The 55891-nt window shown below is 73.6% G+C and carries 52 protein-coding genes (2 of these 52 cut by a window edge); 32 read left to right on the forward strand and 20 right to left on the reverse strand.

The window, feature by feature from the left end:
• From NFS20_RS01005 to NFS20_RS01015, 3 genes are all read right to left on the reverse strand, one after another.
• Window positions 1–380 carry the 5' portion of a lytic polysaccharide monooxygenase gene (locus tag NFS20_RS01005; RefSeq protein ID WP_251149893.1) on the reverse strand. 349 nt of this gene lie to the left of the window's left edge, so 380 of the gene's 729 nt are visible here — the first part of the coding sequence; the start codon lies at window positions 378–380; its stop codon lies off the left edge, out of view.
• Window positions 381–607: 227 nt separating this feature from the next.
• Window positions 608–1345: a lytic polysaccharide monooxygenase gene (locus tag NFS20_RS01010; RefSeq protein WP_251149894.1), complete on the reverse strand. Its 738-nt coding sequence runs from the start codon at window positions 1343–1345 to the stop codon at window positions 608–610.
• Window positions 1346–1704: 359 nt separating this feature from the next.
• Window positions 1705–2295: a 1-acyl-sn-glycerol-3-phosphate acyltransferase gene (locus NFS20_RS01015; RefSeq protein ID WP_251149895.1), complete on the reverse strand. Its 591-nt coding sequence runs from the start codon at window positions 2293–2295 to the stop codon at window positions 1705–1707.
• A gap of 183 nt (window positions 2296–2478) precedes the next feature.
• Between NFS20_RS01015 and NFS20_RS01020 the strand changes: the two genes are divergently transcribed.
• From NFS20_RS01020 to NFS20_RS01030, 3 genes are read left to right on the forward strand one after another with little or no spacing between them, the layout of a single operon-like run.
• Window positions 2479–3711, forward strand: coding sequence for an ROK family transcriptional regulator (locus NFS20_RS01020; RefSeq protein WP_251149896.1), 1233 nt, complete (start codon window positions 2479–2481; stop codon window positions 3709–3711).
• Window positions 3708–4631, forward strand: coding sequence for a polysaccharide deacetylase family protein (locus tag NFS20_RS01025; RefSeq protein ID WP_251149897.1), 924 nt, complete (start codon window positions 3708–3710; stop codon window positions 4629–4631). The genes NFS20_RS01020 and NFS20_RS01025 overlap by 4 nt, the downstream gene beginning before the upstream one ends.
• Window positions 4628–6106 carry an MFS transporter gene (locus tag NFS20_RS01030; RefSeq protein ID WP_251149898.1) on the forward strand — a complete coding sequence of 493 codons (1479 nt, stop codon included), beginning with the start codon at window positions 4628–4630 and terminating at the stop codon, window positions 6104–6106. Before NFS20_RS01025 ends, NFS20_RS01030 begins: the two co-directional genes overlap by 4 nt.
• A gap of 158 nt (window positions 6107–6264) precedes the next feature.
• On the opposite strand, the gene NFS20_RS01035 is transcribed toward NFS20_RS01030, so the two are convergent.
• A complete protein-coding gene (locus tag NFS20_RS01035; protein ID WP_251149899.1) occupies window positions 6265–6834 on the reverse strand; it encodes a MarR family winged helix-turn-helix transcriptional regulator in 570 nt (189 codons plus the stop codon).
• An 88-nt stretch (window positions 6835–6922) separates the two neighbouring features.
• On the opposite strand from NFS20_RS01035, the gene NFS20_RS01040 reads away from it, so the two are divergent.
• The gene (locus tag NFS20_RS01040; protein ID WP_353050399.1) at window positions 6923–7876 is read left to right on the forward strand and encodes an LLM class flavin-dependent oxidoreductase; all 954 of its coding nucleotides are present in this window, start codon (window positions 6923–6925) and stop codon (window positions 7874–7876) included.
• A gap of 2 nt (window positions 7877–7878) precedes the next feature.
• Window positions 7879–10227, forward strand: coding sequence for an LLM class flavin-dependent oxidoreductase (locus NFS20_RS01045; protein WP_251149900.1), 2349 nt, complete (start codon window positions 7879–7881; stop codon window positions 10225–10227).
• Between the two features lie 208 nt (window positions 10228–10435).
• On the opposite strand, the gene NFS20_RS01050 is transcribed toward NFS20_RS01045, so the two are convergent.
• Window positions 10436–11641 carry a benzoate/H(+) symporter BenE family transporter gene (locus NFS20_RS01050; protein WP_251149901.1) on the reverse strand — a complete coding sequence of 402 codons (1206 nt, stop codon included), beginning with the start codon at window positions 11639–11641 and terminating at the stop codon, window positions 10436–10438.
• A gap of 76 nt (window positions 11642–11717) precedes the next feature.
• Here NFS20_RS01050 and NFS20_RS01055 point away from each other — a divergent pair, with 76 nt between their 5' ends.
• Entirely contained in the window at window positions 11718–12281 is a 564-nt protein-coding gene (locus tag NFS20_RS01055; RefSeq protein WP_251149902.1) for a helix-turn-helix domain-containing protein, read from the forward strand.
• Here NFS20_RS01055 and NFS20_RS01060 read toward each other — a convergent pair.
• The 3 genes from NFS20_RS01060 to NFS20_RS01070 form a co-directional block, all read right to left on the reverse strand.
• Window positions 12209–13459 (reverse strand): PrsW family intramembrane metalloprotease, encoded by a 1251-nt coding sequence (locus NFS20_RS01060; RefSeq protein ID WP_251149903.1) that lies wholly within the window; start codon window positions 13457–13459, stop codon window positions 12209–12211. The two genes, NFS20_RS01055 and NFS20_RS01060, sit on opposite strands and share 73 nt — an antisense overlap.
• Before the next feature lie 135 nt (window positions 13460–13594).
• Window positions 13595–14038, reverse strand: coding sequence for a transferase (locus NFS20_RS01065; protein WP_251149904.1), 444 nt, complete (start codon window positions 14036–14038; stop codon window positions 13595–13597).
• 86 nt (window positions 14039–14124) lie between these two features.
• Complete coding sequence (locus NFS20_RS01070) at window positions 14125–15126, reverse strand: LacI family DNA-binding transcriptional regulator (protein WP_251149905.1); 1002 nt, start codon at window positions 15124–15126, stop codon at window positions 14125–14127.
• A gap of 209 nt (window positions 15127–15335) precedes the next feature.
• On the opposite strand from NFS20_RS01070, the gene NFS20_RS01075 reads away from it, so the two are divergent.
• The 5 genes from NFS20_RS01075 to aspA all read left to right on the forward strand — a co-directional run bounded on the left by NFS20_RS01075 (window position 15336) and on the right by aspA (window position 22856).
• On the forward strand, window positions 15336–16622 hold the full coding sequence (locus tag NFS20_RS01075; RefSeq protein WP_251149906.1) for an ABC transporter substrate-binding protein: 1287 nt from the start codon (window positions 15336–15338) through the stop codon (window positions 16620–16622).
• A gap of 8 nt (window positions 16623–16630) precedes the next feature.
• Window positions 16631–17677 (forward strand): carbohydrate ABC transporter permease, encoded by a 1047-nt coding sequence (locus NFS20_RS01080; RefSeq protein WP_251149907.1) that lies wholly within the window; start codon window positions 16631–16633, stop codon window positions 17675–17677.
• Window positions 17677–18570 carry a carbohydrate ABC transporter permease gene (locus tag NFS20_RS01085; RefSeq protein ID WP_251149908.1) on the forward strand — a complete coding sequence of 298 codons (894 nt, stop codon included), beginning with the start codon at window positions 17677–17679 and terminating at the stop codon, window positions 18568–18570. Before NFS20_RS01080 ends, NFS20_RS01085 begins: the two co-directional genes overlap by 1 nt.
• Window positions 18571–18623: 53 nt before the next feature.
• Window positions 18624–21188 (forward strand): beta-xylosidase/alpha-l-arabinosidase, encoded by a 2565-nt coding sequence (locus NFS20_RS01090; RefSeq protein ID WP_502800760.1) that lies wholly within the window; start codon window positions 18624–18626, stop codon window positions 21186–21188.
• A gap of 114 nt (window positions 21189–21302) precedes the next feature.
• Window positions 21303–22856 carry an aspartate ammonia-lyase gene (aspA, locus tag NFS20_RS01095; protein ID WP_251149909.1) on the forward strand — a complete coding sequence of 518 codons (1554 nt, stop codon included), beginning with the start codon at window positions 21303–21305 and terminating at the stop codon, window positions 22854–22856.
• Between the two features lie 47 nt (window positions 22857–22903).
• Here aspA and NFS20_RS01100 read toward each other — a convergent pair whose 3' ends face one another.
• Complete coding sequence (locus NFS20_RS01100; protein WP_251149910.1) at window positions 22904–23884, reverse strand: ArsR/SmtB family transcription factor; 981 nt, start codon at window positions 23882–23884, stop codon at window positions 22904–22906.
• A 70-nt stretch (window positions 23885–23954) separates the two neighbouring features.
• Between NFS20_RS01100 and NFS20_RS01105 the strand changes: the two genes are divergently transcribed.
• Together NFS20_RS01105 and NFS20_RS01110 are read left to right on the forward strand one after the other, a co-directional pair.
• Window positions 23955–24290, forward strand: coding sequence for a cupin domain-containing protein (locus NFS20_RS01105; protein WP_251149911.1), 336 nt, complete (start codon window positions 23955–23957; stop codon window positions 24288–24290).
• Window positions 24290–24583 (forward strand): DUF4287 domain-containing protein, encoded by a 294-nt coding sequence (locus NFS20_RS01110; RefSeq protein ID WP_251149912.1) that lies wholly within the window; start codon window positions 24290–24292, stop codon window positions 24581–24583. Before NFS20_RS01105 ends, NFS20_RS01110 begins: the two co-directional genes overlap by 1 nt.
• Before the next feature lie 51 nt (window positions 24584–24634).
• On the opposite strand, the gene NFS20_RS01115 is transcribed toward NFS20_RS01110, so the two are convergent.
• Window positions 24635–25060 carry a MerR family transcriptional regulator gene (locus NFS20_RS01115; protein WP_251149913.1) on the reverse strand — a complete coding sequence of 142 codons (426 nt, stop codon included), beginning with the start codon at window positions 25058–25060 and terminating at the stop codon, window positions 24635–24637.
• Between the two features lie 64 nt (window positions 25061–25124).
• Here NFS20_RS01115 and NFS20_RS01120 point away from each other — a divergent pair, with 64 nt between their 5' ends.
• From NFS20_RS01120 to NFS20_RS01130, 3 genes are all read left to right on the forward strand, one after another.
• Window positions 25125–26678, forward strand: coding sequence for a SulP family inorganic anion transporter (locus NFS20_RS01120; RefSeq protein ID WP_502800761.1), 1554 nt, complete (start codon window positions 25125–25127; stop codon window positions 26676–26678).
• Between the two features lie 65 nt (window positions 26679–26743).
• Window positions 26744–27244, forward strand: a complete 501-nt coding sequence (locus NFS20_RS01125) for a hypothetical protein (protein ID WP_251149914.1) — start codon at window positions 26744–26746, stop codon at window positions 27242–27244.
• Window positions 27241–27549, forward strand: a complete 309-nt coding sequence (locus tag NFS20_RS01130) for a transcriptional regulator (protein ID WP_251149915.1) — start codon at window positions 27241–27243, stop codon at window positions 27547–27549. The genes NFS20_RS01125 and NFS20_RS01130 overlap by 4 nt, the downstream gene beginning before the upstream one ends.
• Window positions 27550–27568: 19 nt before the next feature.
• Here NFS20_RS01130 and NFS20_RS01135 read toward each other — a convergent pair whose 3' ends face one another.
• The gene (locus NFS20_RS01135; RefSeq protein WP_251149916.1) at window positions 27569–28840 is read right to left on the reverse strand and encodes an APC family permease; all 1272 of its coding nucleotides are present in this window, start codon (window positions 28838–28840) and stop codon (window positions 27569–27571) included.
• A gap of 125 nt (window positions 28841–28965) precedes the next feature.
• Between NFS20_RS01135 and NFS20_RS01140 the strand changes: the two genes are divergently transcribed.
• Window positions 28966–29235, forward strand: coding sequence for a hypothetical protein (locus NFS20_RS01140; protein WP_251149917.1), 270 nt, complete (start codon window positions 28966–28968; stop codon window positions 29233–29235).
• Between the two features lie 12 nt (window positions 29236–29247).
• The gene (locus tag NFS20_RS01145) at window positions 29248–30417 is read left to right on the forward strand and encodes a YihY/virulence factor BrkB family protein (protein ID WP_251149918.1); all 1170 of its coding nucleotides are present in this window, start codon (window positions 29248–29250) and stop codon (window positions 30415–30417) included.
• Between the two features lie 86 nt (window positions 30418–30503).
• Here the strand turns inward: NFS20_RS01145 and NFS20_RS01150 are convergent, their stop codons facing one another.
• From NFS20_RS01150 to NFS20_RS01175, 6 genes are all read right to left on the reverse strand, one after another.
• Window positions 30504–32396 carry an alkyl/aryl-sulfatase gene (locus tag NFS20_RS01150; RefSeq protein ID WP_251149919.1) on the reverse strand — a complete coding sequence of 631 codons (1893 nt, stop codon included), beginning with the start codon at window positions 32394–32396 and terminating at the stop codon, window positions 30504–30506.
• A 128-nt stretch (window positions 32397–32524) separates the two neighbouring features.
• A complete protein-coding gene (locus NFS20_RS01155) occupies window positions 32525–33481 on the reverse strand; it encodes a formylglycine-generating enzyme family protein (protein ID WP_502800762.1) in 957 nt (318 codons plus the stop codon).
• Between the two features lie 50 nt (window positions 33482–33531).
• Entirely contained in the window at window positions 33532–33978 is a 447-nt protein-coding gene (locus tag NFS20_RS01160; RefSeq protein WP_251149920.1) for a VOC family protein, read from the reverse strand.
• Window positions 33975–34913, reverse strand: a complete 939-nt coding sequence (locus tag NFS20_RS01165) for a helix-turn-helix domain-containing protein (RefSeq protein WP_251149921.1) — start codon at window positions 34911–34913, stop codon at window positions 33975–33977. The genes NFS20_RS01160 and NFS20_RS01165 overlap by 4 nt, the downstream gene beginning before the upstream one ends.
• 72 nt (window positions 34914–34985) lie before the next feature.
• On the reverse strand, window positions 34986–35573 hold the full coding sequence (locus tag NFS20_RS01170; RefSeq protein ID WP_251149922.1) for a sugar O-acetyltransferase: 588 nt from the start codon (window positions 35571–35573) through the stop codon (window positions 34986–34988).
• Window positions 35574–35628: 55 nt separating this feature from the next.
• Window positions 35629–36546: a helix-turn-helix transcriptional regulator gene (locus NFS20_RS01175; protein ID WP_251149923.1), complete on the reverse strand. Its 918-nt coding sequence runs from the start codon at window positions 36544–36546 to the stop codon at window positions 35629–35631.
• Between the two features lie 143 nt (window positions 36547–36689).
• Between NFS20_RS01175 and NFS20_RS01180 the strand changes: the two genes are divergently transcribed.
• The 13 genes from NFS20_RS01180 (at window position 36690) to NFS20_RS01250 (ending at window position 47991) form a co-directional block, all read left to right on the forward strand.
• Window positions 36690–37709, forward strand: a complete 1020-nt coding sequence (locus tag NFS20_RS01180; protein WP_251149924.1) for a zinc-dependent alcohol dehydrogenase family protein — start codon at window positions 36690–36692, stop codon at window positions 37707–37709.
• A gap of 41 nt (window positions 37710–37750) precedes the next feature.
• Window positions 37751–38149 carry a (R)-mandelonitrile lyase gene (locus NFS20_RS01185; RefSeq protein WP_251149925.1) on the forward strand — a complete coding sequence of 133 codons (399 nt, stop codon included), beginning with the start codon at window positions 37751–37753 and terminating at the stop codon, window positions 38147–38149.
• A 142-nt stretch (window positions 38150–38291) separates the two neighbouring features.
• Window positions 38292–39239 carry a choloylglycine hydrolase gene (gene bsh, locus NFS20_RS01190; protein WP_251149926.1) on the forward strand — a complete coding sequence of 316 codons (948 nt, stop codon included), beginning with the start codon at window positions 38292–38294 and terminating at the stop codon, window positions 39237–39239.
• A gap of 9 nt (window positions 39240–39248) precedes the next feature.
• Window positions 39249–39698, forward strand: a complete 450-nt coding sequence (locus tag NFS20_RS01195) for a hypothetical protein (RefSeq protein ID WP_251149927.1) — start codon at window positions 39249–39251, stop codon at window positions 39696–39698.
• Window positions 39699–39808: 110 nt separating this feature from the next.
• On the forward strand, window positions 39809–40078 hold the full coding sequence (locus NFS20_RS01200) for a type II toxin-antitoxin system Phd/YefM family antitoxin (RefSeq protein WP_251149928.1): 270 nt from the start codon (window positions 39809–39811) through the stop codon (window positions 40076–40078).
• Window positions 40068–40517, forward strand: coding sequence for a type II toxin-antitoxin system VapC family toxin (locus NFS20_RS01205; protein WP_251149929.1), 450 nt, complete (start codon window positions 40068–40070; stop codon window positions 40515–40517). Before NFS20_RS01200 ends, NFS20_RS01205 begins: the two co-directional genes overlap by 11 nt.
• Window positions 40518–40618: 101 nt before the next feature.
• The gene (locus tag NFS20_RS22130) at window positions 40619–41548 is read left to right on the forward strand and encodes a cold-shock protein (protein WP_285821090.1); all 930 of its coding nucleotides are present in this window, start codon (window positions 40619–40621) and stop codon (window positions 41546–41548) included.
• A gap of 95 nt (window positions 41549–41643) precedes the next feature.
• Entirely contained in the window at window positions 41644–43032 is a 1389-nt protein-coding gene (locus NFS20_RS01225) for an alanine--tRNA ligase-related protein (RefSeq protein WP_251149930.1), read from the forward strand.
• Between the two features lie 274 nt (window positions 43033–43306).
• On the forward strand, window positions 43307–45190 hold the full coding sequence (gene dnaK, locus NFS20_RS01230; protein WP_251149931.1) for a molecular chaperone DnaK: 1884 nt from the start codon (window positions 43307–43309) through the stop codon (window positions 45188–45190).
• The gene (gene grpE, locus NFS20_RS01235; protein WP_251149932.1) at window positions 45187–45870 is read left to right on the forward strand and encodes a nucleotide exchange factor GrpE; all 684 of its coding nucleotides are present in this window, start codon (window positions 45187–45189) and stop codon (window positions 45868–45870) included. Before dnaK ends, grpE begins: the two co-directional genes overlap by 4 nt.
• 150 nt (window positions 45871–46020) lie before the next feature.
• A complete protein-coding gene (locus NFS20_RS01240; protein ID WP_251149933.1) occupies window positions 46021–47037 on the forward strand; it encodes a DnaJ C-terminal domain-containing protein in 1017 nt (338 codons plus the stop codon).
• Window positions 47038–47042: 5 nt separating this feature from the next.
• On the forward strand, window positions 47043–47516 hold the full coding sequence (locus NFS20_RS01245; RefSeq protein ID WP_251149934.1) for a heat shock protein transcriptional repressor HspR: 474 nt from the start codon (window positions 47043–47045) through the stop codon (window positions 47514–47516).
• A gap of 166 nt (window positions 47517–47682) precedes the next feature.
• Window positions 47683–47991: a DUF1540 domain-containing protein gene (locus NFS20_RS01250; protein WP_251149935.1), complete on the forward strand. Its 309-nt coding sequence runs from the start codon at window positions 47683–47685 to the stop codon at window positions 47989–47991.
• A gap of 124 nt (window positions 47992–48115) precedes the next feature.
• Here the strand turns inward: NFS20_RS01250 and NFS20_RS01255 are convergent, their stop codons facing one another.
• Window positions 48116–48913, reverse strand: coding sequence for a hypothetical protein (locus NFS20_RS01255; RefSeq protein ID WP_251149936.1), 798 nt, complete (start codon window positions 48911–48913; stop codon window positions 48116–48118).
• 204 nt (window positions 48914–49117) lie between these two features.
• Here NFS20_RS01255 and NFS20_RS01260 point away from each other — a divergent pair, with 204 nt between their 5' ends.
• The gene (locus NFS20_RS01260) at window positions 49118–54379 is read left to right on the forward strand and encodes a sigma-70 family RNA polymerase sigma factor (RefSeq protein WP_251149937.1); all 5262 of its coding nucleotides are present in this window, start codon (window positions 49118–49120) and stop codon (window positions 54377–54379) included.
• 63 nt (window positions 54380–54442) lie between these two features.
• Here NFS20_RS01260 and NFS20_RS01265 read toward each other — a convergent pair whose 3' ends face one another.
• Together NFS20_RS01265 and NFS20_RS01270 are read right to left on the reverse strand one after the other, a co-directional pair.
• Window positions 54443–55159, reverse strand: a complete 717-nt coding sequence (locus NFS20_RS01265) for an SDR family oxidoreductase (protein ID WP_251149938.1) — start codon at window positions 55157–55159, stop codon at window positions 54443–54445.
• Window positions 55160–55293: 134 nt separating this feature from the next.
• A protein-coding gene (locus tag NFS20_RS01270; RefSeq protein WP_251149939.1) for a winged helix-turn-helix domain-containing protein crosses the window boundary here: on the reverse strand, window positions 55294–55891 show its 3' portion. Its footprint extends 89 nt past the window's final position; 598 of the gene's 687 nt are visible here — the last part of the coding sequence; the start codon falls outside the window, past its right edge; its stop codon occupies window positions 55294–55296.

Genomic DNA, 55891 nt, shown 5'->3' on the forward strand with positions numbered 1-55891 from the left:
CCCTGGCTGAACGTCTTGAACAGCACGCCGTCGACGAAGTACTCCCACGTGCTCGTGTTGTGCGCCGCCGTGAGCCTCCACTGGAAGGTCACCGACGACCCGACCTGGGTGCGTGGCCACGGCTTGCTCGCGTCGTCGAGGATGCTGAAGCCGCTGCCGCCCGAGCACTGCATCGAGCCCTTGGCGGCCTCGACGCTCTGCGGCTCGTACCTGATGGACCCGCAGTCGAAGGACGTGGTGCCCTTCGCGCAGTGGTCCTGCCGGCTCGGCGGCGACGTGATCCAGCCGTGCGCGGACGCGCTGGGCGCGACGACGACGGGTGCGATGATCGCCGTCGCGCCGAGCACGGCCGCGAGGAGCGCCGCTCTGAGTCTTCGCATGATGTCTCGCTCTCCATCCGGTGGTGCGGGGTCCTCGCAGGCCCGCTCCCTCGCGGGCCGCACGCGGATCGGACCCTGTCGACGCTACGGAGGCGGGTCGGAACGGACAATCGTGTGAATCCCGTACGCGGCCCCCCGTACGTGCTCCGGCCCGACGGCGTCCGCCCGGGCTGGGCGGGTGCCGTCGGGCCGGGTGTGCCGGTGTGCCGGTCGGGTGCGTCAGGTCGTCAGCAGACGCCGACGAGCTTCCACGGTCCCCACTCCTCGGCGCCCGGGACGTTGTTCTGGGTCCACCACTTGGCCTCGTAGACGTTGCCGTCGTAGGAGATCTTCGCCCCACCGGTGTAGACGGAGGACGCGGACCACGCGGCGTCGGTGCACTCGCCCGGCTCGGGGTCGGTCGGCGGGTCGGTGGGGTCGGGGTCGGGCTCGCCCGGGTCGGTCCCGCCCGCCGTCACGGTGATGTCGACGCAGTTGTAGAACGCGTTGACGGTGTTCGACACGTTCCAGCGCGCGAGGATCGTGTGGTTGCCCGCCGGCAGCCCGGTGAGCGTGTGCGAGATGTCCTTCGGCGGCTGCACCCCGCCCCCGTCGAACGTCTTGAACAGCGTGCCGTCCACGAAGTACTCCCACACGCTCGTCGCGTGGTTCGCGGTGAGGTTCCACTGGAACGTCACCGTGCTGCCCGTGGTCGTCCGCGGCCAGGGCTTGCTCGCGTCGTCGAGGATCGCGTAGCCGCTGCCGCCGGAGCACTGCATCGAGCCCTTGGGGGCCTCGACGCTCTGGGGCTCGTACTCGATGGACCCGCAGTCGAAGGACGTGGTGCCCTTCGCGCAGTGGTCCTGGCGGCTCGGCGGGGAGGTGATCCAGCCGTGGGCGGAGGCGGACGGGGCGACGACGATCGGGGCGACGATCGCCGTCGCGCCGAGGATCGCGGCGACGAGGGCCGCGCGGAGCCTTCTCATGGGGACTCGCTCTCTGGTTCGGGGTGGGCCGACACCGCAGGGAGTCCGTGCTGTCGGCCGTTGACCCGACGAACGGTAGGCACGCGTCGCCGCCGCCTCAACGTCGGGGCGGGCCGCTCCGCGGCTACGGGGATCCCCGTACGAGCACGTCCCGTTCGCCGGGATGACGCCGTTCGGGCGGCGTGCGGGCCGGTCGTCGCGGAGGTCGCCGGTCGCGTGGAGGAGCGAGATCGTGTGGGGATCACGTACCCCGGGCCGGAGGTCCGGGCCGGTGGCACGGGCCGCTTCCTCGGACCGGTGCTCCGACGCGCGGGAACCCGACGGTCGCGCCCGGCTCGACGGCCGTGCCACGCGGAGGCTCAGTCGGCCGCGCCGGGCGGCGCGTCCTCCTCGCGCAGGCGCGGCTCGGTGCGCGACGCCGGTCGCAGCCCGGACTTGTCGGCGTAGAAGGCGCGCACGACGTCCATGTCGGCGCGCACGTCGCCCGTGAGCTCGACGGTCGGGCCGAGGCCGGTCGTCATGGTCGTGCGGTCGACGTACCCGAGCGTCACGGGCAGCCCGGCCTCGCGCGCGATGCGGTAGAAGCCGGACTTCCAGTACGTGCCGGCGCCGCGCGTGCCCTCGGGCGTGACGACGAGGGAGAAGACCTCGCCTGCGGCGAGGCGCGCGACGACGTCGGTCACGACCCGGCTCGGGTCCCGCCGGTCGACGGGGATGCCCCCGAGCGCGCGCATGACCGGTCCGGCCGGCCCGGCGAACAGCGAGTGCTTGCCGAGCCAGCGGAAGCGGATGCCCGTGCGCCACGCGATCGCGAGCATGAGGACGAAGTCCCAGTTCGACGTGTGTGGCGCGCCGATCAGGAGCGTCGGACGGCGGGTGTCGTACGGCTGGGAGCGCAAGGTCCAGCGGCTCGTCGCCCAGTAGGCGCGGGCGATGGCTCGGCGGATCACCCCGTCACGGTACCCGTGCGCCGCGCCGGGTCCGCCATCCCGGCGTCCTGGGCGCACGCCGGTCCACAGCGCGGGCGGATGCCGTCGACAACCGTCCCGGCGGATCGCTACCCTCCCGAGGAGGTCGGCCACCCGACCGAGCGCGCTGCTTCCCGGCGCACACCGACCGTCGACGGAGACCAGATGGACACGCTGCCAGCAGGTTCCCCCGCGCACCTGCGCACGCTCAACGCCCGCGCCGTGCTCGACTCGCTGGGCCGGGAGGACGCGCTCAGCCGGCCGGACGTCGCCGCGGCCACCGGGCTCGCGCGGAGCGCGGTCACCCAGACGCTGCGTGCGCTGGTCACGACGGGCGTCGTGACCGAGGCCGGGATCGACCGGGAGCGTCGCGGGCCTGCGGCGACCCGGTACCGGGTCGACCCCGACCACGGGTTCGGGCTCGGGGTCGACGTCGCGCGCGACCGCGTGCGGGTCGCGCTCGTCGACGTCACCGGCGCGGTGCGGGCGCGCGCTGAGCGCCGGGACGTCGCCGCGACCCCCGTCGCGCGGGCGCGGGCCGCCGCCGAGCTCGGGCGCGGCTGCGTGGCCGACGTGGCGACGCGCCTCGGGCGGGAGACGGGCATCGAGGTGAGCCGCGCGGTCGCGGCGGTGCCGGCGATCGTCGGGAGCGACCAGGAGACCGTCCGGCGCGTCCCGGGCTTCGAGAAGGGCGGGACGACGCTCCACGACGCGCTCGTCGACGCACTGGGCTGCCCGGTCGCGCTCGAGAACGACCTGAACCTCGCCGCGCTCGCCGAGCAGCGCGACGGCGTCGCCGTCGGCGTGCCGACCTTCGTCGCGCTCGGGCTGGGCGGGGGGTTCGGCGCCGGGGTCGTGGTCGACGGGAAGCTGCACCGCGGAGCCGCGGGCGGGGCGGGCGAGGTCTCGTTCCTGCCCCACCCCGAACGGCCCCTCGGGTCCGAGGTCCTCGGCGCGGTGTCGATCCGTGCCATCGCCAAGGAGAACGGGCTGCCGGAGGACGTGACGGTCCGCGACGTGGTCGACCGCGCCGAACGGGGCGACGGGGCCGCCTCGGACGTCCTGGACCTGGTCGCGGAGCGGATCGCCGTCGTCACGGCGACGATCGCCCTCGTCGTCGAGCCCGAGCTGTTCGTCCTCACCGACCAGGCGGCTCGGGCACCGATCGCGGACCGCGTGACGCGCTTCCTCGCCGACCGGGTCGCCGTCCTCGGCCTGCGCGTCGCCCCGTCCACGCTCGGGGCGGACGCGGTCGTCGTGGGCGCCGCCCGTGCGGCGAGCGACGCGCTGCGCGACGACGTGGTCCGGGCCGCCGTGGCCGTCGACGTCGCCCCCGCGGACGGTGCGAGCGGCGGGGAGACCGCCGACGAGCCCGAGGCCGCCGAGGCCGTGTCGTGACCGTGCCGCTGACGTCGCGCCTCGGTCTCGACCCCGGCACGCGCGCGATCATCCTCAACGCCGACGACTACGGCATGTGCCGGGCCGCGAACCGCGCGGTCGAGGAGCTGCTGCTGGCGGGCCACGTCGACTCCGCCTCGCTCATGGTCCCGTGCGCGTGGGCGCCCGACGCGCTCGCGTTCGCCGCCACGCACCCGCAGGCCGACGTCGGCGTCCACCTCGTCCTGACGAGCGAGTGGTCGCGGTACCGGTGGCGCCCGCTCACCGGGACGGGCACGTCCCTGGTCGACGCCGCGGGGTACTTCCCCGCCGACGTCGCCACCGTCGAGCGGCAGGCCCGCGACGAGGACGTCGCGGCCGAGCTCGCCGCCCAGCTCGACGCGGCGCTCGCCGCGGGGGTCGAGGTCTCGCACCTCGACAACCACATGGGTTCGGTCTACGGCCTCGAGACGGGCCGCACGTTCCTGCCCCAGGTCTTCGAGCTCGCGGCGCGGCACGGGCTGCCGTTCCGGCTCCCGCGGACGACCGACGGGATGGCGCTGCCTCCCGGTGACCTCCAGCCCGTCCTCGAGGAGGCGACGGCAGCGGCCGACGCCCTCGGCGTCGTCCTGCCCGACCGGCTGTGGACGCACCCGTTCGCGCTCGCGGGCGAGGGCACGCCGGGCGAGGAGGACTACGCGGAGGTCAAGGCCGGATTCCTCGACCTCCTGCGCCGCGTCCCGGCGGGGGTCACCGAGATCTACCTGCACCCCATGCTCGACGACGACGAGCTCGCCGACGTCGCCGACTACGGCGTGCCCAAGCGGGGCTTCGAGCACCGTCTGCTCGCCGACCCGGACGTCGCCGCCCTCATCGCGACCGAGGGGATCGTGCGGGTGGGCTGGCGCGACCTGCGCGCGGTGCAGCGGGGTGAGCGGTGAGCGGCTCCGCGGACGGGCCTCCGACCCCGGACGGCCCTCCGACCTCGCGCGGCCACGCGGCGTCGGGCACGGGACTGCTCGCCGCGGTGCGCGACCGTCGGCTCGTCGGACCTCCGACGCGGGCGCAGCGCGTCGCGTACGGCGCGTCCGCGTTCCCTGCCAACCTCCTGCTGCAGACGTTCTCCGCGTTCGTCGTGTACTTCTACGTCGACCACCTCGGCGTGCCCCCGGGCTGGGTCGCGGGCGCGATGGTCGCGCACGGGGTGCTCAACGCGCTGCTCAACCCGCTCGTGGGCGCGGCGTCCGACCGGCGGCGCACGCGCTGGGGCCGGCGCGTGCCGTGGATCGGGCTGGGCGTGGTACCCCTCGTCGTGGCGTTCGCCCTCGTGTGGATGCCGCCGCCGTTCGGGCCTGCGGGCCTCGTCGCGTGGTTCCTCGTGGTCGTCGCGGTGTACGACGTCGCGTACGTCGTCGTGGTCCTCAACGTCTCGGCGCTGTTCCCCGAGCTCTTCCGCACGACGGCGGAGCGCGCCCGGGGCAACGTGCCCCGCCAGGTCTTCGGGCTCGTCGGCATGATCCTCGGCACGGCCGGCGCGCCGCTGCTGTACGGGACGCTCGGCTGGACGTGGATGGCCGTCGCGCTCGCCGTCGTCAGCCTCGCGTTCTTCGTCTGGTCGTTCGCCGGGATGGTCGAGCGGCCGGTGGACGAGGCCGTGGTGCGCGAGCGCGAGGCGGGCGTGGGACTGCGCGACCAGCTGCGCTACACGTTCGCGAACCGCGCCTTCGTCACCTACGTGCTCGGCTCGCTCCTGCTGCAGAGCACGACGGCGATCGTCCTCGCCGCCGTGCCGTTCTACGTGCGGTACGTGCTCGGCGGGGCCGAGGCCGACGCGACGCTCCTCCTCGCACCGATCTTCGTCGCCGCGATCCCGTCCATCCTCGGCTGGTCGTGGGTCGTGCGCCGCGTCGGGCCCCGGACGGCGATGCTCTGGGTGGTCGCGGTGTACGGCCTCGCGACGACGCTGTACCTGGTCCCGACGACCGTCGTCGGGGCGGCCGTCGCCGGGCTGGCGGTCGGGGTCGGTGTCGCCGGGCTCATGCAGGTGCTCGAGGTGGCGCTCGCCCAGGTGATCGACGACGACGAGCGCCGGACCGGCCTGCGCCGCGAGGGCATGTACTTCGGCGCGAACGGGTTCGTCGTGCGCGGCTCGGTCATCGTGCAGGCGGTGCTGGTCGCCGCAGTGCTCGGCGCGAGCGGGTACGTCGAGGGCGCCGCGACGCAGGCTCCCGAGGTGGCGACGGGCGTGCGGCTGCTCCTCGGCGCCGTCCCCGTGGCGCTCGCGGCGCTCGCGTTCGCGTGCTTCTGGCTCTACCCGCTGCGCGGGCGGGGCGACGGAGACGGCGAGGTGCCGGTCGCCGAGGCGGTCGCCGACGCCGCAGCCTCGCCCACGGCGTCCGACCCCCTGCCGAGGTAGTACCCCGGCACCGCGAGGTAGTACCTCAGCACCGCGAGGTAGTACCCCGGTCGCGCGGGGTAGTACCCCGGTCGCGGGGGGTAGTACCCCGGTCGCGGGGGGTAGTACCCGGGTTGCGCGGGGTAGTACCCCGGTTGCGGGGGTTCGTACCCGCGGTACTACGTCGCGGGGTGGGTGGTTCCTCCGGGCCCGGCGAGCTCGTCCTCCGCGACGGCGCACAGGTCCGTGCCGGCGTCGACGTCGCGCAGGTCGCACGCGACCCGGCGCATGAGCAGGCGGAAGGAGTGGCGCTCCTCGGGCGAGAGCGTCCGCAGGAGCGCGTCCTCGGCGTCGCGCACCTGCGTGGCGAGCTCGGCGAGCCGACGGCGCCCGAGGGCCGTCGCGACGATGCGACGCGCCCGCCGGTCGGCCGGGTTCTGCTGCCGCTCGACGAGCCCGGCGGCGACGAGGTCGTCGACGAGGTAGGTCATGACCGTGCGGTCGATGCCGTGGCGCTCCGCGAGCGCGAGCTGGGTGGGCTGGTCGCCCTGGACGACGGACACCAGGACCTGGTACCCGCGCGTGCCGTGCGGCACGTCGACGAGCGCCTCCTCGACGGTCGCACGGTAGGCGCGCAGCAGGACGCCGAGGTGCCAGCCCAGGTCTTCGAGGTGCCCGGGCGTCGGCGCGAGGGCGGGGCCGTCGTCGGGCGTCCCCGGGTGCGTCGTCGGCTCTGTGGACGTGGACATGCGCCCAGGGTACCGCGGGAATGCTGTTGCGCCACCTATCTGTTACGGATATGTTCTGCTCGACAACACATCTTCGGATCGAGGACGCATGGACTACGGCCACGAGCTCCGCTTCGGCTCCTTCATCACCCCGTCGGCGGCGTCACCCCGCGACGTCGTCGACCTCGCCGTGCTCTCGGAGCAGGTCGGGCTGGACCTCGTGACGTTCCAGGACCACCCGTACCAGCCGGGCTTCCTCGACACGTGGACCCTCATGAGCTGGGTCGCGGCCCGCACCGAGCGCGTGCGGATCGCCGGCAACGTCCTCAACCTCCCGCTGCGCCCGCCGAGCGTGCTCGCACGGTCCGTCGCGAGCCTCGACCGGCTCTCGGGCGGCCGGGTCGAGCTCGGTCTCGGCGCGGGCGGGTTCTGGGACCCCATCGTCGCGATGGGCGGCGAGCGCCTCACGCCGGGGGAGAGCGTCGAGGCCCTCGACGAGGCGATCGACGTGATCCGCGGGCTGTGGGACACGTCCACCCGCGACCGGCTCGTCGCCGGCGGCGAGCACCACCGTGTCGACGGCGCCAAGCGCGGACCTGCGCCCGCGCACGACGTCGAGATCTGGGTCGGTGCGCTCAAGCCGCGCATGCTGCGCCTCGTCGGCCGGACCGCGGACGGCTGGCTGCCGTCGCTCGCCTACCTGCAGAGCTTCGAGGCCCTCGCGCGCGGCAACGCGGCGATCGACGACGCCGCCCGAGACGCCGGGCGCGACCCCTCCGCGATCCGCCGTCTGCTCAACGTGGGTGGCCGTTTCACGGCCGATCGTGGCAGCGGCTTCCTCCAGGGGCCGCCGCAGCAGTGGGCCGAGCAGGTCGCCGCCGTGACGCTCGAGCACGGCGTCTCGACGTACGTCGTGGCGGGCGACGACCCGACGACGCTCGCCGTCGTCGGCCAGGAGGTCGCCCCCGCGGCGCGCGAGCTCGTCGCAGCAGAGCGCGGCACGACCGGTACCGCGGGAGCCAGCAGCACCAGCAGCACCAGCAGCACCGCCGAGGAGGCCTGAGCATGACCGACTACGGCCACCCCCTCCGGTTCGGCACGTTCGTCACACCCCTCGCCGACGATCCCGACCTCACCGTCGCGCGGGCCGTGCTCGCGGAGGACCTCGGCCTCGACCTCGTGACGTTCCAGGACCACACGTACCAGCCGCGGTTCCTCGACACGTGGACCCTGCTGACCTACGTCGCGTCCGCGACCGAGCGGATCCACGTCGTGCCGAACGTCGTCAACGTGCCGATGCGCCCGCCGGCCGTGCTCGCGCGCGCCGCGGCGAGCCTCGACCTGCTGTCGGACGGCCGCGTCGGGCTCGCCCTCGGCGCCGGCGCGTTCTGGGACGCGATGGAGTCGATGGGCGCGCGGCGTCTGTCGCCCGGCGAGAGCGTCGACGCGCTCGCCGAGGCGGTCGACGTGATCCGCGCGATCTGGGGCGAGGACGTCGCTCGCGCCGTCCCCGCGGGTTCGCGGGGCGGCGTCCTGCTGCCCGGCGAGCACCACCGCCTCGAGGGTGCCGAGCCCGGGCCGGCGACAACGCGTCGCATCCCCGTGTGGCTCGGCGCGCTCGGGCCGCGCATGCTGCGGCTGACCGGTCGGGTCGCCGACGGCTGGCTGCCGTCGCTCGGGCGCATCGGGACCGACGGCCTGCGCGCGGGCAACGCCGCGATCGACGCCGCCGCGGCCGCGGCCGGCCGCGACCCGCGCGAGATCACGCGCGTCCTCAACGTGTCCGGCGTCTTCAGGGCAGACGAGGCGCCGCCGCGCGGCACGGGTCGCCCCGACCTCGTCGGGCCGCCGGAGGCGTGGGTCGAACGGCTGCTGCCGCTCGTGGTGGAAGAGGGCGTCTCGACGCTCGTCCTCGCGTCCGACGACGAGGCCACCACCCGTCGTTTTGCCGAGGAGGTCGTGCCGGCGCTGCGGGCGGCGGTCGAGCGCGAGCGCACGGCGACCGGCACGGACACGAGCCGCGTCGTCCCGGCCGCGGTGCGCGGGGCGCGTCGACCCGGCATCGCGTACGACGACGTCCCCGCCTCGCTCGCCGAGCGCGCCGTCGAGCCCGGCGACGCCCAGCACGCGGCCGTGCGCTCGACGTACCTGCGCGGCGGCTCACCCGGCCTGGTGCTGCGCCCCCGCGACACGTCCGAGGTGGTCGAGGCACTCGCGTTCGCGCGTGCCCAGGAGGTCACGCGGCGCGTCCCGCTGTCGGTCCGCTCCGGCGGCCACGGGATCAGCGGGCGCTCGACGAACGACGGCGGGATCGTCGTCGACCTCGGCGCGCTCGACGGGATCGAGGTGCTCGACGAGACGACCCGGCTCGTGCGGCTCGGGCCAGCCGCGCGCTGGGGTGATGTCGCGACGGCGCTCGCGCCGCACGGCTGGGCCATCACGTCGGGCGACTCCGGCGGCGTCGGGGTCGGCGGCCTCGCGACCGCGGGCGGCATCGGGTGGCTGGGCCGCGCGCACGGCCTGACGATCGACCACGTGCGCGCCGTGGAGATGGTGCTCGCCGACGGGTCGGTGGTCCGCGCGAGCGACACCGAGAACCCGGACCTGTTCTGGGGCGTGCGCGGGGCCGGGGCGAACCTCGGCGTCGTGGTGTCGTTCGAGCTCGTCGCCGACGAGGTCGGCGCGGTGGGGTTCGCCCAGATGGTGCACGACGCGTCCGACACCGCGACGTTCCTCGAGCGATGGGGCGCCGCCGTCGAGGCGTCGCCGCGCGACACGACGAGCTTCCTCCTCATGGGCCGCCCGCGGCCGGGCCAGCCGGTCGTCGCACAGACCATGACGATGGTCGACTCGGACGACCCGGACACCGTGATCGAACGCCTGCAGCCGTACGCGGCGATCGCGCCGCTCCTCCAGCAGGCACAGGCGCAGATCCTGCCGTACGCCGCCGTCGTGCAGGCGCCGCCGCGCGGGCCGCACGCCGGATCTGGTGAGCCGGTGGCTCGGTCCGGCCTGCTCGAGCACCTCACGCCCGCCGCGTCGGCGCGGCTCGCGGGCCTCGTCGCGAGCGGTGACACGTACTTCTTCCAGATCCGCTCCACGGGCGGGGCGGCGTCGGACGTCCCCGCCGACGCGACGGCGTACGCCCACCGGTCCGCGAACTTCGCGGTGAGCGCGATGGGCGCGAGCCGCGCACGTCTCGACGCGCGCTGGGACGCGATCGCCGACGTCTTCTCGGGCTCGTACCTGAGCTTCGAGACCGACCCTCGCCCAGAACGGGTCGAGGACGCGTTCCCGCCCGCGACGCTCGACCGGCTGCGCGCGCTGAAGCGCCGCGTGGACCCGGGCAACCTCTTCCGCGACAACTTCCCGGTGCTCGGCCCGGACGCCCTGGACCTCGCCCCCGCGAGGTAGTACCTCAGGAACGCGAGGTAGTACTGCGGTCCAGCGAAGGCGGACCGCAGTACTACCTCGCGTTACCGGGGTACTACCTCGCGTTACCGGGGTACTACCTCGCGTTACCGGGGTACTACCTCGCGTTACCGGGGTACTACCTCGCGTTACCGGGGTACTACCTCGCGGGACCGGGTGCTACCTCGCAGGACCGGGGTAGTACCTCGCGCTACCGGGGTACTGCTTCGGCGCCGGCCGGGCTGTCCTCCGGTGCCCGACGGCGCACGTGCAGCACCGCGTGGACGGCCAGTCCGGCGAGGATCGCCCAGAACGCCGCGCCGACGCCCCCGACGCTCACTCCCGCGGCGGCGACGAGCAGCGTGACGACGGCGGCCTCCCGCCCCCGCGGCTCCGCGAAGGCCCCTGCGAGCGCACCACCGAGCGCGCCGACGAGCGCGAGCCCCGCGGCCGCCTCGACCAGGCCGGGCGGTGCGGCGGCGACGAGCGCCGCGAGCCCCGCCGACGCGACGGCGAGCACGAGGTAGGCCCAGCCCGCGGTGTGGGCGGCGACCCACCGCCGCCGGGCGTCTGGGTGGGCCTCCGGCCCGGCGGCGAGCGCGGCGCTGATCGCGGCGAGGTTGATCGCGTGCCCGCCCGCGAGCGCCCCGGCGAGGGTCCCGAGCCCCGTCACGGTCATGGCCTCGCGCCACGGCACGCGGTAGCCGAACGACGCCATGACCGCGACTCCCGGCACGTTCTGCGACGCCATCGTCACGACGTAGAGCGGCACCGCGAGCCCGACGACGGCCTGCCACGAGAGCGCCGGGGCGGTGAGGTCGAGCCGGGGGACGGCGTCGGACCATGCCGGCGCGCCGGCACCCGCTGCCGTCACCACGACGATCGCGAGCGCCACGACGAGCGCCACCGGGGCGGCCCACCGTGGCGCGAGGCGCAGGAGGACGAGCCAGACCGCGACGACCGGCGCGACGAGGAGCGGCAGGTCCACGAGCGCGCGCACCGGCGCGAGGCACAGCGTGAGCAGGACCCCGGCGAGCATGGCCTGCGCGACGGGCCTCGGGATGGCGCCGACGAGATCGCCGAGCCGGGGCCACAGGGCGGTGAGCAGCACGAGCGCGCCCACGAGGCAGAACGCCCCCACCGCTGCCGGCCAGCCGCCCGCGATGGCACCCGTCGAGACGAGCAGCGCCGCGCCCGGCGTCGACCACGCGAGCGTGATCGGCGTCCGGTGGCGCCACGTGAGCCACAGGATGCCGACGCCCTGCGTGACGCACAGCGCGAGCAGGCCGGACGCCGCCTGCTCGGGCGTCGCGCCCACGGCCCGCAGCCCGGCGAGCACGACGGCGAACGAGCTCGTGAATCCGACGAGCGCGGTGACGAGCCCCGCGAGGACGGGCGGGGTGCGGTCGGACGGCATGCGGTGCTCCTGGATCGTTCCGTTTCCGGAACGCTATCAGGCATCGTTCCGGAAACGGAACGGTAGGCTCGGGTGCGTGAGCCACGACGACGCGTCCAACGACCGGGAAGAGGTCGCGCACGCCGTCGCGCGACAGCTCCGGGCGCTCCGGACGGAACAGGGCCTGTCGCTCTCGGGCCTCGCCGCCGCCGCCGGCATCGGGAAGGGCTCGCTCTCGGAGATCGAGCAGGGTTCGCGCAACCCCACGCTCGCGACCCTCTACGCCCTGGCCGGGGCGCTCCACGTCCCGCTCGCGGTGCTGCTCGCGGAGCGGGTCGGCACGCAGGTCTCCTCGGAGGGTGTCACCGCGCGCCTGCTGGACGCGCACCACGTGCCCGACAGGACCGCGGTCGAGGTGTACCACCTGCACCTCGACGCGGGCTCGCGCCGGACCTCGCCCCCGCACGGCACGGGCGTCGTCGAGCACCTGCTCGTCACGGACGGGCGGCTGCGCGCCGGGCGCGTCGGCGCCGAGGCCGAGATCGGCGTGGGCGACGAGCTGCGCTGGGTGTCCGACGTCGAGCACTCCTACCAGGCGCTCGGCGGCCTGTCGGTGGACGCGGTCCTCGTCATCAGGACGCCGCCCGGCGCGGAGGCCTGAGGGGCGCGCGCGAGGAACGCCGCGCGCGTCGTCGCCATGAGGGTGAGCAGCGCGCGCCGCTGGCCCTCCACGCGCCACGCCTCGACGATCCCTCGCGCCACGCGCTCGTGCAGGAGCGCGAGCTCGGTGGCCGCCTGCTGGTAGTCGCGCATCGCGCGGGCCGCGCTCGGCCCGGCAGTGCGGCGGGCCCACTCGCGGGCCTGGCGGCGGGCGGCGAGCGTCGAGAGCATCGCGAGGTCGGGCGGCCCGACGAGGCCGGTCGCCTGGTACGGCGCGAGGTTCCGGGCGATCGTCGCGACCGTGCGGCGGCGGTCGGCCACCAGGACGGCGACCAGCGTCGCGAGCACACCGAGGCCCACGAGGTAGGCGAAGCCCAGGCCGAGGAGGCCGAACCCGGTCGAGCCGTTCCACAGCGCGTGCAGCGCGATCGCCGCGACGAGCCCGCCGATCGGCGCCAGGACCCGCCGCGGCCCGCGCGGGGTCATGGCCGCGCTCGCGACGCCGAGGCCGATGAGGGCCGTGCAGAGCGGGTGGAGCAGCGGCGAGACGACGGCGCGCAGCACGAACGTCGGGCCCAGGGTGTCCGTCTGCGCGGCGGTGATGAAGTAGGAGACGTTCTCGACCGCGGCGAACCCGAGCGCGACGACCGTCGCGTAGATGATGCCGTCGGTCCACCCGTCGATCTCGTGCCGTCGGAACCACAGCATCCCGAACAGCACCGCGCCCTTGAGGATCTCCTCGACCACGGGCGCGACGACGGTCGCCACCGCGTACCAGCCGGTCTCCGCGCCCAGCAGCGGGCCGGCGACCAGCTCGAGGCCGAGCGTGTTGACGATCCCCGCGAGGAGCGTGGCGACGCCCGCGCCCCAGAGGAACGCGACGACGAGCGCGCTCGGCGGCTCGGGCTCCAGGCGGTCGAGCGCGAGCACGACGGGGAGCCAGATCCCGAGCGGCAGCAGCGCGAGCACGAGGCTCAGGCCGAACGACGCGCCGTCGAGCAGGGCGAGGGGGACGAGGCCGAGCAGGAGGCACACGCTCGACACGGCGATCGCGACGATGAGGCCGACGGGCGCCTTGCCGGGCAGCCGCCCGTCCAGCACGGCGCGCGGGTCGAGGGGGAGCGGGCCGGGCCCGTGCGGCGGGAGTCCCGGCGTGCGGCCGGGCTGCGGGTGCGTCACCCGCGGGATCGTACGCACCCGGCGCCGGTCCGGACAGGGCTGTCCAGCCGGGTCAGGTGCCGAACCCCGGCTTGTGCCGCCATCAGCCGCCCGAGGGGCACGCAACCCGGGGTTCGGCAGGCGAGCCCGTCACCGCTACGCGGCCTGCGACCACGCGGCGCGCCCGGCTGCCCGACGGCGCACGGTCGCGTCCTCCTCGACCACCGCGTCCGGCAGGACGACCGCTCCCGGCTCGACGACGACGTGCCCTCCGACGCGCGCGCCGCTCCCGACGCGGGCGCCGTCGCCGACGCGCGTGCCCGGACCGAGGCGGACGTTGTCGCCGACGGTGACGTCACGGCCGACGACGCAGTCCTCGTCGAGCCAGCTCCCGACACCGACGCGACAGCCCGGCCCGATCCGCACCCCGGCCTCGACGTACGTGCCGTCGCCGAGGGGGACGTCCTCGGGGACGTGGGCGCGCGGCGAGACGAGCCCGCCGCCGGTGTGCCGGACGTAGTGCTGGATCTCGCCGAAGTCGTTCTCGACCTGGACGCGACGGGCGACGCGGCGGCGGGTTCCGCGGGCAGGCTGGACCATGTGACCTCCTCGGGTCGGCTCGACAGGTTCTGCCTGACATAACGCCGATCCGGGGCGCAGGATTCCGGCGCACGGCGCCGGGTGGGTCACAGCGCGCGGGTGCTCGCGCGGACCACGAGGTCGGTGGGAAGCCGCAGGTGGGCGTCGCGCGGCCGACCCTCGAGGAGGTCGACGACCATGCGCAGCGCCGCGGCACCCATCTCGTGGATGGGCTGGCTGACCGTGGTCAGGGGCGGGCTGGCGAGCACCGACTCGGGCACGTTGTCGAACCCGACCACCGAGACGTCGTCGGGCACCCGCAGGCCGAGCTCGGTCGCGACCTCCATCGTGCGGATGGCCGACAGGTCGTTCGCGGCGAAGACGGCGGTCGGCCGGTCGGGCAGGGACAGGAGCTCGTGCGCGGGGGAGTCGGCGAGGTCGGGGCGGTAGCCGCCGACGCGCATCAGCGCGGGGTCGACCGCGATCCCCGCGTCCTCGAGCGCCTCGCGGTAGCCCTGCTCGCGGAGCCGCGCGGACTCGAGGTCCGGCCGGCCGCCGAGGAACCCGATGCGGCGGTGGCCGAGCGCGAGGAGGTGCTCGGTCGCGGCGCGCGCGCCCGCGAGGTTGTCGGAGTCGACGGTGGGGGCCCCGGACGGGCCGCGGTGCGGGTCGACGGCGACGACCGGGACCGTGCCGCTCGGCGCGACCACGGTCGGAGTCACGAGGATCGCCCCGTCGATGAGGGTGCCGGCGAGCCGTGACAGGTAGCGCTGCTCCCACCCGACGCGGTCGTCGCGGCGCAGCCCGCCGGAGTACGCGAGGAGCTCGTAGCCGGTGTCCTCGACGGCCTCGGAGATGCCCTTGAGGAGCTCGGTGGAGAACGGCTCGAACTCGGCGACGAGGATCCCGATGACGTTCGTGCGGCGGCTGCGCAGGCTGCGCGCGACGATCGACGACTCGTACCCGAGGTCGGCGATGACCTCGTGGACGCGCGCGGACGTCTCCGGCGCGACGCCGTACCGGTCGTTGATCACCTTGGAGACGGTGGCCACGGAGACGCCGGCGGTGCGCGCGACGTCGCCGATGGTGACCCGCCCGGACGCTCGCATGGCATGACCCTAGCGCCTGCCCGCCGGGCCGGGCTGTCGCGACACCGGTCGGACCACGATGTTTCGAAACCGTTATCGACAACGATTGACACGACCCTGCGCGGCCTGCCAGTCTCGGATGCACCCGCTGCCGACGACGTGCGGCGGAACGGTCCCGGACGGTGCAGGGACGGACCTGCAGTCTCGACTCGACGAAGAGGACGGATCCCATGAAGGCAAGGAAGCTCCTGGCGGTCTCGACCGCCGTGGTCGTCGGAGGGCTCGCCCTCGGCGCGTGCGGCGGGGGAGACGGCGGCGGCGCGGACGACGGCTCGACGGCAATGACGTTCTGGCACAACTCGACCACCGGCCCCGGCAAGGCCTACTGGGAGGACACCGTCGCCGCGTTCGAGGAGGCCAACCCGGGCGTGACGATCGAGATCCAGTCCATCCAGAACGAGGACATGGACGGCAAGCTCCAGACGGCCCTCAACTCGGGTGACGCGCCCGACATCTTCATGGCCCGTGGCGGCGGCAAGCTGGCCGACGTCGTCGAGGCAGGCCAGGTCAAGGACCTCACCGACCTCGTCGACGCGGACGTCGAGGAGGCGGTCGGCGGCGCGCTGAGCGCCATGACGGTCGACGACAAGGTGTACGGCATGCCCGTGTCGATCCTGCCCGGCGGCCTCTTCTACAGCGCGGACCTGTTCGAGCAGGCCGGCGTCAGCGGCACCCCGGAGACGATCGAGGACCTCGAGGCGGCGGACGACCAGCTCAAGGCGGCAGGCGTCGCCCCGATCGCGCTGGGCGCCAAGGATGCGTGGCCCGCGGCGCACTGGTACTACTTCTTCGCCCTGCGGTACTGCTCGCAGGACACCATGACCGAGGCGGCCGAGACCCGCACGTTCGACGCGCCGTGCTGGACCGAGGCCGGCGAGGCGCTCGCCGACTTCGCCGCGACCGAGCCGTTCAACGACGGCTTCCTCACGACGTCCGCCCAGCAGGGCGCCGGCTCGTCGGCGGGTCTGCTCGCCAACCACCAGGCTGCGATGGAGCTCATGGGCGCGTGGAACCCCGGCGTCATCGCGTCCCTCACGCCCGACGAGCAGCCGCTGCCGGACCTGCAGTGGTTCCCCTTCCCCGCCGTGGACGACGGCGAGGGCGAGCCCGGCGCGATGATGGGCGGCGTCGACGGGTACTCGTGCTCGGCCGACGCCCCGGACGCGTGCGCCGACTTCCTCAACTTCGTGCTGTCGAAGGAGTCGCAGGAGGCCTACGCCGACGCGTTCCAGACGCTCCCGGCTAGCACCGAGGCGCAGTCCGTGGTGACCGACCCCGCGCTCGTGTCGATCCTCGAGGCGTACAACGAGGCCCCGTACGTGTCGGTCTGGCTCGACACGCTCTACGGCCAGAGCATCGGCAACGCGCTCAACACGGCCGTGGTCAACATGCTCGCGGGCCAGGGCACCGCAGCGGACATCGTCACGGCCGTCAACGACGCGGCCGCCAAGGAGTAACCAGCACCATGACCGTGTCCCAGGGCATGTCTCAGGAGGCAGCCTCGCCGAAGGGCTCGACACGTGGGGACCGGCAGGACCGAGCCGGGGACGGGGGCGGTGCGCAGGCACCGACCCCGCCCTCGGCGGCCCGGCCCCGACGGGGCCCGGACGGTCGGTGGGCGAAGCGCGCCGAGATCGCGGTGCTCGCCGGGCCGGCGCTCGTCGTCTTCCTGACGTTCGTCATCGTCCCGGTCCTCATGGCGGCGTACTACGGCTTCTTCAAGTGGAAGGGCTTCGGGCCGCCGACGGAGTTCGTCGGTCTCGACAACTACCTCATCATCTTCCGCGACGCCGAGTTTCTCGCCGCGCTGCAGCACAACGGTTTCATCGTCGTCATGTCGCTGCTCCTGCAGGGGCCCGTCGCGGTCGCGGTAGCGCTCATGCTCAACCGGCGGATCCGCGGCCGCTCGATCATCCGCGTGCTGGTGTTCGTCCCGTACGTCGTGTCCGAGGTGATCGTCGGCACGGGGTTCAGCCTCATGCTCGCGACGAACGGCGCGGTGAACGACCTGCTCGGCAAGATCGGGCTGGACGTCCTCGCGGTCGACTGGCTCTCCGACCCCGACATCGCGATCTGGACGCTCCTGCTCATCATCTCGTGGAAGTACATCGGCTTCGCCGTGATCCTCTTCCTCGCCGGACTGCAGGGCATTCCTGACGAGCTGGCAGAGGCCTCGGCGATCGACGGCGCGTCCTACTGGACGACGCAGCGGTACATCACGCTGCCGCTCCTGGGTCCGACGCTGCGCATCTGGGCGTTCCTGTCGATCATCGGCTCGCTCCAGCTCTTCGACCTCGTCTACATCATCTGGGGCCAGTACGTGGCCTCGACGGCGGGCACCTCGACCATGGCGACCTACATGGTCGCGAACGGGCGCAACGCGGGGAACTACGGGTACGGCAGCGCGGTCGCGGTCGTGCTGTTCCTCATCTCGCTCGCGGTGGCGCTCGTCTACCAGCGGTTCGTCCTGCGTCGTGACACCGAGGGCGCGATCACGGAAGGGAAGAAGTGATGGCCACCGTCACCGCCGCACCCACCCCGCCCCGCGCGCCGGGAACCGCGGCGCCCCGGGCTCCGAAGGGCTCCGGCATCGGCAGGGGCGGTCCGCTCACGTACGTCGTCGCGTACCTGCTCGTCGGGATCTGCCTGGCACCCATCGCGTACATCGTGGTGGGCGGCTTCCGGACGAACGCCCAGATCACGGCGGACCCGTCCGGCCTGCCCAGCCCGTGGCAGCTCGAGAACTACCTCGACGTCCTGTCGAGCTCGATCTTCTGGCAGCAGCTCGGCAACTCGGTCGTCGCAGGCCTGCTCACGACGCTCGGCGTCGTGGTCCTCGGGCTCATGGCGAGCTACGTGCTCGCGCGGTACGCGTTCTTCGGCCGCGCCGCGATGTACTCGCTGTTCGCCGCGGGCCTCATGTTCCCCATGACGGTCGCGATCACGCCGCTGTACATCATGATCCGGAGCCTGGGCCTCATGAACAGCGTCGGCGGGCTGGTCCTGCCGCAGATCGCGTTCGCGCTCCCGACGACCGTGATCATCCTCGTGCCGTTCCTGCGCGCCATCCCGCGCGAGCTCGAGGAGGCCGCGTCGATCGACGGCGCGAGCCGGCTCGGGTTCTTCTTCCGGATGGTCGTGCCGCTGTCGGTGCCGGGCGTCGTGACCGTCGGCATCCTCGCGTTCGTCGCGAGCTGGAACAGCTACATGCTGCCCCTCTTCATCCTCAACGACGAGACGTCGTACACGCTGCCCCTCGGCGTGCAGGCGTTCGCGTCCCAGTACTCCGTGGACACGGCCCGCGTGCTCGCCTTCACGTCCCTGTCGATGATCCCCGCGCTCGTCTTCTTCTCGTTGTTCGAGCGACGCATCGTCGGCGGCCTCACGGGCGCCGTGAAGGGCTGAGGCCCGCCCCATCTCGCGCACGTCCGCGCGCACCATCGAAGGAGAACGGTCTCGTGACCGACGTCGTCCCCGCCGCACCGACGGCACCAGCACCGCCCGCAGCCCTCGCCGCAGCCGCACGGACAGGTCCGCCCGCAGCGCCCGCGGAGCCCGCGGCGCCACCGGTCTCGGAGCGAGTCCGCGCGCTGCACGCCCGCATGACGCTCGAGGAGAAGCTCGCGCAGCTCGTCGGCTACTGGATCGACCAGAACGGCACGGTCGCCCCGATGCAGTCGGAGATGACCGCGGGCCAGAAGGACTCGGGTCGTCTGGCCGAGATCACGCGGGACGGCGTCGGCCACTACACGCGGGTCTACGGCACGCGCCCGGTCGAGCCCACGGAGCGCGCGGCATGGCTGTGGGCCGAGCAGCGCCGGCTGGTGCGCGAGACCCGTCTCGGCATTCCGGCGCTCGTGCACGAGGAGGCCCTGCTGGGGCTCGCCGCGTGGAAGGCCGCGACGTACCCGACGCCGCTCGCGTGGGGCGCGTCGTTCGACCCGGCGCTCGTCGAGGAGATGGCGTCGCAGGCCGGTGGGTCGATGCGTCGGCTCGGCGTGCACCAGGCGCTCGCGCCCGTGCTCGACGTCGTGCGCGACCCGCGCTGGGGGCGTGTCGACGAGTGCATCGGCGAGGACCCCTATGTCGTGGGCACGGTGGGCACCGCCTACGTCCGCGGCCTGCAGGGCGCGGGCGTGCACGCGACGCTCAAGCACTTCGCGGGCTACTCGGGGTCGCACGCGGGGCGCAACCACGCGCCGGTGAGCGCGGGTCCCCGCGAGGTCGCCGACGTGTTCCTCCCGCCGTTCGAGATGGCGGTGCGCGACGGCGGCGCGCGCTCGGTCATGAACTCGTACACCGAGGTCGACGGCGTCCCCGTCGCGGCGAACCCCGAGCTCCTCACGGACGTGCTGCGCGGCCGGTGGGGGTTCGACGGCGTCGTGGTCGCCGACTACTTCGCCGTCGCGTTCCTCGAGGTCATGCACCGCGTCGCGGCGGACCGCGGCGAGGCGGCGGGGCTCGCCCTCGCGGCGGGCATCGACGTCGAGCTGCCGTCGGGCGACGCCTATCTCGAGCCGCTCGCGGAGCGCGTGCGCGCGGGGCTCGTGGACGAGGCGCTCGTCGACCGCTCGGTGCTGCGCGTGCTCGCGCAGAAGGAGGAGCTCGGCCTGCTCGACCCCGACGCGTTCGCGGGCGAGCCGCCGACGAGCATCGACCTCGACCCGCCGGAGCACCGCGCGACCGCCCGGCGGCTCGCGCAGGAGTCGCTCGTGCTCCTCGCGAACGACGGCGTGCTGCCGCTCGGCGGTGGCGCCACGTCGCCGGGCCGGGCGTCGGGCGCGACGTCCGGCACGGTCCCGGCGCGGGTCGCGGTGGTCGGGCCGAACGCCGACCGCGCCGAGGCGCTCATGGGCTGCTACTCGTTCGTCAACCACGTGCTCGCGCACCACCCCGGCACGCCGCAGGGCATCGAGCTGCCCACGGTGCTCGACGCGCTGCGCGACGCGCTGCCCGGCACGGACGTCGTGCACGCGCCGGGCTGCTCGGTCGACGGCGACGACACGTCGGGCTTCGCCGCGGCGGTCGACGCCGTGCGGGACGCGGACGTCGCGGTCGTCGTCGTCGGCGACGACGCGGGACTGTTCGGCCGCGGGACGGTCGGGGAGGGCAACGACGTCGAGACGCTCGAGCTCCCAGGCGTGCAGCGCGCGCTCGTCACCGAGCTCGTCGCGACGGGGACGCCCGTCGTGCTCGTGCTGCTCACGGGCCGCCCGTACGCGATCGGCTGGGCGCTCGACGACGCGGCGCCGGGCACTGCAGCACGGGGAGGCGCGGGCGACGCCCCGAGGCGACCGGCCGCCGTCGTGCAGGGGTTCTTCCCCGGCGAGGAGGGCGGCCGCGCGGTCGCGGACGTGCTCACCGGTGCCGTGAACCCCTCGGGGCGCCTGCCCGTCTCGCTCCCGCGCGCCGCGGGCGCGCAGCCGTACACCTATCTGCACCCCGTGCTCGGCGGGCCGTCCGACGTCACGTCGACCGACCCGACGCCCGTGCGCCCGTTCGGGTTCGGGCTCTCGTACACGACCTTCGCGTACTCGGACCTGCTCGTCGACGGGTCGACGCGTACCGACGGCGCGTTCGACGCCGCCGTGACCGTGACGAACACGGGAGACGTCGCCGGGACGGACGTCGTCCAGCTCTACGGGCGCGACGTGATCGGGTCCGTCCCGCGGCCGGTCGTGCAGCTCCTCGGCTATGCGCGCGTCGACCTCGCGCCCGGCGAGTCGCGGCGTGTGCTGTTCCGCGTCCCGACGGCGCGGCTCGCGTTCTCCGACCGCCGCCTGGTGCGCGTGGTCGAGCCGGGCGACGTCGAGGTGTGGGTCGCCGCGCACGCGGGCGTCGCACCCGCCGCGCCGCTCGGCGACATGACGGGCGGCGCGATCGTCGCGCAGGGAGCGACCGCACGCCGAGCGGTCGCGGGCGAGGCCACACCGCGCGCCGTCGTGACGTTCACGGGTGCCGTGCACGAGGTGACGGCCGCCGACGCACGGATCGTCGACGTCGAGGTCGGCGCCGCGCCCTGATCCGCGGCCCCCAGTCGGCCGAGACGTGAGCTTCCGCCCCTGATCCGCCCCGTTCGAGGGCGGAAGCTCACGTCTCGGCGCGTGCCGTGCGCCCGGTGGCGTTACCGTCGGGGCATGTCGTCGAGTGCCCGGACGCGGATCGAGGAGGACCTGCTCGGCCGGACCGAGGTGCCGGAAGACGCCTACTACGGCATCCACACGGTCCGCGCGACGAGGAACTTCCGCATCTCGGGCACGACGATCGGCGACGTGCCCGAGATGGTCCGCGGGATGGTCATGGTGAAGAAGGCGGCGGCGCTCGCGAACCGCGAGCTGCGCACGATCCAGCGCGACATCGCGGACGCGATCGTCGCGGCGTGCGACGCGATCCTCGTCGACGGGCGGTGCCTCGACCAGTTCCCGGTGGACGTCTTCCAGGGCGGGGCCGGGACCAGCGTCAACATGAACACGAACGAGGTCGTCGCGAACCTCGCGCTCGAGCTCGCCGGGTTCGACAAGGGGCGCTATGACGTCATCAACCCGAACGACCACGTCAACCGTTCGCAGTCCACGAACGACGCGTACCCGACGGGGTTCCGGCTCGCGGTGCACGTGCTCGTCGGTCGGCTGCAGGGAGAGGTCCGGCTCCTGGAGCGCGCGTTCGACGAGAAGGCGTCGGAGTTCGCCGACGTGCTGAAGATGGGCCGCACGCAGCTCCAGGACGCGGTGCCGATGAGCCTCGGGCAGGAGTTCGCCGGGTTCTCCGTCAACGTCGGCGAGGAGGTCAAGCGGCTGTCCGCCGCGGCCGACCTGCTGCTCGAGGTCAACCTCGGCGCGACGGCGATCGGCACGGGCCTCAACACGCCGCCCGGGTACCCGAAGGTCGCGACGCGCCGCCTCGCCGAGGTGAGCGGTCTCGCGACCGTCCCGGCGGAGAACCTCGTCGAGGCGACCTACGACAACGGCGCCTACCTCGCCGTGCACTCCGCGCTCAAGCGGCTCGCGGCCAAGCTCTCGAAGATCTGCAACGACCTGCGGCTGCTGTCGTCGGGTCCGCGCGCGGGCCTCGGCGAGATCAACCTGCCCGAGCTGCAGGCCGGGTCGTCCATCATGCCCGCCAAGGTGAACCCGGTGATCCCCGAGGTCGTCAACCAGGTGTGCTTCAAGGTCATGGGCAACGACGTGACCATCACGCACGCGGCCGAGGCCGGGCAGCTGCAGCTCAACGTCATGGAGCCCGTGCTCGCGCAGGCGATGTTCGAGTCGCTGCGGCTCCTGACGAACGCGTGCGAGGCGCTGCGGACCACGTGCGTCACGGGCATCACGGCCAACGTCGAGGTGTGCCGACGGCACGTGCTCGACTCGATCGGCATCGTCACGTACCTCAACGAGATCATCGGGCACCGCAACGGCGACATCGTCGGGGCGGAGGCGGCGCGGACGGGCGCGTCGGTGCGCGACGTCGTCGTGGCACGCGGCCTGCTCACCGCGGCGCAGGTCGACGCCGTCCTCACGACGGAGAACTTCCTGCGCCCGCGGTACACGGGCCGGTACTTCGAGGCCGACGAGCGCGGACTCCCGGCAGCGGGCGAGGAGGGCGAGTCGTCGCGCGTGGTCGAGTCCGACGACGCGGGTGGCGCACCGAGCGACCCGGAGCCGGAGGAGGCCGAGGGGGTCTCCCGCGGATAGCGTCGGTCCTGGTCCGCGAGCCCGTCGACGAAGAGACCTGGAAGGTGTCACCCGCCGACGAGCGCCTCGCCGAGGGGCGTGCGGACGTGCATGACGCGGTTGCCCTCGCGGCGAGCGTCGACGAGCCGCGACGCGCGGAGCACGGCGAGGTGGTGGGAGGTCGTCGAGATCGCGAGCGCTCCCGCTCCGGCGACCTCGCTCGTGGACATCGGCTCGTGCAGCGCGAGGAGGACGCGTGCACGTCCCTCGCCGAGCAGCGCGGCGAGGGACGCGGAGAGGTCCGCACCCGCCGTCGTCCAGGTCTCCGAGACACCGAGGGCGGGGTAGAAGAGCGTCGGCTGGGCGGGCCTCTCGGTCAGTGCGGCGCACCCTCGCGACATCACCGAGGGCACGAGGACCAGGCCGCTGCCCGCGCAGTCGAGCACCTCCTCGTGCTTCGCGAGGCGGACGCGGACCGCGTCGGAGCCCCACGTCACCGCCTCGTTGAGCGACGCGACCATCGCGCCGAGGCCGTGCGTCGTGACCCGCCGGGAGCGGATCCCGATGTCGGCGCGCAGCAGCCGCTCGACCTGCGGCCAGAACGGCGCGAGGGCGGCGTCCCAGAGCTCCTCCCAGGCGTCCGCGACGGCGGCCCTCGTCCCGGCGGGATCCTCGGCCATGGCCTGCAGGGCGCGCTGCTCGTCGTCCGAGGTGCGGAGCACGCGCTTGCCGAGGTCGACGCGCATCGGCCCGACGTCGGCGCGCCGGAGGCGGTCGAGCTCGTCACCGGGGCTCAGGTCCCAGTCAGGGGTCGACGTGAGGAAGTCGGGCATGTAGCCCTCGTCGCCCACGACGAGCCGCAGCAGCTCGAAGGCTGCGCGAGGCGCCTGCCGACGCGTGCTCCGCAACCATCCCCACTGGAGCGGGTGGTGCTGCGGGCGGGCGAGCACGCGGACCGCGTGCGCGAGCTCGTGCCCGGGGGACAGGCCGAACCGGATCGCGGACAGGTCGTCCGGTGCGAGCCGGAACTCGACCATCTTTCGATGCACGTCGAAACAGTAGCGGAGGTGTTCGCCGGCCCGGCACGGTGAGCGCACACCCGAGCAGAGGAGGCCACCCATGGCAGCCGTCATCCCCGCCGAGGACATCCGCGTCACCGGCTCGCGCACCCTGCGCTTCGAAGGTGCCGACCACGGCTCCGGCATCTCGTTCTTCCTCGTGACCAACGAGCCAGGTCAGGGCCCGGGCCTCCACCGGCACCCGTACTCGGAGACGTGGACCGTGCTCGACGGAGAGGCGACCATCACGGTCGGCGGCGATCAGGTCGTCGCGCGAGCGGGGGACACCGCCGTCGTCGGGCCGCACGTCTGGCACGGCTTCACCAACACCGGCAGCGGCACGCTGCGCGTCATGTGCGTCCACGCGTCCGCCACGATGATCCAGGAGAACCGCTGATGTCCTTCCAGGCCTACCTCGACGCCGTCGAGACGAAGACCGGTCTCACCCCGCGCGAGCTCGTCGAGCGCGCGCACGAGCAGGGCTTCGGCCCCGGCACCAAGGCGACGCCGATCGTGGAGTGGCTCGCCGCCGAGCACGGGCTCGGACGCGGGCACGCCATGGCGATGGTCCACGTCATCACCAAGGGCGACCGGATCAGCACGAAGCACGTGGGTACGGACGGCACGCACCGCGACGAGAGCGACCGGCTCTGGCTCGACGGCAAGGCCACCAGGCCCGCGGACTGGTGAGCGGGTCGGCGCGCGGTCAGGTGCTCGGTCCGTCGCGCGGACGGTCGCGGGTCATCGGGAGCGCAGGAGCGTGATGAGCTCGTCGGCCCACTCGAGCTTGCGGGCCAGGTCCGCGCGTCGCTCCTCGGCGGCGTGCACGTAGGCCGCGAGCCGGTCGCGCAGGTCGTCGTCGGTCCCCGACCCGGGCAGGGCGGCCGACGGCGCGTCCCCGTCGCGCGCGGCGAGCCGGTCCGCGACGTCGAGCAGGTCGGCCATCTCCTCGAGCGAGAACCCGAGCGGCTTCATCCGGCGCACGAGGAGCAGGCGCTCGACGTCGGCCTCCGTGTAGAGCCGGAACCCGCCGTCGGAACGGCCCGAGGGGCGCACGAGGCCGACCTCGTCGTAGTGACGCAGCGTCCGCAACGACAGACCGGTGCGGTCGGCGACGACGCCGATGTGCATGGTCGGCTGCGCGGCGGTGGGGCGGGGCTCGCTCATGGGGACAGTCTCCCGGATCGTGGACCGCGCAACCCTACCCTCACGTAAGGGTAGAGTTCTGCCCGTGCCGTCCGATGCTCACCCTGCCCTGCCCGGTCCCGCCCCCGCGCCCCGGCCCGTGACCGGCGCGCCCGAGGCCGACGAGTCCTACTCCGTCCTCGCTGCCCTGAAGTCCCCGCGCCGGCTCAAGACCGAGGTCCTCGCCGGTCTCGTCGTCGCCCTGGCGCTCATCCCCGAGGCGATCGCGTTCTCGATCATCGCGGGCGTCGACCCGCGTCTCGGGCTGTTCGCCTCGTTCACGATGGCGGTCTCGATCGCGTTCCTCGGCGGGCGCCCCGCGATGATCTCGGCCGCGACGGGAGCGGTCGCGCTCGTCGTCGCCCCGGTCGCCCGTGACCACGGTGTGGACTACCTCATCGCCACGGTGATCCTCGCCGGCGTGATCCAGGTCGCCCTCGGCCTGCTCGGGATCGCCAAGATCATGCGCTTCATCCCGCGCTCGGTCATGGTCGGGTTCGTCAACGCGCTGGCGATCCTCATCTTCCTGTCGCAGCTCCCGCACCTGCAGGACGTGCCGTGGATGGTCTACCCGCTCGTGGCCGTCGGCATCGCGATCATGGTCCTCATGCCGCGCTGGACGAAGGTCGTCCCGGCGCCGCTCGTCGCGATCGTGCTGCTCACCGCCGCGACGGTGACCGCGGCGATCAACGTCCCCACCGTGGGTGATGAGGGCGAGCTGCCGGGCTCGCTGCCGTCGCTGCTCTTCCCCGACGTGCCGCTGAACCTCGAGACGCTGCAGATCATCGCCCCCTTCGCGCTCGCCATGGCCCTGGTCGGGATCCTCGAGTCCCTGCTCACCGCGAAGCTCGTCGACGACGTCACCGACACCCACTCCAACAAGACCCGCGAGGCCTGGGGCCAGGGCGCCGCGAACGTCATCACCGGGTTCTTCGGCGGCATGGGCGGGTGCGCCATGATCGGCCAGACCATGATCAACGTGAAGGCCTCCGGCGCGCGCACCCGCATCTCCACGTTCCTCGCCGGCGTCTTCCTGCTCATCCTCGTCGTCGGTCTCGGCGACGTCGTCGCGATCATCCCCATGGCGGCCCTCGTCGCCGTCATGGTCATGGTCGCGATCGGCACCTTCGACTGGCACTCCGTGCGGCCCGCCACCCTGAAGCGCATGCCCAGGTCGGAGACCGCCGTCATGCTCGCCACCGTCGTCGTCACCGTGTGGACCCACAACCTCGCCTACGGCGTGATCGTCGGCGTCCTCGTCGCCATGGTGCTCTTCGCGCGCCGCGTCGCGCACTTCACGACCGTCACCCGCCTGGACGGTTCCGACGCGGACGACCAGCGCGTCTACGCCGTCGAGGGCGAGCTCTTCTTCGCCTCGTCCAACGGCCTCGTCTACCAGTTCGACTACGCCGGCGACCCGAAGGACATCGTCATCGACATGACGAAGGCCCACGTGTGGGACGCCTCCACCGTCGCGACGCTCGACGCCATCCGGACGAAGTACGAGGCCAAGGGCAAGACCGTCACCATCGTCGGCGCGAACCCCGACACCACCGAGCGCCTCGACCGGCTCGCGGGACGGCTCGGGGCGGGGCACTAGGGCACGACCTCCGGCGGTCCGTAAGTCTCTTGCCAGATGTGCAAGTCATCCATAGGCTTGCCGACATGGAAAATGACTCTCGGGGCGACCGCTCCGGCCGCGCCGCGCCCGGACCCACTCCGTCCGAGGCGCGCGAAGCGCTGGCCGGGCTCGAGGCCGACGACGCGCGGCTCGCCGAGCGGCTGGTCACGCCAGGGTGGTACCACCCGGTGCTCGGCGCGATCGTGGCCCTGATCGTCTGCACGCAGGCGTTGCCCTCCCCGGCGTCGGTCGCCTTCCTGCCCGTCGCGCTGTTCGCGCTGCCGGCGCTCGTCCTCGTCTACCGCCGGCGCTACGGTCTCTGGGTCGGCCAGCCGGCGGGACCGCGGTCGAAGCGCCTCCTCGGGACCATGGTGGTGCTGTTCCTGCTCTGCTTCGGCGCCGCGCTGGTCATCAAGTTCACCACGGTCGCGTATGCGTGGGTGCTGCTCCCTGCGGGCGTCGGGTTCGTCGCGTCCGTGGTGCTCGGCCGCCGCTACGACGACGCCCTTCGCCAGGAGCTGGGGGGGACGGTGGGCGAGGCGTGAGCGCCGGCACCGCGCCCGCCTTCAACGAGGTGATCCACTCGCCCGTGCGCCTCCGCATCTGCGGGGTGCTCCGGCGGGGCGCCGAGCTCGAGTTCGCGCTGCTGCGCGACACGCTCGGCCTGACCGACGCGAACCTCTCGAAGAACCTCCGCGTGCTCGCCGACGCGGGTTTCGTCACCGTGCGCAAGGAGAGCTCGCCCGCACGCACCGACGCGCGCCGCCTCACCTGGGTGACGCTCACCCCGGACGGGCGCCGCGCCGTCGAGGCCCATCTCGCCGCCCTCGCCCAGATCGCCGAAGGCTGACCGCGCCACGGCGTCGCGGTCAGGCCGCGCGTCGCCCTCGCCGCTGCAGGCGCCACCACCGCAGGGCGACGCCGACGGCGAGCACGCCGGCTCCCGCGGCGACGGCGGGCAGGGGCAGCGTGAGGACGAGCGCGACGCAGCCGACGGCGCCCAGCACCTGGGCGGCCCGCGGATAGAGGCGGTGACCGCCGGTCTGCCGCAGCGCCGACAGGTTGGCGACGAGGTAGTACACGAGCACGCCGAAGGACGAGAAGCCGATAGCCCCCCGCAGGTCCGTCGTGAGGACGAGGACCACGACCACGACGCCCACCACCAGCTCGGCGTGGTGCGGCACCGCGAACCGGGGGTGCACCGCGCCGAGCCAGCGCGGCAGGTCGCCGGCCCGCGCCATCGCGAGCGTGGTGCGGCTCACGCCCGCCAGCAGGGCGAGGAGCGCGCCGACGCTCGCGGCGACCGCGCCCACGGCGACGACGGCGGGCGCCCAGCCCCACCCGCCGGCCGCCGCGGCGTCGGACACGGGTGCGGCTGACCGCGCGAGCGCGTCCGGCCCCAGCACCGCGAGGAGCGTCGCCGCGACGACGCCGTAGAGCACGACGACCACGCCCAGGGCGAGGAGTATCGCGCGCGGGATCGTCCGCCGCGGGTCGCGCACCTCCTCGCCGAGCGTCGCGACGCGGGCGTAGCCGGCGAACGCGAAGAACAGCAGCCCGGCGGACTGCAGCACGCCGTACCAGCCGCCGTGCGCGCCGTCGGCGTCCAGGACCGCGGACCACCGGGCCTGACCGCCCGTAGCCCCCGCCGCCACGGCCACGGCGAGCGCGACGAGCGTCACCGCGACGAGCACGCGGGCCGCCTGGGCCGTGCGCGTCACCCCGCGGTAGCCGACGGCCGTGAGCACCACGACCACGGCGACCGCGACGGGACGCTCCCACCCGGGCGGGGCCGTGTACGCGGCGACGACGAGCGCCATGGCCGCGCAGCTCGCCGTCTTCCCGACGACGAACCCCCACCCCGCGACGTAGCCCCACCACGCGCCGAGGTGCTCGCGCCCGTACACGTACGTGCCGCCCGACGTCGGGTGCTGGGCCGCGAGCTGCGCGGACGAGGTCGCGTTGGCGAGCGCCACGAGCGCGGCGAGCGCGAGACCGACGAGCAGACCGGTGCCCGCGGCCGCCGCAGCGGGCGCGAACGCCGAGAAGACGCCCGCCCCGATCATCGACCCGAGGCCGATCGTCACGGCATCGGCGGTGCCGAGGCGACGGGCGAGGCGCGGTCCGTCGGAGTCCTGCATGGGCACAGGGTGGCAGACGCGGGTGGCGCGCCGGTGAACGCCTCGAGTTGTGGGTCGGTCGGAGCCACCTACCGTCGGAGAAGGGAGTCGGCGTGCGCCGACCACTTCGACGGAGGGGACCTGTCATGAGCCAGACGGAACCGGGCGGCCGCGGCACGGGCGAGGAGCAGGACCGGCGTGACGACGACCCGCAGGGGGAGCCCGACCTCGGCACCGGCGAGCCGGACATCGGCACGGCGGGCGCCTTCCCCGCGCTCGCGAACGACGCTCTTCCGAAGGACCCCGACGTCCCGACGGACGTCGACCCTGGTGACCCGCGCCGTCCTGCGGACGGTGGCGAGCTCGACGACGAGGGCGGCTCGCGATCCGACGGCCCGTCCGGCACCGACGACTGAAGGGGGCGCGACATGACCGACAGCGATCGCGCGGGCCAGAAGACGGACGTCCCCGCACCGGACGACCGCCGCAAGCCCGACGACCCGACCGACCTGCACGCGCCGTCGTGGAAGTACTCCCTGAAGAGCACGGTGAGCCAGTTCTCCCGTGACCAGTGCCTCGACCTGGCCGCGGGGCTGACCTACTACGCGGTCCTGGCCGCGGCGCCCGCGCTGCTGGCGCTCGTCTCGCTCCTCGGCCTCCTGGGCGACGCCGAGAGCATGGTCAACCGGGTGATGGGCTTCCTCGAGGGGCTCGTCCCGGAGGAGACCCTCACGACCATCGAGCCGCTCGTCGAGAACGCCGCCGGGGGCGGCGGGCGTGCCGGCCTCGCACTGGTCATCGGTGTCGCGCTCGCGCTGTGGTCGGCGTCGGGATACGTCGGCGCGTTCGGCCGGGCGATGAACCGCATCTACGAGATCGACGAGGGCCGACCGATCTGGAAGCTGCGACCCGTGATGCTGCTCGTCACGGTGGTCACCGTGGTCCTCGCGGCGCTCGTCGTCGCGGCGCTCGTCCTCACCGGACCGATCGCGCGCTCCGTCGGGGACGCGATCGGCCTCGGGTCGACCGCGGTCACGGTGTGGAACGTCCTCAAGTGGCCCGTCGTCATCGCGCTGGTCGTGGTGCTGCTCGCGATCCTGTTCCACGCGACGCCGAACGTGCGGCAGCCGAAGTTCCGCTGGATCAGCGTCGGCGCGGTCGTGGCGCTGCTCGTGTGGGCGATCGCGTCGGCGGCCTTCGGCTTCTACGTCGCGAACTTCGGGAGCTACGGCGCGACGTACGGCTCGCTCGCGGGCATCATCGTGTTCCTCCTCTGGCTGTGGATCACGAACCTCGCCCTGCTCTTCGGAGCGGAGCTCGACGCCGAGCTCGAGCGGAGCCGCGAGCTGCAGGCCGGGATCGCCGCGGAGGAGAGCATCCAGCTGCCGCCGAAGGACACCAAGGCCAGCGACAAGCGCGAGGCGAAGCGGCAGGAGGCCATCGAGCAGGGCCGCGGGATCCGTGAGTCCGCTGCCGCGAACGGTGCGGGCGGTGACGGTGCGGACGGTGACCGTGCGGACGGCGGCCGGGGGAGCGCTCGGCGCGAAGGTCGCGAGCGCGACGAGCGCGACCGTCGCTCCGAGACGACCGGGTCCTGACGCGCCGAACCCCGGGTTGCGATCCCTTCACGTGCGTGAAGGGATCGCAACCCGGGGTTCGCCGTCTTCGCGGGACGGTCAGGGCGTCAGGGCGTGACGATGGCGAAGTCCGGGTCGCCCGGGTCGAGGACGGCGCCGAGGCGCGACAGGACCGATGCGTCGCCGCTCACGTCGATGCCCGCGCCGGCGAGGGTCTCCGCGGTGAGACCTCCCAGCGCGAGCGCCGGCAGGGCCCCGCGCGTCGTCGTGAGGGTCGCGTCGGCCTCGCCCTGCTGTGCTGCCGCGGAGTACGTGAGGACCCCGTGGGCGAGGCGGAGCCGGTAGCGGTCCCCCGAGTCGGTGAGCACGACGTCCACCGACAGGTTCTCGTCCCAGGCGCGCGGACCGTCCACCTGGACGGCGAGGGCGTCGAAGAGCATCTCCGGGGAGAGCTGGGCCACCATGTCGGGTGAGCTCGTCGCGGTCGGGGTGCCGAACGCGCCGTCACGCAGCTCGGTCGCCCCCGAGAGGAAGAAGTTGCGCCACGTCCCGTTCTCCGCGCCGTAACCGAGCTGCTCGTACGTGTCGGCGAGCAGGTCGCGCGCTGCACCGTGGTCCGGCTGTGCGAACACCGCGTGGTTGAGGAGCTCGGCGGCCCAGCGGAGGTCGCCCGCCTCGAACGCGGAGCGGGCCTTCTCCACGACGGCGTCCACCCCGCCGGCCAGCTCGACGTACCGCGTGGCGCGCTCGACCGGCGTGTGCTCCCACAGGTGGGCGGGGTTGCCGTCGAACCAGCCGAGGTAGCGCTGGTAGATCGCCTTGATGTTGTGGCTGACCGAGCCGTAGTAGCCCCGGGTGCTCCACGCGTTCTCGAGCGCCGGGGGAAGGGTGAGCTGCTCGGCGATCTCGGTGCCGACGAAGCCCTTGTTGAGCAAGCGGACGGTCTGGTCGTGGAGGTAGCCGTAGAGGTCACGCTGGATCGAGAGGAACTCGACGACGCGGTCCGCACCCCATGTCGGCCAGTGGTGCGAGGCGAACACGACCTCTGCCTCTCCGCCGAAGAGGTCGACGGCCTCGGTGAGGTAGTTCGACCACGCGTGCGGGTCACGGACCACCGCGCCGCGCAGCGTCAGCAGGTTGTGCAGGTTGTGCGTCGCGTTCTCCGCCGCGCACAGCGCCTTGCGGTCCGGGAAGTAGAAGTGCATCTCCGACGGCGCCTCGGTGCCGGGTGCCATCTGGAACACGATGCGCACCCCGTCGACGACCTCCTCCTGGCCGGTCGTCGTGATCTCGTGCGTCGGCGGGATGAGCGTCACCGTCCCGGTCGACGTGGTCTGCCCGAGACCCGCGCCCACCTGGCCCTGCGGTCCGCGGGCGAGCACCGCTCCGTACATGTACCCCGCTCGGCGCGACATGGCCGTGCCGGCATAGACGTTCTCCGACACCGCGTGCTCCACGAAGCCGGCGGGGGCGATCACGGGGACGCGACCGGCGTCGACGTCCTCCTGGGTCGTCACTCCCTTGACGCCGCCGAAGTGGTCGACGTGGGAGTGCGTGTAGATGACGCCGGTGACGGGACGGTCGCCGCGGTGCTCGCGGTAGAGACCGAGCGCGGCGGCGGCCGTCTCGGTGGAGATCAGCGGGTCGATGACGATCACCCCGCTCGAGCCCTCGACGAACGTGATGTTCGACAGGTCGAGGCCGCGGACCTGGTAGATGCCCTCGACGACCTCGTACAGGCCCTGCTGGGCGACGAGCTGCGACTGCCGCCACAGGCTCGGGTTCACCGTGTCCGGGGCGTCCCCCTCGAGGAAGCCATAGGAGTCGTTGTCCCAGACGACGCGGCCGTCTGCGTGGGTGACGACGCCGGGCTCGAGCCGGCCGAGGAACCCGCGCGCGGCGTCGTCGAAGTCCTGGGTGTCGGAGAAGGGCAGGCTCTCGAGCAGCGCGCGCTGCTGCTGCTTGACGGTCTCGGTCGCTGGCTTGGGTGCGGTAGGCATGGCGCCAGAGTTGCAGCGGTCGCCATGGAGCGCATCCGGAAGAACGACGCGTTCCGGGGCCTCGCCCGAGGTTCAGCGCCTCGCGCTCGGCCCGAGCGCCTCGGGAGCACGCCCGGTGCCGGGGAGCGTCAAGGGCGCGACGACCGCGTCGTCCTCGCACCGTCGCCGAGGGGCAGATCGGTGGCGCAGCGGAAGCCGAGGTGGGAGGTCGAGCTGTCGTCGCTCTGCGGCGACCGCGCCGCGGGCCGGTACCGCAGGCAGTACTCCGGGGCGCACAGGTGCGAGCCGCCCTTGGTCACACGCAGGACCTGCGGGGACGTCGTCGGCGCGAGGAGGTCCGTCCGCGCACCCCGGGGGACGGGCGTGGCGTCGGCGGGGTGGTGCCGCGGGGCGTACACGTCCGACGTGCGCTCCCACACGTTGCCGATCATGTCGAGGAGCCCGTACCCGTTCGCGGTGTACGCGCCGACGGGCGACGTGCCTCCCCAGCCCTCGTTGCGGAAGGGGAAGGCGCCGACCCACGTGTTGGCCATCCGTCGCCCTCCCGGCAGGGCGTCCGCGCCCCAGGCGTACTCCGCGCCGTCGAGACCTCCGCGCGCGGCGCGCTCCCACTCGGCCTCGGTCGGCAGACGCCGGCCGGCCCACGTGGCGTACGCCGCGGCGTCGGCGTAGGCCACGTGCACGACGGGGTGGTCGGCCCGGTCGCCGACGTCCGAGCCCGGTCCCTCCGGGTGCCGCCACGACGCACCCGGCTGCCAGCGCCACCACTGCCGCCAGTCCTGCAGGTCCACAGGTCCCGCAGTGGGGGTGAAGACCACCGACCCCGGGACGAGCGACGCGGGATCTGCTCCGGGGAAGTCGGCGGGGTCGGGGGCACGCTCGGCGACCGTCGTCCAGCCCGTCGCGTCGACGAACTCGGCGAACTGGGCGGTCGTGACGGGGTGGCGCTCGAGCGCGAACGCGACCACCTGCCGCGGGTGCGCCGGTCGTTCCTCCGGATAGTGGTCGTCGGAGCCCATGCGAGACGTCCCGCCGGAGATCGTCACGAGCTCGGTGAGGGTCACCGGCTCAGCATAGGAAGCCATGGATCGGTCGGGCACCCGCGGCGCCACGTCCGGCGTCCCGCGGTGGGCGGCTACGGCCGGGTCGACTCGCCGCGATAGCTGCCGAAGGACCACAGGTTGCCCTCCGGGTCGGCGCACGCGAAGGTCCGGCCGCCGTAGTCCGGACTGCCGAGCGGCTGGATGATCCGCGCCCCCGCGGCGACCGCCCGGTCGTGGACCTCGTCCACCCGGTCGGTCACCACGTAGGCCCCGCCGGTACCGGGCTGCTGCGTCCACGGGGTGCCGGGCCGGTCGCTGCCGAGCATGACCCCGCCGCCCTCGGGCCACGTCAGCTCGGCGTGCTGGACGACGTCCCCGTCGGCGTGCACCGCGGTGGCGGCGAAGCCGAGGACCGTCGTGAGGAACTCGATCAGGGCGTGCGCGTCCCGGGCGCGGAGCGTCGGCCAGACGCTCGGGGCCGGAGCGGCGGGCGCTGTGCTCGTGTCCGTGCTGTTCTGCCTGCTCGTCTCTGTACTCATGGCACCACCGTGCCGCGCGGGTCGCCGGCAGGGATTGAAGGTTTCGGCGGAGTCCGCTCGGTGGCGTGATCCCCTGTGTATCCCTCGGCAGCGAGCGTGCCGTGCTCCTCGGCCAGCCAGCGTGCCGGGCTGGTCCCGACGAGCGAGCCGAAGTCGCGCGTCAGGTGGGCCTGGTCGGCGTATCCGCACCAGGCGGCGACGTCGGCGAGGTCGACGTCCGTGCCACGAGCGACCCGTCCGCCGATCAGCTCCTTCGCCCGCTGGAGCCGGAGCAGGCGGTTGAACCGCTTCGGGCCCACCCCGAGCTCCGCGGTGAAGACGGCGTGCAGCTGGCGCGGGCTGAGCAGCACGTGGTCGGCGAGGGACGAGATCCGCCCGGTGCCTCGGCGCCGCACGAGCCAGCGCCACGCCTCCGCGACCTCGGCCCGGACGGGCGGCCGGTCGGCGGCCCGCTCCACCTGGTCCTGGAGGAAGCCTCGCACCAGGGCGAAGCGGCCGGTCCAGCCGGGGCTCTCGATCAGCATGTCGCGGAGCCGACCGAGCCCCGGACCAGCCACGTCGCTGCCCTCGAACGTCCGCTGGCACAGCTCCGCGGCGGGCACCCCGAAGACCGCCCGCGCGGCCGTCGGGTGCACGGCGATCTGGATCCCGGACTGCCTCGGCGGCTGCCAGACGTACGCCGGCTGCGTGTGCAGCCCGGCCGCGACGACGTCGACGCGCGTGGCCGACGGCCCGGACGCCTCCTCGACGGACCAGCCGGTGACCACGGGCTCGTCGAGGGTGAGGACGAGGGTCAGGTGGGGCGACGGCAGCCCGCGGTGGATCGCTCTGTCGTGCCCCCGGGCGTCGTACCCGACGACCGCGCCGGCGACCCCGGGCATCAGTCCGTCCGCGCGCCGGAATCCCCACTCGGGAACGTCGGCAGCGCGAGCCATGCTCCATCGTGGCACGGTGCACCCGATCGGGCCCTCACGGTCGTCCGGCGACCGGCGACCGGCGACCGGCGGTCAGGCGTCGGAGGTCGTCCCGAACCCGGTCGGCCGGACGACCCGGGCCGGTACGCCCGCGACGACCGTGTCGGCAGGCACGTCCTTCGTCACGACCGCGCCGGCGCCGACGATCGCTCCGTCACCGATCGTCACCCCGGGCACGATCGTCACGGCCGCACCGAGCCAGACCTTGCGGCCGATCACCACGGGCGCGGGGACCATGTCGGCACGCCGGGCCGGGTCGACCGCGTGGTTCAGGGTGACCACGGTCGTGCCGTGCCCGACGAGCGTCCCGTCCCCGACGGTGATGCCGCCGGCGTCCTGGAAGCGGCAGCCCATGTTGACGAAGACGTCGCGCCCGAGGGCGAGGTTCTTCCCGAACTCGCAGTGGAACGGCGGGAACACCGTCACCGACTCGTCGACCGTCCGGCCGGTCAGCCGGGACAGCAAGGCCCGCACCTCCTGCGGCGTGCGGTACCCGGCGTTCAGCTCGGCGGTGATCCGCAGCGCCTCCTGCGCGGTCTCGTGGAGGAACGCGTGCTGGGCGGAGCCGCCCTCGATGACGGCTCCGCCACGGACGTGGTCGAGGAAGTCCTGCAGCTGCATCGATCGATCCTGTCGTCCGGGGCCCGGCGTGAGGGCGATGTCGTTCATCGGTCGCTCATCGGTCGCTCATCGGTCGCTCGTCGGTCGCTCGTCGGGGTGGCGTCGGCGCGTCGTCGCGGACGGGTTCGGCCGCCCAGGACGCGAGCACGCGCAGGCGTTCCGCCGACGGCGAGCCAGGCTCCGCCGTGTAGACGAGCAGCACCTGGCCCGGCTCCGCGGTGATGGCGAGCTCCTCGTACGCCAGCGTGAGGTCGCCGACCACCGGGTGGTGGAACCGCTTGGTCCCGGCGCCGTGCGTGCGGACGTCGTGAGCGCCCCAGAGCCGACGGAACGTCTCGCTGCGCGTCGAGAGCTCGCCGACGAGGTCCTGCAGGCCCTTGTCGTGCGGGTCCCGGCCGGCCTCGGCACGCATGATCGCGACACACATCTCGGCGAAGAGGTCCCAGTCGGGGTAGAAGTCGCGTGCCGCGGGGTCCAGGAACTGGAACCGGGCGAGGTTCGGGATGCGGCCGCCGTCGCCGATCACGGGGGAGTAGAAGGCCCGGCCGAGCGCGTTGGTCGCGATGAGGTCCTGGCGCTGGTCCCGGACGAACGCGACGCCGTCGGTGATCGCGGACAGCGCCCACTGCAGGCTCGGCCGGGGTGGCGCCGACCGGGTCGCGCGCCGGCGCGCACGCCCCGACGACGGGATGCCGTCGGCGGCGCGCGCGAGGTCGAACAGGTGCGCGCGCTCGGTGTCGTCGAGCTGCAGCGCCCGCGCCACGGCGTCCAGCACGGAGGCCGAGGCGCCGCCGACCGCGCCGCGCTCGAGCTTGGCGTAGTACTCCACGCTCACCCCGGCGAGCGTCGCGACCTCGCTGCGCCGTAGACCCGGGACGCGCCGGTTGGCGCCGCCGACGACGCCCGCCGCCTCGGGGGAGACCTTCGCGCGCCGCGACACGAGGAACTCGCGGACGTCCGCCCTGTTGTCCATGGTTCGAGGGTAGGCCGGGACCCGTGCACCCGAGGGAGTCCCTGGCGTGGGGTGCACCCCTGGTACACCCCACGCCAGGGACTCCCGGCCGCGCCCGGCGGCTGGTTCGCTGGCACGGTAGACCTCGAGAGAAAGGCACCACCATGCGTGCAGTCGTCATGTACGCCCCGGGCGACGTCCGGGTCGACGAGACCGAGCGGCCGACCGTCGTCGAGCCGACCGACGCGATCATCAGGGTCGCCGCGACGTGCATCTGCGGGTCCGACCTGTGGCCGTACCGCGGCGCGGACGACGTCGACCACCAGCCGATGGGCCACGAGTACGTCGGCGTGGTCGAGGAGACCGGCTCCGCGGTGCAGGAGGTGAAGGTCGGCGACTTCGTCGTCGGGACGTTCTTCTCCTCCGACAACACGTGCGAGATCTGCCGGGCCGGCTACCAGACCCACTGCGTGCACCGCGGCCCCGGGGCGGTCCCCGGCGCCCAGGCCGAGTACGCGCGGATCCCGCACGCGGACGGCACGCTCGTCGCCACGCCCGGCATGCCCGACGACGACCTGCTCCCCTCCCTGCTCGCCGCGTCCGACGTGCTCGGCACCGGGTGGTTCGCCGCCGTCGCGGCCGAGGCCGGTCCCGGCAAGACCGTCGCGGTCGTCGGTGACGGTGCGGTGGGTCTGCTCGGCGTCCTGGCCGCCAAGCAGCTCGGCGCCGAGCGGATCATCGCGATGTCCCGGCACGCCGACCGGCAGGCGCTCGCCCGGGAGTTCGGCGCCACCGACATCGTCACGGAGCGCGGCGACGCGGGCGTCGCGCGGGTCAAGGAGCTCACCGGCGGGCTCGGTGCGCACAGCACCATCGAGGCCGTCGGCACGCAGGAGTCGATGATGCAGGCCATCCGGTCCACCCGGGCCGGCGGGCATGTCGGCTACGTCGGCGTCTCCCACGACGTCTCGCTCCCCGGCCAGGAGCTGTTCTTCTCCGGCGTCCACCTGCACGGCGGTCCGGCGCCCGTGCGGCGCTTCCTGCCCGAGCTGATCCGGCTCGTCTGGGACCGGACGATCGACCCGGGCAAGGTCTTCGACCTCACCCTGCCGCTCGAGCAGGCGGCAGAGGGCTACCGGGCCATGGACGAGCGCCGCGCCACGAAGGTGCTCCTGACCCTCTGACCGGCCCGTCGAAGCACACAGCGAGAGGAAGGACCACCACCATGAAGCTGACGAGGAGCGGCGGCACGACCGCCCCGGGACCCGACGACTGGTTCACCGGCACCGTCTACATCGACGGGATCCGCAATCCTGACGACCAGTCCTCCGTGGGCTGCGCCCACGTGCGGTTCGCCCCGGGGGCCCGCACGGCCTGGCACCGCCACCCTCTGGGGCAGACGCTGTACGTGACCGACGGCATCGGGTACGTCGCGACCCGCGGCGGCGAGGTCCAGGAGATCCGGCCGGGCGACGTCGTCTACGTCGAGCCCGGCGAGGAGCACTGGCACGGCGCGACGTCGGACCGGTTCATGGCCCACGTCGCGCTCCAGGAGGCCGACGACCAGGGACAGGTCGTCACGTGGCTCGAGCACGTGACCGACGAGGAGTACGGACGCGGCTGACCGGGCGAGCCGCTGGTGACCGCACGCCCGACCTGAGCCGGGTGACCGGGGCGTGCCGCGATCTCCAGATGCCCCGCTCCCCCCGCGGGAGCATCCTGGAGAAGGCGGTACGCCGACGTCCGCCACGGACAGGGGGCACCACATGTGCACGGGCATCAGGTTCTCGGACGGTCACGACAACCTCTATCTCGCACGGAACCTCGACTGGACGAGCGGCTACGGCCAGCAGGTGGTGGTCACGCCCACGGGGTACGCGCCCCGGTCGCCGTTCGGCGCGGTCCCCGGTATCCGCCACGCGACCATCGGCATGGGCATCGTGGAGGACGGCACACCGCTCTACTTCGACTGCGGCAACGACGCGGGGCTCGCCGTCGCCGGGCTCAACTTCCCCGGGTACGCGGACTACGCGCCGGGACCCGTCGAGGGCGCGACCAACGTCGCCGCGTTCGAGGTCCCGCTCTGGGTGTGCTCGCAGTTCGCGAGCGTCGACGAGGTGGAGGCGGCGCTCGCGGACGTGGTGATCGTGGACCGACCGATCAACGACAAGTACCCCAGCTCGCTGCTCCACTGGATCGTGGGCGACGCGACGCGCTCGATCGTGGTGGAGCACACGAGCGACGGCATGCACGTCTTCGACGACGACGTCGACGTCCTGGCGAACCAGCCCGGGTTCGCCTGGCACCACGAGAACCTGCGCAACTACCTCAACACCTCGCCCGAGTTCCCCGAGGAGGTCGAGCTCGGCAGGGCACACCTCGCGCCGTTCGGCTCGGGATCGCACATGCGCGGGATCCCGGGCGACTACTACTCGCCGTCGAGGTTCGTCCGCGCGGCGTACGTCAACGACCACTACCCGACGAAGGCGAGCGAGGAGGAGAACGTCAGCCGCGCGTTCCACACGCTCCAGCAGGTCGCGATGGTCGACGGCTGCGCCGCGATGGGCTCGGGCGAGTTCGAGACCACCATCTACACGGGGCTCTTCTCGTCGAGGACGACGACGTACTACTGGAACACCTACGACGACCCGACGATCCGCAGCGTCGCGCTGGCGGACCGCTCGCCCGACGGGACGGAGCTCGTCGTCGCCTAGGGTGCGCGTATGAGCAACCTCAGCACGGTCGGCGACCGGGACTCGTGGCGCTGCTGGCTGTGCGACGAGCCGGTGGACCCTGGCGCCTCGGTGAACTCCGACCTCGGGCCCAGCGTGGACCTCGGCGCCACGACGTCGAAGAAGGCGAAGAAGCCCGCGGCGGGCACCGAGCGGCTCGCGCACCGCGCCTGCAACACGCGCAAGGGAGCGGTCGCGCCGGTCGTGCCGTGGTCTCCCGACCTCTTCGTCGTCGACCCCGCGCCCATCGTGGCGACCGTGGAGCGCCTCGGGCGCAAGGGAGGGCGCGAGGTCGTGGCCCGCTGCTCGAGCCGCGCGGACGCCGACCAGGCCGCGGCCTGGCTCGTGGACCGGTTGTCACGCCTGGCCCCCGGCCTGGCCGTCACGACGCAGGTCGAGCCGGGCGGCGGGCAGTTCCTCCTGGTGCTGCGCGCCGCCTGAGGCACGGCGGGTGGTGCGGCACCGGGGGATCCCGCGCCGTGGAGGGCGCGGGTATGCGCTGCCGTGCTACTCGATGGCACGCCGTAGCACGTGCGCGCTAGGATCTTGCCATGTCGCTCCGGCCCGAGGTCAGCCAGCGAGACCTGCGCATGCGCTCGAAGGAGATCATGGACGCCGTCGAGCACGGTCAGGGCTTCACGGTGACCCGGGACGGCCGCGGGATCGGAGAGCTCGTCCCGCTCCGACGGAGCCGTCGGTTCGTCCCCCGGGCGGAGTTCGCGGCGCTCTCCCGCACGGCTCCGGCGATGGACCTCGACGCGTTCCGTGTCGACCAGGAGGCGCTGGCGGGGACGGACCTGGACGACCCGTATGCCCGCTGAGGTGCGGCGCGGGCTGCTCCATACGGACATCCTGGTCCTCCGGCGGTCGATCGACGCGAGCGTTCTGCCCGAGGAGGTCGCGATCAGCGCTGTGACGCTCGCCGAGCTCGCGGCCGGGGTCCATCTGGTGGGCGGGGACGACACCGCCGCACGGGACGAGCGGGCGCGGCGCACCGACGTCCTGCAGCGGGCGGAGCACGAGTTCGACCCGATACCGTTCGACGCCGAGGCCGCCCGCGCCTTCGGCAGGATCTGCGCAGCCGTTCGCGGTGCGGGCAGGACACCGCGGCGCCGCGTGGCCGATCTGATGATCGCTGCTGTCGCGGCGGTCAACGATCTCCCGCTCTACACGACGAACCCTGACGACTTCGCGGGCCTCGAGGGTCTGCTCGAGGTCGTCGAGGTCGCTCGTCCGGTCATCGGCGACCGGGAGAGCTGATCACCGCCGCGTCCCTCGACTCGCGACCAGCGACCCGTCTGCGGTTCTGGTCAGGGACACTGGGGTGACAGCAATCTTCGCCGAGACAAGGAGTTCACAAGGTGCCCCAGGGAACTGTCCGATGGTTCGACGCCGACCGAGGGTTCGGCTTCATCGACCTCGGGAACGAGGCCGAGGACCTGTTCGTGCACGCGTCCGAGATCGTCGGTGACGACGGACCGAAGCTGCTGCGCGAGGGGCAGGTCGTCGAGTTCGAGGTGGGCGAGGGTGACCGCGGCCCGCAGGCGCGCCGCGTCCGTGTCACGGGCGATCGGGCCGCCGACGCGCCCGCGGGCGTGCTCGGCACCGTCACCTGGTACGAGCCGGCCAAGGGGTACGGCTTCGTCACGCCCGACGACGGTCGCGCCGAGGTCTTCGTGCACAGCTCGGCCATCGTCGGGGGAGGTGTGATCTCGGAGGGGCAGCGGGTCGCGTTCCTCGTCGTCGAGGGGGAGAAGGGGCCGCAGGCGGACCACCTGCTGCCGCTGGCGGCGGAGGTCGCACGGCCGACGTCGGACGGCGCGGACGGCACGGTGTCCTGGTACGACGACACCAAGGGTTTCGGGTTCGTCCTTCCCGACGGGGGCGGCGACGACGTCTTCGTGCACGTCAGTGCGCTCGGCCCGGGGTTGACCGAGCTCGCCGAGGGTGCGCGCGTGACGTACGACGTCGTCGCCGGCGACAAGGGGCCGAACGCCCGCAACGTGGAGCTCGTGCGCGGCTCCGGAGGTGCGCGCGCGGCCACGGATCGCGGTCGGTCGAGCCGTCCCTCGGGTTCCGGCGCGCCTGTGCGCGGAGGCGAGGGCACCGTCGCGCGCTACGACGCAGACCGCGGTTTCGGCTTCATCACGCCCGACGCCGGGGGTGCGGACCTGTTCGTGCACGTGTCGGTCGTGCGGGGCGCCGAGGTCCTGGAGGAGGGCGACCGCGTCCGCTTCAAGATTCGTCAGAGCGACCGGGGGCCGCAGGCCGACGGCGTCGAGCTGATCTGAGCGAGCCGGCCCTCCGACTTCGCGTCGTGAGGAGCGTGGCCGACCGCAGGGATTTGCCCTGGAGGTCCGCCCGCGCGGTCCCTAGGGTCGACGAGATGGACGCCCAGGAGATCCGCTCGGCCTACCTCGAGTTCTTCGTCGCGCGAGGGCACGCCGTAATCGAGCGAGCGCCCCTGGTGCTGCGCGAGGACCCGACGACGTTGTTCACCGGTGCGGGGATGCAGCCGTTGATGCCCTACCTGCTGGGCGTGCGGGAGCACGGTGCCGGGCCGCTCCTGGTCGACTCGCAGCCGTGCGTGCGGGCGCAGGACATCGACGAGGTCGGGGACCGACGGCACACGACCTTCTTCGAGATGCTGGGGAACTGGAGCCTGGGAACCGCCGACGTGGAGCAGCAGGTCCGGTGGTTCGCCGAGTTCCTCACGACGGTCGGTGTCGACCTCGGGCGCTTGTACGTGACGTGCTTCCGCGGGTCGCCCGAGCACGGGATCCCGCGTGACGACGCGGCGGCTCGGGCCTGGGTCACGGTCTTCACCGAGCACGGCGTCGCGGCACCGCTCGTGGACGTGGGCTCCCGTGCGGACGGCGACCGTGAGGGGATGCGCGGCGGTCGGGTCTTCCTCTACGACTCCGAGGAGAACTGGTGGAGCCGCGGCGGCGGCCTGGAGGGCACGCCGGTGGGCGACCCCTGCGGACCGGACTCGGAGGTGTTCTACGACCTCGGGCCCGAGCACCACGACCCGTCGGTCGGCGAGCCCCACCCCGCGAGCGAGGGCGGACGGTTCGTCGAGATCGGCAACCAGGTGTTCATGCGCTACCGCCGCACCAGCGAGGGCTTCGTCGCGCTCGACGAGCCGAGCATCGACTTCGGGGGCGGGCTCGAGCGCATCGCCGCGGCCGCCGCGGGGACCCCCGACGTGTTCGACGTGAGCCTCCTGCGACCCCTCGTCGACCGTCTCGAGGAGCTCAGCGGTCGCACGTACGCGGAGGACCCGCGTCCGTTCCGCGTGATCGCGGACCACGTCCGTGCCGCGACGTTCCTCGCCGCCGACGGGGTGCGCCCGAGCAACAAGACCCACGGGTACGTCCTGCGGCGGCTCGTCCGTCGGGCCGTGGTGCACGCTCTCCACCTCGGCCTGGAGGAGAGGTTCGCCGACGACCTCGTCGCCGTCGTGGCCGAGACGTACGGCGAGAGCTACGCGAGCCTGGTCGAGCAGCGCGAGGAGCTGAGCGCGGTCCTCCACGACGAGGAGGCACGCTTCCGTCGCACCGTGCACCGGGGGCTACGAGAGCTCGAGAAGCTCCAGGGCGCAACCGTCACCGGCGAGGACCTGTTCGTGCTCGCGGACACGTGGGGCTTCCCCGTGGAGCTGTCGGTCGACGAGGTCCGCCGCCGCGGCATGGCTCTCGCCACGGACTGGCGAGAGGTCTACGCGCTGCACCGTGAGCGCCAGCGCACGCGGTCGCGCGCAGCGGCCCGCTAGGGGAACCCGGCCCCGTCGGACGCGCGCGGGTGCGGACGTCGCCGTGCCCGGCCCTCGCGTCCCGTCGACGGGGCGAGCCGGCGCCGCCGGGAATGAACGGCTCGCGACCAAGGTTGAGCCAGGTGGACTCAAGTACGGCCGGGTGGACTTGCGAGACCCGCCACCAGGTGCCTACCTTGAGTGAAGCAGACTCAACCCGGTTCGCCCGGGGCGACCGTGCGCCGTCGTGCGCCACGGGGACCGGTGCGACCACAGCACAACGGAGGCAGCACACATGGCACGAGCAGTCGGGATCGACCTCGGAACAACCAACTCGGTCGTCGCCGTCCTGGAGGGCGGCGAGCCCACGGTCATCGCGAACGCCGAGGGTTCGCGCACCACGCCGTCGGTCGTCGCGTTCTCCAAGACCGGCGAGGTCCTCGTCGGCGAGGTCGCCAAGCGTCAGGCCGTCACGAACGTCGACCGCACCATCAGCTCGGTGAAGCGCCACATGGGCACCGACTGGGACGTCGAGATCGACGACAAGAAGTACACCGCGCAGGAGATCTCCGCGCGCATCCTCGGCAAGCTCAAGCGCGACGCCGAGGAGTACCTGGGCGAGCCCGTCACGGACGCGGTCGTCACGGTCCCCGCGTACTTCAACGACGCCGAGCGCCAGGCGACCAAGGACGCCGGCCAGATCGCGGGCCTCAACGTGACCCGCATCGTCAACGAGCCCACCGCGGCCGCGCTCGCGTACGGCCTGGAGAAGGGCAAGGAGGACGAGCTCATCCTCGTCTTCGACCTGGGCGGCGGTACGTTCGACGTCTCGCTCCTCGAGGTCGGCAAGGACGAGGACGACTTCTCCACGATCCAGGTCCGCGCGACGTCGGGCGACAACCGCCTCGGCGGCGACGACTGGGACCAGCGCATCGTCGAGCACCTCATCAAGCAGGTGAAGAACAGCTCGGGCGTCGACCTGTCCAAGGACAAGATCGCCCTGCAGCGCCTGCGCGAGGCCGCCGAGCAGGCGAAGAAGGAGCTCTCGTCCGCGACGAGCACCAACGTCTCGATGCAGTACCTCTCGATGAGCGAGAACGGCCCCATCCACCTGGACGAGAAGCTCACGCGTGCGCAGTTCCAGCAGATGACGCAGGACCTGCTCGACCGGACGAAGGCCCCGTTCCACAAGGTCATCTCCGACGCGGGCGTCTCGGTCTCCGACATCGACCACGTCGTGCTCGTGGGTGGCTCCACCCGCATGCCCGCCGTGACCGACGTCGTCAAGGAGCTCACGGGCGGCAAGGAGCCCAACAAGGGTGTCAACCCGGACGAGGTCGTGGCCGTCGGTGCCGCGCTGCAGGCCGGTGTCATCTCGGGCGACCGCAAGGACGTCCTGCTCATCGACGTGACCCCGCTGTCCCTCGGCATCGAGACCAAGGGCGGCGTGATGACCAAGCTCATCGAGCGCAACACGGCCATCCCGACGAAGCGCAGCGAGATCTTCTCGACGGCCGAGGACAACCAGCCGTCGGTGCTCATCCAGGTTTTCCAGGGCGAGCGCGAGTTCGCGCGCGACAACAAGCCGCTCGGCACGTTCGAGCTCACCGGCATCGCGCCGGCCCCGCGCGGCGTGCCGCAGATCGAGGTCACGTTCGACATCGACGCGAACGGCATCGTCCACGTCGGCGCCAAGGACCGCGGCACCGGCAAGGAGCAGAAGATGACGATCACGGGCGGCTCGGCGCTGCCCAAGGACGACATCGACCGCATGGTCAAGGAGGCCGAGGAGCACGCGGCCGAGGACAAGAAGCGTCGCGAGGAGGCGGAGACCCGCAACCAGGCCGAGGCGTTCGTGTACTCGACCGAGAAGCTCGTCTCCGAGAACAAGGAGAAGCTCCCGGCCGACGTCGTCACCGAGGTCGAGGCCGACATCGCGTCGGTGAAGTCCGCGCTCGAGGGTGAGGACGCCGCCGCCGTGAAGACGGCGCACGAGAAGCTCGTCGCGTCCTCGCAGAAGATCGGCCAGGCGCTCTACGCGTCGGCCGAGCAGGAGCAGGCGGCCGGCAACCCGGGCGCTGCGACCGACGACGCGACCGCCGCGGCGGGCGCGGGCTCGGCGCCTGACGAGGACGTCGTCGACGCCGAGATCGTGGACGACGAGGACGACAAGAAGTGACGTCGGACGACGCACGGGGCCCCGAGGAGCAGGCCGGCGAGACCGGTCAGGGTCCCGAGGACAAGCCCTTCCAGTTCACCGACAAGCGCAAGGTCGACCCGGAGACCGCCCGGCCGCGCGAGAGCGCGGCCGGGGCCGGCCCGGCGGCCGGTCCCGCGTCCGACGCGTCGGCCGGTGCCGGCGACGAGACGGGGACCGACCCGCTCGAAGGGCTCGACTTCGAGCCCTCGGGCGAGGCCGAGGTCGACGCCGCCGTCCTGGCCGCGAAGGCCGAGGCGGCGCAGCACCTCGAGTCGCTCCAGCGCGAGCGCGCGAGCTTCACGAACTACCGCAACCGGGCGCTGCGCGACCAGGAGGCCGCGCGCGCCAAGGGCGTGGAGGACGTGCTGACCGCGCTCCTGCCCGTGCTCGACGACGTGGACCGCGCCCGCCAGCACGGCGAGCTCACGGGCCCGTTCGCCGCGATCGCGGACAAGCTCGACGCGAGCCTCGAGCGGTTCGGCGTCCAGCGCTACGGGACGGTCGGCGAGGAGTTCGACCCGACGGTCCACGAGGCGCTCATGCACCAGACCGAGCCCGGGGCCACGGCCACCACGGTCAACCTCGTGATCGAGCCCGGCTACCGCATCGGCGAGCGCGTCGTGCGTGCCGCACGCGTCTCCGTCGTCGGCCCGGAGTAGCACCACCCTCGTGCCCGACGGCGCGGCGCACCTTCCGCGCGAAGGTGCGCCCCGCCGTCGGGCACGGGACGATCACGACCGGAAGCACCCGCAGCACCGCACGAAGGACAGACCCACGAGCACACGAGACACGACCCGGAGGGAGGCGCCGTGACCGGCCAGGACTGGATGGAGAAGGACTTCTACGCCGTGCTCGGCGTCCCCAAGGACGCCGACGACGCCGCGCTCAAGAAGGCGTACCGCAAGCTCGCCCGCCAGTACCACCCCGACCAGAACCCGGGTGACGACGCGGCGGAGGCGAAGTTCAAGGAGATCGGCGAGGCCTACGCCGTCCTGTCCGACCCGAAGGAGCGCGAGCAGTACGACGCGATCCGGGCGATGGCGGGCGGCGGCGCCCGGTTCTCCGCGGGTCCGGGCGGCGCCGGCGGCGCCGGCGGCGCCGGCGGCGCCGGCTTCGAGGACGTGTTCGGCGGGATGTTCGGCGGCGCCCCGGGCGGAGGGCGCGTGCGCTACTCGACCGGTGGCCAGGGCGGCGCCGGGTTCGAGGACATCCTCGGGTCGATGTTCGGCGGTGGGGCCGGGGGCCAGCGGTTCGCAGGCCAGGGCTTCGGCGGGCCGCAGGCCGGGGCCGACGTCGCCGCCGCGACGACGCTGCCCTTCCGGCAGGCGGTCGAGGGCTCGACCGTCACGTTCACCGTCGACGGTCGCCAGGTGACGACGCGCATCCCGCCCGGTGTGCGGGACGGCCAGAAGATCCGCCTGCGCGGCAAGGGGCGCCCGGGCAGCGCCGGGGGACCGGCCGGTGACCTCGTCGTCACCGTGCGCGTCACGCCGCACCCCGTGTTCGCGCTCGACGGGACCAACGTGCGCGTGAGCGTCCCCGTGACGTTCGCGGAGGCCGCGCTCGGCGCGACGATCTCCGTGCCGACCCTCGACGGGTCCACGGTCAAGGTCAAGGTGCCCGCGGGCACGCCGTCGGGCCGGACCCTGCGCGTCAAGGGTCGCGGGGTGCAGACCGCCAAGGGCACGGGAGACCTGCTCGTGACGGTCCAGGTGGCCGTCCCGCAGAAGCTGTCGAAGGCTGCGCGCGAGGCTGTCGAGGCGTTCGCCGCGGAGACCGACGGGTACGACGTGCGCGCGGACCTCGCGCGCCAGGCGGCGGAGTGACGGGGATGGCGTCGCGCGAGGGGCAGGGCGTCCCCGAGGACGCGCCCGTCCTGGTCATCTCCCAGGCGGCGGCGCTCGCGGGCATGCACCCGCAGACGCTGCGCCAGTACGACCGCCTCGGCCTCGTCGTGCCGCGCCGCGCCGCCGGGCGCGGACGCCGCTACTCGCTGCGCGACGTCGCGAAGCTGCGCGAGGTGCAGCGCCTCAGCCACGACGAGGGCATCAACCTCGCGGGGATCCAGCGGATCCTCGCCCTGGAGTCGCAGGTCGAGCGCCTCGAGCGCCGGCTCGAGGCGCTCTCGGCGCGGGTCGAGCCGGGCGGGCGGGTGTTCGCCGCGGCGGCGAGCGGCGACGTCGTCGTGGTGCCGCGCGGCCGCAGCGTGCGCCGTGGCGTCGACGACGCGCTGCGCGAGACGTTTGCCGAGCACGCCGAGGCGCGTGCGCTCGTCATCTGGCGCCCGGCGGGTCCCGCGGACTGAGCTCCGCCGCGCCCGGCCGCGACAATTCCGCAAGAATGACGTGCGCTAAAGACCATTCTTCGAGGAATTGTTAGTGAGGCCTTGCTTGCTATACACCCGCGAATTCCGGGAATACCGTGGAGAGCGGAAGCCCGGCCCGCCGGGTCCTCGGAGCGAGGAGACAACGATGAGCAGCCTCATGGAGATGCCCCAGGTCGTCGAGTGTTCCATCGACGGGTGCGGGTACAACCACGACCACGGGTGCCACGCGGGCGCCGTGACCATCGCCGGCCATGTCGGCGACGCGGAGTGCGCGACCTTCATCCCGCTCGGCACCAAGGGCGGGCTCGAGAAGGTCCTCGCCCACGTCGGCGCGTGCCAGCGGACCGAGTGCGTCCACAACGAGTCGCTCGAGTGCTCCGCGCCGTCGATCCGCGTCGGTGCGGGCCCGTCGAGCGAGATCAGCGCGGACTGCCTGACCTTCACCCCGCGCTGACGCGCGGGCCTCTTCGCCGGCGGTCGGGTCACCCACCGGACCGCAGGGACGCCCCACCCCCGGACGCCCCGGACCGAGCGCTCGCCGGCCCGGCCGGGGCGTCGTCGCGCCCGGCCGTCGCGCCTCAGCGTTGCAGCGTGTCGAGCAGCGCGACGGCGGCCGCGTGGGTCCCCGGCAGCGGCTCGGTCCACAGGCGCGGCGGGCGGCGCAGGATCGCGGAGACGCCGAGCGAGAGCCCGGTGCGCTCGATGCGACGGCGCAGCTCTGCCCGGACCGCCTCGCCGTCGACCAGGCGCTCACCGAGGACGACGAACAACCCGTTGCCGAGCGACGCCATGGGGTGCCCGTCCCCGAAGGTCTGCGTGAGCGCACGACCCATCGCCGCCGACCGGGCGAAGCGTTGCCACCCCGTCAGGTCGTCGACGGCAACGTCCACCACGAGCAGCCCGTGGGTGTCGCCGACGGGGACGCCCGAGCGTTGCGCCGCGCCGTACGTCTCCCGGAGCCGGTGCGTCAGGTACTGCGGCGTCGCGAGACCGGACTCCGGGTCGAGGACCTCCGGCGAGACCGGGGTCGCGGCGTAGCCCTCCGCCCACCCGACCGCGACGGCGCGCAGGAGCTCGAGGTCGGGCTCGCGGTCGTGCGAGCGGTACAGGCACGCCACGTCGTCGATCGCCTCGCCGATGCCGACGCCGGCCTCGCCGCGGGCCTGCCCCAGCCGCTCCGCGGCAGGGGAGACGTCGTTCCGCTCGACCACGGCCTCGGTCAGCGCGTCGACGGCGGGGTGGTACCAGTCGCCGGGGCGCAGCCAGACGGTCTCGACGCTCCTCTCGCGCCAGGCCTCGCGCAACAGCTCCGGGGCAGGCGCGGCGTACCCCTGGATGTGTTCCATGTACATGAGACGCTCGGGAGGCTCCCTCATGACGCGGTTTCGACGAGAATCTTCGGTGAGGTGCTGCAGCGGGTGAAACAGACTCCGGGTAGCGGGTAAAGACGGGACGAAGCGGGACGGTTCACCCCCCTGCGGGGTGGATCTGCTGGACCCCCTCCCTGGAACCTGGACAGGCGTCTACCATGAGCACCGTCGTACGTCTTGCTGCAGCAGGACGAAGTCCAGGGCGGTGGCATGACTGAGGCGCGAACACAGGTGTGGGGCGAGGCGTTGAGCGACGCCGAGCTCATCACCGCCGTGCGCGGTGGCGACCCGAGCGCCTACGGTGCCCTGTACGAGAGGCACGCTGCCGCGGCGCACTCGGTGGCACGGCAGTACGTCCGCTCGACGGTGGACGCCGACGACGTCGTCTCCGACGCGTTCGCCCGCACGCTCTCGGTCCTGCAGAACGGCGGCGGACCGGACGTCACGTTCCGCGCCTACCTCTTCACCGTCGTCCGCCGGCTGTCCTACGACCTCGTCAACGGTGCCCGGCGCACCCAGCCCACGGACGACGAGCGGACCTTCGAGTCCGCGTTCGGGCCGATGGCCTCGACGGAGGACCCCACGCTCGAGGGCTTCGAGCGATCGATCGTCGCGAAGGCCTATGCCGAGCTCCCCGAGCGGTGGCGCGCCGTCCTCTGGTACACGGAGGTCGAGAACCTCCCGCCCGCAGAGATCGCACCGATCCTCGGGCTCACCGCGAACGGTGTCTCCGCCCTGTCCTACCGGGCGCGCGAGGGCTTGCGCCAGGCCTACCTCCAGCAGCACCTGACGTCCGTGCCCGCCGAGGAGTGCCAGGGCGTCAACCCCCTGCTGGGCTCCTACGTGCGCGGCGGGCTCGCGAAGCGCGAGACGGCGCGCGTCGAGAGCCACCTCGACGGCTGCGGCGAGTGCCGCGGGCTCGTGCTCGAGCTCGGCGACGTCTCGCACGGCATGCGGGCGGTCATCGCGCCCCTGGTCCTCGGGATCGGCGCGCTGGGACTCGTCGGGACGGCGCTGCCGGTGTCCGGCGGGGCCGCGGTCGCTGGCGGTGCGGCCGCGGCCCTCGCCGGCGCCGGGGCGGGTCAGGGCGCCTCCGGCGGCGCGGCCGGTTCCGGAGGCACGGCGTCCGGCGGGACCGCGGGTTCCGGTGGTGCAGCGGGAACCGGTGGTGCAGCGGGAGCCGGTGGAGCCGCGACCGGCGGCGCCGGCGCGGTCGGCGGTGGCGGTGCGGCCGCTGGTACCGGGGCCGCGGGGAGCGTCGTGGTGGGCGGTGGCGCAGCCGGCACCGGGGTCGCTGCGGCGGGTGCGTCGGCAGCGGGAGCCACCGTGGCGGCCGGCGGCGCGGGCGCAGCCGCAGCAGCCGGCGGCCTCGCCGCGCTGGTCGCGTCCGCACCCCTCGCGGCCGCGGCCGTCGGCGTCGGAGTCCTCGCCGTAGCGGGGCTCGGTGTCGCGGGTGCCCTCGGCGTCTTCACTCCCGACGACACCCCGACCCCCGAGCCCACGGCCGCGACGAGCCCGTCGCCCAGCGCCTCGCCGGAGCCCTCCGGCTCCGCGACGACCGAACCGTCCACGGCACCCACGGACCCGTCGACGGACCCCACGTCGCCGACGAACATCCCCACCACGGACCCGACGACCCCGGAGGCGCAGCCGGGCGAGGACGCCGCGCCGGTCACCGACGTCCCGGCTGCGTCGCCGGTCGACCCGGGCACGACCCCGGTCGAGCCTGCTCCGTCGCCCGTCGTGCCCGCGCCGGCCCCGGTGGAACCCACGCCGGCCCCCACCGATCCGCCGCCCCCTCCGCCCGCGCCGCCCGCGCTCGAGCTCTCGCTCGGGACGGTCACGCTCGCCGCGCGCCAGCCCGCCGACCTCACGGTCATCGCGTCCAACACCGGCGGCCGGGACGCGGAGGAGGTGCTCGTCGAGCTGACCCTGCCGGACGGGGTCGCGACGGGCAGCTCGTCGCTCGTCACGGGCGGCGCGTCCGTGGCGCCCGCGATCCGGGCCGCGGCGCTGCCGTGCGGGAGCGCGGCGCCCCAGGCGGACGGGACGAGCCTGGTGACCTGCTCCGTCGGCGTGCTGTCGCCCGGTGCGAGCCAGGAGCTCGTGGTCCAGGTGACGGCGCAGTCCGGTGGCGAGTACTTCTTCCACGGTGTCGCACGGGCGAAGGGCGTGGAGCCCGTCCGCAAGGCGTTCAAGCCGACGTCCGTCGGTTACTACGGCGCCGAGGTGCGGGTCGCCGCCTTGTACACCGAGGGCCGTGCGTTCGCGCTGACGAACCCCGGGACCGTGGACATGGCTCTCGAGGTGCGCAACGCGGGCGACAAGGTCGCGCGCCAGCCCTCGGTCGAGTTCGCGCTCCCGGACGGTGTCGTCCTCGTGACCGAGGACGACGGCGCGCAGCGTGCCGACGGGTGGACGTGCCGAGCCGACGACCGCTCGGTGGTCTCGTGCTCCACCGAGGCCGAGCTGGCGCCCAAGCAGCGGACGAGCTTCGCCGTCGACCTGCTCGCGGACGCCGAGGACGTCGACGGTGCGCGGCACACGGTGACCGTCAGCGGCGACGCGGCGGAGGCGCACGACGGCGCGACGACCGTCGTGCTGGACGTCGCCGAGGCCTGGGCCGGCGCCGAGGACGGGCTGACCGACCCGGTCGTGCCCCGGTGCGGCGTGCCGGAGGACCGGGAGCGCGCGTCGATCCACGCCGAGTACACCAACACGACGGCCTACGACGACCTCACGGTCACCGCCGAGGCGGCGGGATCGGGCGCGTCGTCGGTCCTGGCACGTGGTGAGACCGGCGAGCTGCGCGTGGACGACGGCGTGCGGTTCCCCGCCGGGTCCGCCGCCCTGGTGCTCTCGACGACGATCGCGGACGAGACGTTCGAGCACCGTCTCGACGCCGGGTCCTTCGCCGCGCTGGACTGCTGGGACCCGACGTGGCTCACCGCAGCGGACGTCGGCGTCACGGCGGAGAACGTGGACGGCACCGTCCGGTACACGGCCGACGTCGTCAACGACACCGACGTCGCGATGGACGTGCGCCTGCTCGCCCCGACGGGCGGCACGTGGGACGACGTCGCGGACTCGGACGCCGCCAAGCTCTCTGCCGAGGGCGGCGCCGGCGCCATGGTCCTGGAGACCGGCCTGCGCGAGACCCCGCGGGGGAACGCGGTCCTGCGCCAGTACCGCTTCCACACGGACGCCGACGGCGACTCGAAGGGGTACCAGAGCCTTCTGCCGATCCTCCTCGACGAGCAGCGGATCGCGCCGGCCGTCGCCGAGCCGACCGTCGGGCAGTGCGTGTTCGACCCGGCGACGGACACGTCGTCGGCGCCCGTCGCGCTGCGCTACGACAACTCCGCGTCGACGCTGCCCGTCGTGTTCTCGGTCGACGGGCACGCCGGCGTCGCGCGGACCGTCCCTGCGGGGACCTCTCTCGACGTCGACCTGCCGCGCGCCGGTGCGGCCCCGGTCTCATACACGGTGCGGACCGACGGTGCGCGGCCCGTCGCCCGTGGAGTCCCGGCCGTGGACTGCTTCGTGTGGTCGGTCGGAGGTTCGGCGGCGTCGCGGTGGTCGGCGGAGACCGGTTCGGTGGTCGTCGACGGCACGTTCCGCAACGGGCACGCGGTGGCGCCGCTGAGCGTCGTGATGGACGCGGGGGAGCTGGGCACCACGGAGGCCGTGGAGGTCGCGCCGGGTGCGGAGGCGTCGTTCTCGGTCGACACGGGTTCGCGGGACGTCGCGGCCGGTGAGGTGACGTTCCGGGTGGCGCGGCTCGACGGGTCCGAGACGTCCCGCGAGGTGTCGGCGGCGTTCGCGGCGGTGCGGTACGCGCCGTCGGCGGCGGCCGCGCCGGGCGTGGGCGAGTGCGTGTTCGACCCGGCGACGGACTCGTCGTCCGCGCCGGTGTCGCTGCGGTTCGACAACTCGGCGTCCACGGTGCCGGCGGTGTTCTCGGTCGAGGGTCGCGACGACGTCACGGTCTCCGTGCGGGGTGGTGCGGTGCGCGACGTCCAGGTGCCGGGCGGTGTCGGCAGCGACGCGACGACCCTCGTGGTGCTCGCCGACGGCGCGCCGCTCGCGACGCACGACGTCGCCGGCGTCGACTGCTTCGCCTGGTCCGTCGACGGCGCGGTGTCGTCCGGCTGGGTCGTCGATGCCGGGACCGGGTCGGCCGTGCTCACGGGCACCTTCCGCAACGACCACCGGGCGGCGACCCTGCGGGTCGTCCTGGACGCGGGTGCACTGGGCAGCACCGAGCCCGTCGAGGTCGCGCCCGGCACGACCGCGACCCTCACGATCGGGACGCGCCTGCGCGACCTGCCCGCCGGGTCGGCGACGTTCCGCGCGGAGCGGACGGACGCGACCGGAGGGACGCACGACCTCACCAGGTCCTACGACGCGTTCACGTACGTGCCGAGTTGGGCGACGACGGCGACCGTCGAGACCCGGTGGCAGGACGGATCCGTGAAGATCGTCGGCACGCTGACGAACGACTCGCCCGAGACGATCGACGGGCGCATGCTCGGCGGCTCGTTCGGAGACTCGGCGCCCGTGCAGAAGATCGCGCCCGGGCAGAGCGCCACGTTCACGGTCGACACGAAGTCGCTCGACGTGAAGCCCGGCGCGGTGTCGTTCCGCCAGTACCGCTGGGTGCAGGACAAGGGCTTCCAGGACACGGGCCTCACGGCGCGGTACGGCCGCGCGGCGTACGAGCCGGACTGGTCCGCGACGGCGACCGTGAACGCCCGGTGCACGGGTGACACCGTCTGGCTCACGGCGAGCCTGCACAACGACTCCGCGGAGACCGTGCGCGTCGTCGCCACGACGCCGTGGGGCGCGCACGACCTCGGGGACGTCGCACCCGGCCAGGCGGCGAGCGCGGACGTCGACTCGGGCGCGCTGTCCGTCAAGCCCGGCAAGGTGACCTTCGACCTCTCCCGCACTCACCTCGGCAGCACGTTCACGCAGGCGCTCACGGTGCACGTCGACGCCGTCGACTGCGCCGTCGTGGAGCCGACGGTGGAGCTGGTCCTCGGTGACGCGTACTACGACGAGAGCCGCGCGCACTCCTACCGTGCGGTGTCGGCGCTGCTCGACAACTCGGGCTCGAACGTGCCGGTGACCTTCCGGGTCACGGGCCAGGGCAAGGGGTCCTGGGACCTCGCGGCGCGCGAGGTCCGCACCGTGGAGCTCGGCGAGGCGCCGTGGTCCGGTGCGTCGTACGTCGTCCACACGGACGCCGGGACGCAGAAGCTGACCGTCGACCCGTTCAGCGTGGCACCGCAGTGCGCCACCGAGTGGCAGCGTGACGTGTGGTACCCCCACTCGGCCACGGTGTCCTACGGGGGACTCACGTACGAAGCACGCAACGGCAGCATCGGCATCAGGCCCGACCGGGACCTGCTCCGCCTGTTCTGGGAGCGCGGGACGCCCTGCGGCGAGGGCGGGCCCGGCAAGGGCTGACCCACCGTCGAGCGGTGGCCGGGCGATCCGGCGACCGTGACGGGAGGACCGGTTCAGGAGGCGTCACGCAAGAACGCCTGCGAGGGCCTCCTCGATCGGGCGGTCGCCTCCCACCAGGTCGATCACCAGGCCTGCGGTGCGCGGCTCGTGGAGCACCTCCGCGATGACGAGCGCGACGTCGTCGCGCGTGACCTCCTCGCGACCGCCACCCGCCTTGCGTCGCTTGCCTCGTGGGCGGCCCCCGTCGTCCTCGACCGGCGCGAGCGCGACGAGCCCCACGCCGGGCTCGTCGGTGAGGCGACCCGGTCGCACGACGGTCCACCGCAGGCCGTCGCGCGCGCGGAGGTCGTCCTCCGCGGCGGCCTTGGCCCGGAGGTAGGCCCAGAAGGTGTCGTCGACCCCGTCGGGGCGCTCGTCGGCCCGCGCCGCCTCCGTGCCGCGCGACGAGACCAGGACGTAGCGCTCGACCCCTGCGCGCTCGGCGGCGTCGGCGAGCAGAGCGGCCCCGGCGCGGTCGACGGTGTCCTTGCGCTCGGCGCCGCTCCCGGGCCCCGCGCCGGCGGCGAACACGACGGCGTCCGCGCCCTCCAGCTCGAACGAGACGGCGACGGCGTCGTCCTCCTCGAGGTCGACGAGAGCCACGTGCGCGCCGATCTCCGTGAGGTCCGTGATCTGCGAGGCGGAGCGGACGAACGCGACCACGTCGTCGCCGCGCTCCACCAGGGTCCGGGCCAGGCGACGGCCGACCTGGCCGTGACCTCCCGCGATGACTGTGCGCATGGGCCGAACGTATCGCCGCTGGGGCGCGTGTGCGCGTCGGCAGGATCTCGTGACGCGCGGGCGGGAGAGCGCTGCCGGGCCTGCGGGAGCTCACGTACCCCCACGTCGTCCCGCGGCCCGGCAGCTCGGGGTCCTCAGGCGGCGTCCCCCGCGCTGCCGAGGACGACGGGGGTCTGCGGGTCGAACCGGTAGCCCAGGCCGCGCACGGTCGTGATGACGTGCTCCAGGCCGAGCTTCTCCCGCAGACGACGGACGTGGACGTCGATGGTGCGGCTGCCCGCCGCGACGGCGTGGTCGCCCCAGACGGTGTCGAGCAGCTCCGCGCGCGTGACGACGCGGTGGGACGAGCGCGCGAGGTAGGAGAGCAGCTCGAGCTCGCGGTGCGTGAGGCGTGTGCGTCGTCCCTCGACGGTCACCGACCGGTCCACGGGGTCGATGACCACGCGCGGCACGGGCGACAGGGTCGCGAGCCGCTCGCGGAACGCCGCGATGTCCTGGACCGGCGAGCGCTGCCCGGCGTCGAGGGCGCGGCTGGGCTCGGCGAGGGCGAGGGCGGTGTACGTCTCGGCGCTGGGCAGCCAGTCGCGGGCGAGCTCCCCGAGGGCCTCCGCGAGCTCGACGAGCTCGGCGGCCGGCGTCTCGCCCGGTGCGGCGTCGACGCCGACGTACAGCACGAAGCCGGGGTTGCGACGGGGAGGGGTCGGGCTGATGACCCCGGGCTGTGCTGCCGGT

It is taken from the genome of Cellulosimicrobium sp. Marseille-Q4280 (assembly GCF_943181405.1).
In the GTDB taxonomy this organism is placed as follows: Bacteria; Actinomycetota; Actinomycetes; order Actinomycetales; family Cellulomonadaceae; genus Cellulosimicrobium.

Excerpts from the sequence above, each read along its gene's own strand:
- NFS20_RS01045 (WP_251149900.1), top strand. The coding sequence starts at position 7,879 with ATGACCGACTACGGCCACCCCCTCCGGTTCGGCACGTTCGTCACACCC.
- NFS20_RS01075 (WP_251149906.1), top strand. The coding sequence starts at position 15,336 with ATGAAGGCAAGGAAGCTCCTGGCGGTCTCGACCGCCGTGGTCGTCGGA.
- NFS20_RS01260 (WP_251149937.1), top strand. The coding sequence starts at position 49,118 with ATGACTGAGGCGCGAACACAGGTGTGGGGCGAGGCGTTGAGCGACGCC.
- NFS20_RS01105 (WP_251149911.1), top strand. The coding sequence starts at position 23,955 with ATGGCAGCCGTCATCCCCGCCGAGGACATCCGCGTCACCGGCTCGCGC.
- NFS20_RS01050 (WP_251149901.1), bottom strand. The coding sequence starts at position 11,641 with ATGCCGTCCGACCGCACCCCGCCCGTCCTCGCGGGGCTCGTCACCGCG.
- NFS20_RS01180 (WP_251149924.1), top strand. The coding sequence starts at position 36,690 with ATGCGTGCAGTCGTCATGTACGCCCCGGGCGACGTCCGGGTCGACGAG.
- bsh (WP_251149926.1), top strand. The coding sequence starts at position 38,292 with ATGTGCACGGGCATCAGGTTCTCGGACGGTCACGACAACCTCTATCTC.
- NFS20_RS01170 (WP_251149922.1), bottom strand. The coding sequence starts at position 35,573 with ATGCAGCTGCAGGACTTCCTCGACCACGTCCGTGGCGGAGCCGTCATC.
- NFS20_RS01195 (WP_251149927.1), top strand. The coding sequence starts at position 39,249 with ATGAGCAACCTCAGCACGGTCGGCGACCGGGACTCGTGGCGCTGCTGG.
- NFS20_RS01265 (WP_251149938.1), bottom strand. The coding sequence starts at position 55,159 with ATGCGCACAGTCATCGCGGGAGGTCACGGCCAGGTCGGCCGTCGCCTG.
- NFS20_RS01205 (WP_251149929.1), top strand. The coding sequence starts at position 40,068 with ATGCCCGCTGAGGTGCGGCGCGGGCTGCTCCATACGGACATCCTGGTC.
- NFS20_RS01110 (WP_251149912.1), top strand. The coding sequence starts at position 24,290 with ATGTCCTTCCAGGCCTACCTCGACGCCGTCGAGACGAAGACCGGTCTC.
- NFS20_RS01020 (WP_251149896.1), top strand. The coding sequence starts at position 2,479 with ATGGACACGCTGCCAGCAGGTTCCCCCGCGCACCTGCGCACGCTCAAC.
- NFS20_RS01085 (WP_251149908.1), top strand. The coding sequence starts at position 17,677 with ATGGCCACCGTCACCGCCGCACCCACCCCGCCCCGCGCGCCGGGAACC.
- NFS20_RS01185 (WP_251149925.1), top strand. The coding sequence starts at position 37,751 with ATGAAGCTGACGAGGAGCGGCGGCACGACCGCCCCGGGACCCGACGAC.
- NFS20_RS01225 (WP_251149930.1), top strand. The coding sequence starts at position 41,644 with ATGGACGCCCAGGAGATCCGCTCGGCCTACCTCGAGTTCTTCGTCGCG.
- NFS20_RS01140 (WP_251149917.1), top strand. The coding sequence starts at position 28,966 with ATGAGCCAGACGGAACCGGGCGGCCGCGGCACGGGCGAGGAGCAGGAC.
- NFS20_RS01175 (WP_251149923.1), bottom strand. The coding sequence starts at position 36,546 with ATGGACAACAGGGCGGACGTCCGCGAGTTCCTCGTGTCGCGGCGCGCG.
- NFS20_RS01115 (WP_251149913.1), bottom strand. The coding sequence starts at position 25,060 with ATGAGCGAGCCCCGCCCCACCGCCGCGCAGCCGACCATGCACATCGGC.
- NFS20_RS01035 (WP_251149899.1), bottom strand. The coding sequence starts at position 6,834 with ATGTCCACGTCCACAGAGCCGACGACGCACCCGGGGACGCCCGACGAC.
- NFS20_RS01150 (WP_251149919.1), bottom strand. The coding sequence starts at position 32,396 with ATGCCTACCGCACCCAAGCCAGCGACCGAGACCGTCAAGCAGCAGCAG.
- NFS20_RS01165 (WP_251149921.1), bottom strand. The coding sequence starts at position 34,913 with ATGGCTCGCGCTGCCGACGTTCCCGAGTGGGGATTCCGGCGCGCGGAC.
- NFS20_RS01125 (WP_251149914.1), top strand. The coding sequence starts at position 26,744 with ATGGAAAATGACTCTCGGGGCGACCGCTCCGGCCGCGCCGCGCCCGGA.
- NFS20_RS01010 (WP_251149894.1), bottom strand. The coding sequence starts at position 1,345 with ATGAGAAGGCTCCGCGCGGCCCTCGTCGCCGCGATCCTCGGCGCGACG.
- NFS20_RS01065 (WP_251149904.1), bottom strand. The coding sequence starts at position 14,038 with ATGGTCCAGCCTGCCCGCGGAACCCGCCGCCGCGTCGCCCGTCGCGTC.
- NFS20_RS01080 (WP_251149907.1), top strand. The coding sequence starts at position 16,631 with ATGACCGTGTCCCAGGGCATGTCTCAGGAGGCAGCCTCGCCGAAGGGC.
- dnaK (WP_251149931.1), top strand. The coding sequence starts at position 43,307 with ATGGCACGAGCAGTCGGGATCGACCTCGGAACAACCAACTCGGTCGTC.
- NFS20_RS01040 (WP_353050399.1), top strand. The coding sequence starts at position 6,923 with ATGGACTACGGCCACGAGCTCCGCTTCGGCTCCTTCATCACCCCGTCG.
- NFS20_RS01255 (WP_251149936.1), bottom strand. The coding sequence starts at position 48,913 with ATGAGGGAGCCTCCCGAGCGTCTCATGTACATGGAACACATCCAGGGG.
- NFS20_RS01200 (WP_251149928.1), top strand. The coding sequence starts at position 39,809 with ATGTCGCTCCGGCCCGAGGTCAGCCAGCGAGACCTGCGCATGCGCTCG.
- aspA (WP_251149909.1), top strand. The coding sequence starts at position 21,303 with ATGTCGTCGAGTGCCCGGACGCGGATCGAGGAGGACCTGCTCGGCCGG.
- NFS20_RS01135 (WP_251149916.1), bottom strand. The coding sequence starts at position 28,840 with ATGCAGGACTCCGACGGACCGCGCCTCGCCCGTCGCCTCGGCACCGCC.
- NFS20_RS01245 (WP_251149934.1), top strand. The coding sequence starts at position 47,043 with ATGGCGTCGCGCGAGGGGCAGGGCGTCCCCGAGGACGCGCCCGTCCTG.
- NFS20_RS01160 (WP_251149920.1), bottom strand. The coding sequence starts at position 33,978 with ATGAGTACAGAGACGAGCAGGCAGAACAGCACGGACACGAGCACAGCG.
- NFS20_RS01070 (WP_251149905.1), bottom strand. The coding sequence starts at position 15,126 with ATGCGAGCGTCCGGGCGGGTCACCATCGGCGACGTCGCGCGCACCGCC.
- NFS20_RS01145 (WP_251149918.1), top strand. The coding sequence starts at position 29,248 with ATGACCGACAGCGATCGCGCGGGCCAGAAGACGGACGTCCCCGCACCG.
- NFS20_RS01155 (WP_502800762.1), bottom strand. The coding sequence starts at position 33,481 with ATGGCTTCCTATGCTGAGCCGGTGACCCTCACCGAGCTCGTGACGATC.
- NFS20_RS01250 (WP_251149935.1), top strand. The coding sequence starts at position 47,683 with ATGAGCAGCCTCATGGAGATGCCCCAGGTCGTCGAGTGTTCCATCGAC.